The sequence below is a fragment of the Streptomyces sp. NPDC008121 genome (assembly GCF_042957155.1).
Lineage (GTDB): Bacteria > Actinomycetota > Actinomycetes > Streptomycetales > Streptomycetaceae > Streptomyces.
The window spans coordinates 768338-825418 of record NZ_JBIBHT010000001.1 but is presented as its reverse complement, the minus strand read 5'-3'; the positions used below and the strand labels follow the sequence as shown (position 1 = coordinate 825418).

Below are 57081 nucleotides of genomic sequence, written 5' to 3'. Positions count from 1 at the left end.
GTAGGCCGGATCGACCTGCTCGCGTGCGTACTGGAGGGTGAACGGCATCCGGATCGCCATGGATCCGAAGGCGATCACGACGAGGGCGATGTTGGAAACCTCTCCGGCGTAGGTCTCCAGCCAGCGGCGGGTGCCGTCGCTCGCGAACCCGCCGATGACGGCGAGTACGGCGAAGAACACCAGGTCGGAGAGTTCCAGCAGCTTCCAGGACGTGCCCCGGTTGACGATCCGTCCGCCCACGATCAGCGCGATCGTCGCCACCAGGGCGAGAGCGACGGAGATCTCGAACCTGCCGGGACCGACCAACAGCGAAAAGATGATCCACGGCGCCATGCCGACAACCGGATTCTCGAGGATTCCGGCGGCACGGCCGCGGCCTTTGACGGGCGCCTCGGTCTTCACCCTTCCAGATTGCACGCCCCAGGGGGGCCGGTCCATTCGAGCGGCGACCCGGGGAGCGGGGCGGGCCGCGGTGCGGACGGCGGTGTGGGGAGCAGGGCGGGCCGCGGTGCGAACGGCGGCCCGGGGGAGCCGACCGCCGGGGGAGCCGACCGTACCGCCGGGAAGCGGGCCATCGGCCGGACGTGCCGACGTGCCCCTCGTCGGCGCGCTCGCACGTCCCGGCGGTACATCCGCTTTACGCTGCGTTTGTCCGAGGCCCCCTTCGAAAGCGCGGATGGTCTTGCTTGCCGTAACCGTCATCGCGGGCATCCTGTTCGCCTGGTGCGTCCTGTCGCACCGGCTCGCGCGATGGAGCATCACCGCGCCGATCGCCATGCTGGCGGCGGGCATCGCCCTCACCAGTGGCTCGAAACCGCCCCTCGTCTTCGACTTCGGCGACATGGCCGGCTTCGAGCACGCGGTGGAGGTCGTCCTCGCGCTCCTGCTCTTCGTCGACGCGACCGAGGTGCCCGCAGGGGTCATCCGGCGCGAGCGGAGCGTCGTCGCCCGGCTGCTCGGCGGGGCGCTGCCGCTCACCCTCGCCGCCGCCTTCCTGACCGCGCTCGCCTTCTTCCCCCACCAGCCCGGATGGGTGCTTGCGGCGCTGGCGACCGTCGTCGTCCCTCTCGATCTGGCGCCCACCGCGGCCGTGGTGCGCGACAAGCGGATCCCGGCGCGCCTGCGGGAGGTGCTGAACGTCGAGGGCGGTCTCAACGACGGCATCGTCTCCCCGGTGTTCCTGCTCTGCGTCGCCGCCGCCGTCGAGTCCCGCGCGGCGAGCGACGACTATGCCGAGGCCGTCCTCGACGCCATCGGAGCGGCGTCATGGGCGCTCCTGGCCGGAGTGCTCGTCGGCTACTCCTGCGGCTGGGTGCTGAGCCGCGCCTGGGCGAGGGGCTGGACGCAGTCCGCCGCGACCCGACTCGCGGTACTGAGCGTGCCCATCGCGGCCTACACCCTGTCCTCGGCCCTCGGCGGCAACGGCTTCGTCGCCTCCTTCGTGGCCGGGGTCTGCATCGCCCCCGCCATGCGGCGGCTCCCGGAGGACGCCGTGCGGATGACGGACGACCTGGTCACGCTGCTGACGCTCGCCCTCTGGTTCCTCTTCGGACAGATCGTCAACGACGAGTTCTGGGACGGCTTCCACCTCTCCGTCATCTTCTACGCCCTCCTCGCCGTCACGCTGGTGCGGATGGTGCCCGTGATGCTCGTCCTCATCGGCACGAACCTGTCCCTGCGGGAGAGGCTCTTCCTGGGGTGGATGGGACCCCGGGGCGTGACCTCGGTGGTCTTCGGCCTCCTCGCCACCCTCCAACTGCCTGCCACCAGTGGTGACTTCATCTCCCGGGTGATGGTGATCACCGTCATGGTGAGCATCGTGCTGCACGGCCTGAGCAGCGAACCCCTCGCCCGCCTCTACGGCCGCCGTCGCCCCGAGCCCCCCGAGCCACCCGGGCCCGAGGCGCTGGCGGCGCACGGTGCGAAGTGAGGCCCGAGGCGCCGGCGCCCCGCGGTGCGAACTGAGGTACGGGAACCACGGGGCCCCGTCGAACGTCGCACAAGGCAGGGCGATCGCCGCCGACGCGTGCACCACTCAGGGAAGAGAGCCGCCGATGCCGTCGAGAGAAGCCGCCACCTACGAGACCAGCCTTTCCGACGGCCGTCGGATGACGCTGTCCATGCCCTCGCTCGACGCGCCCTGGGCCGCCGGGGGAGTGGCCGGCCTGCGGCCCGTCCCCGCGCTGTACGAGGGACGGGGCGAGGAGGCGCACGAGCTGCCTCCCGTCCCGGACCTGCGGGCGTTGAACCTCGCGGTCCTGGGGATGGGCGCCTGAGCGAGGCGCGCGCGCCGGGCGCCGGCTGATCCGGTCCGCCCGGCCCGGGACACCGGCGCGCTCGGTGGAACGCGCCGGGCCCGGTCCGGGCCGCCGTGTCACTTCCAGATCTCGGTGACCCATTCGGGATGGTCGACGAAGGGGTTCCGGTTCTTCTGGATGGCGAAGATCTTGTCGTTGCGGGATTCCTCGAAGGCGTCCGGCGGGTCTTGGTCGTTCCACTGCCGGAGCACCGAGAGGCGGCCCATCGCCGGTGCGGAGCCGTTGTCGACCTGGTCGTTGGGCTCCAGGTCGGGGAAGCCTTCGCTGCCGTCGTAGCGGACGGCCATGTAGAGGATCATGCGGGCGACATCGCCCTTGACCGCGTCGCGCGGCTCGAACGAGTCACCGTCGGAGAGGCTGTCGGGGGCCTCGTCGACCGGGTCGCCCCCGTTGTCGAAGTCCAGGTTGCCCCGGGTGGCGTTGACGGAGACGTCCTCGGGCCGCAGGTGGTGGATGTCGGTGCCCGGGCCGGTGGCGGTGCCGAAGTCGCCGTGCGACTTGGCCCAGACGTGCTCACGGTTCCAGTCGTTCGCCTCGCCGCCGTTGGCGTCCTTGGCCTGGGAACGCCCGGAGTAGAGCAGTACGACGTTGTCCGCGTTCGCCGGATCCTCGTCGGTGGTCTTCAGCGCGTCCCAGACCTGGTCGTACGAGAGCTTGGTCTGCTCGCTGACGATCGTGTGGAGGGCGCTCTTCAGCTCGGGCCCGGTCTTGCCGAGGACGCCTTCGTAGTACGTGTCGTCCAGCGGCGCGGCCGCGGGGGCGGCGCTGTCGGGGGAGGGCTGGGCGCCGGAGGCGTAGGCCGCGGTGGACGCGACGACGGCGGCGGTCGCCGCGATGCTCAGGAGGGAACGCCGCCAGGGGCGCTGCCTGTGGTGAGCGGACATATGTGGGGGGTGTCCTCTCGCTGGGCGGGCACGTCGCCTCGTTCCGGCGGTCGGCAGGCCCGGACGCGGTGCCCTACGGACGGATGGTGGTAGGTGGTTCGAGCCCGAGCTTGGCATGTTCAAGCCACCGAGAAGTGGACACCCCGTACCCGTCCTGTGGCGACACCGTGGAGAGCGCGCGGAATGACGACAGGGCGCCCGATCGCGCGCTGAACCGCCCGACCGAACGCCCTGCCGTCCCCGCCCTCGCGCTAGGGGGCGTCCACCAGGACCCGGCCGTCGGTGGGAACGCGCGCGGCGGCGCCGGAGGCGTAGGCGGAGTTGACGCGGGCCCGCTCGGTGGCGTTCGGGACCGCGTTCGCGCAGCTCGTACCCGCGCTCGACCCCGACATCAACTGCGAGCACGGACCGGGCTTGGTGTCCGGCAGGCCGAGGCTGTGGCCGAGCTCGTGAGCGGCGATACGCGTCTTGTCGTACCCCTGGCTCACCGCCTGACTCCCCAGCTCCACCCGCACCTGCCGCCCCGGCCGCACAGGCCCGAGGTTCGCCTGGGGCCACCCGGTCGTGGCCACGATGACGATCTCGGCCCGGGTGCCGGGCGCGGCCTCGACCAGCTTGACGTTCCCGACGTTCGCGTTCCAGGAGGCGACCCCGGCCGCGATCGCCGCCTCCCAACCGCCGGCCCGGCTGTCGTCGTAACGAAGCGTCACCACAGCCGCCGCGCCCGACGGGGACGGAGCGGAGACGGGCGAGGGGGCGGTCGCGGCGCTCGCCGCCGTCGCGGTGGCGAGGACGACCACCGCGGCGGTGGTGCCCGCCTTGAGCCATGTACAGAGCGGCATTGCTGCTCCTTCACTCGTGGGGGACTCGGGTCCGTAGGGAACCGAGAGTGCGGGAGGAGTACAACTCCTCGGCTGGGTAGGCCGGTTGGCGTTCCTCCCGATCCCCGACGGTATGCCCTCACCCCCTCGACCCGCCATGCACCTGTCACGATTTCCGTCGTGCGGGGCGGAGAGTGCCGTCCTGACGGCACCGAGCCGGCGAACGCGCCGCCGGCCGGGAACCGCCGGAGTCCCACCCCGAAGGCTCAGCCCCGCGCCCGGGCTGGGCGCCCGGAACCGCCACCGAGTACGGAGTGGCCGCGGTCGGCTCCGGCTCGGAGGGCCGTCCGCTTCATCCTCCCGGCCCCGCCGGAGTGCCCCTCGGTCCCGCAGTACGCAGGCTGGTGCCTCGGGACCGGGCTCGCGGCCGGGCACGGCACGGAGAGGAACCATGGGCGGAACACACCTGACGGGCCCCGACGGGAGCGGCGCCGCACGGCTTCTCGCGCGTCTGGCCGTGCTCGCGGCGGTCGGTTCGCTGGTCGTGCTCGGGCTCGCCCTGGGCGAGGGCGGTCTCTTGGTCGTCGGAGCCGGCCTCCTCGGGCTGGCCCTCTGTGCCGTCGGCGCGTGGTGGTTCGTGGCGCACCGGGGCCTGGTGCGGCTGGCCGGGGCGGTCCTCACCGTGGGAGCACCCGTCGCCGTCCTGGTCCTGTTCGCGCACGACGGCCTGTGGCTGACGGCGCTGGTACTGCTCCTGTGCTGGGGCGCGGCGCTGGCCCTCGCCCGGGCGGCGCTGCGCAGGTCGCGTCCGCGGCGGTCGACGCCGGCGAGAGCCGCGCCCCGGCCACGGCGGCCGGTCCTGATCATGAACCCGAAGTCCGGGGGCGGCAAGGTCGGCCGCTTCCGGCTGGTGGAACGGGCGGAGGAGCTGGGCGCGCGGGTGATCCTGCTCGACCCGTCCGCCCCGGCCGATGTCGCCGAACTGGCCCGGGAGGCCGTGGCCGGGGGCGCGGACCTGCTCGGCGTCGCGGGCGGCGACGGCACGCAGGCGCTGGTCGCGGCGGTCGCGGCCGAGCACGGCCTGCCCTTCCTCGTGGTCTCCGCCGGCACCCGCAACCACTTCGCCATGGACCTGGGCCTCGACCGCTCCGACCCGTCCCGCTGTCTCGACGCGCTGACCGACGGCGAGGAGCTGCGGATCGACCTCGGTGACGTCGCCGGCCGGGCCTTCGTGAACACGGTGTCCTTCGGGGTGTACGCCGATGTCGTGCAGCGGCCGGAGTACCGCGACGACAAGGCGGGCACGGCACTGACCCTGATGCCGGACCTGCTGCTCGGGGAACGGGTGCGGCTCGACGCACAGGCCGACGGCACCGCCCTCTCGTCCCAGCAGGCCCTCCTCGTCAGCAACAACCCGTACGTCTCTCCCGACGCGCTGAGCGGGGGCGGCCGCCGTCCCCGGCTGGACGACGGCGTACTGGGAGTGCTCGGCATCCGGGTGGCGGACGCGGCACAGGCCGCCGACCTGGCCCTGCGGGGTTCACAGTCCCCGGCTCTGACCGTCCTGACCGCCCGCCGCGTCGAGGTGACCGCCGACGCGGAGGACATCCCCGTCGCGGTCGACGGCGAGGCCCTGCGCCTGCCCACCCCGGTGGTCTGCACGCTGCACCCGGGCGCCCTGCGGGTGCTGGTCCCGCGCGAACGCCCGGGCGTCGTCGTGCCCGCGCCGCCGGTGCGATGGCGACGCATCTTCGAGCTCGCCTTCACCCGCACGGAGCAGCCGACCGACGACCGGCCGACCGCCGAGCGAACGCGTCCGTGAACCGGTGACCGCCGACACGCCCTGATGGCCTTCCGAACGCCGCCGCCATAGGACGGGCCGCTTCGCCGCGGCCGCCGGCCCCGCGGCGCTGCTCCGGCTGCAGGATCCCGCGGCCACGAGCCGAGGGCTGTGGCGCCGCATCCTTGCAGGGGCGAGGGTCCTGAACCGGTTCGAAAATTGGCGCTGATGGAGTGATCACGCTGTTACGCTCCTTACGCCCGCGCCGGGGGGTTCGAGCGGGCCGGACAGCAGCAGCACAGGCCCGGGGATACCGCCGGGAAAACGGGGAGGGAACCACGTGGTTCGTCATGCCCTCGCGCGGAGGGCTTCCATCGCCGCGCTCGGACTCGTCATCGGATCGGGAACGCTGATACCGCTCGCGTCACCGGCCGCGGCCGACGAGCCGGGAGCGTCGCAGGAGCTGGTGATCCCGGCCGCCGTCAAGAAGACGCCCGGTTGGGAGCGGGTGTACCGCTACGGGCAGGCGGAAGAGGGGGACTCCGACAGTGTCGGAGCCGAGGGGGTCTTCCTCAGCGAGAACGGTCCGCATCCGGTGTGGACGCGCTACCAGGACGGCAAGACCTTCGAGGTCCCCGGTCTCGGCGACGCCCCCGGTCTGGGCCGCGGGACCGGGACCGACGCCCTCGCCTACGTGGCGGCGGACCGGGTCGAACTGCGCCACGCCGACGGCGCCGTGGACACCCTGACCCTGACGGCGGGGCTGAAGGAGCCGAACGTCTACGGGCTGCGCGCCGTCGCCGACGACCCGGCCACCGGTCGCACCCACATCCTGTCCGCCAAGGCCGGCGGCGGCACCGCCGACGTCACCGTCGAGGAACCGGAGGGCACCGACCTCGGAGCCGCTGTCGCGGGCGACGGGTCCTCACTGGTGCTCCGGGGCGCCGCCTCGGGCGGCAAGCGGCGCTACACCCTGGTCGACGCCGCGACCGGCAAGGCCGAGGGCTCCCTGCCGGTCGTGCCCGAGGGCTACACACAGGCCAAGCTCTCGCCCACCCACGTCCTCCTCTTCGGCGACCACAAGAACGAGACCGTCTTCGTCGCCTCCCGTACGAACCCCTCCGCCCCGCTCGTCACGGTGCCGTTCGTCGCCATCGGCTCGACGCTGTCCCTCGTCGGCGACTGGATCGTGCACGCCCCGTACGACAGGATCGAGGCCGTCCCGATCAAGGGGGGCGACCCGGTCGACATCTTCACCGGTCAGACCCGGGGCCTCGCCTCCGGCACCGACGGCACCGCCGTCACCGTCGGCGGCCCCAGCACCGCCGACTGGGCGGTGCGGCGCATCGCGCCGGGTGCCGACGGCAAGCCGGTGGTCACGACGGTCAAGAAGATCCCCGGCACGACCGTTCCGGTGGAGCGCCTCGCGCTCGCCCAGGGGCAGTTGGCGGTCGTCGACCACAGCGACGACAACTCGTCGTACACCCGGGCGTGGAGCCGCGAGCTCAGCACGAGCGGCGCCCTCGCCTACGGCGAGCGGTCCACCGAGAGCCTCATGGCGGACCAGTGCCCGGCGGGCGACCAGGCGTGCACCGAATATTGGCCCACGGGCGACGGCCGCTTCCTGACGCACATCGGCGGCAGCGACGGCTACGTCGTCGTCCAGGGCTGGGAGAAGGGCGGATTCCTCTCCGCCCACGCGCGCGGCGACTCCCGTGTCCGCGACCTGAGCGGGCCGTACCTGGTGATGGACGTCACCACGCGCTCGGGTACCGAGCAGCGCGTCCTGCTGCTGGCGCAGGACGACGAGAAGACGCAGGTGCTCGAGGAACGCGCCCCCGTCGCGTCCGCCCTGTGGGGTTCCTGGCTGTGGAGCGCCGACGCCGAGAAGGGCGCCGTGACCGCGAAGGACCTGAAGACCGGAAAGACGGTCGAGACCCTGAACACCGGTGCCGCGTGCGTGCCGCAGGAGCTCCAGGCCGCCGGACGCTGGCTCTACTGGTCCTGCGGCGCGGGCGGTCCCGCCGGCGTCTACGACCGTACGGCGAAGAAGTCCCAGGCCGTCCCGTCCGACGAGGCCCTGCTCGGTGACGGCTACGTCGTCACCCACGACAAGGCCGCAGGCAAGCTCGTCCTCACCGGCACCGACGCCTCCAAGCCGGCCGTCAGCCGTGTCGTCGGCGACCTGCCCGACACCGGCACCTCCCAGCGCCGGGTCCGCTGGTCCGTCGACAGGTTCGGTGGGCACCTCGCCTACGCGGACGCCGAGGAGCGGATCCACGTCGTCCCCAGCGGCATCGCACCGCAGCCGCTGACCGTCCTCACCCGTGAGGACGCCCCGCTCGTACGGGCCCGCGACACCGCGAACCCGACCGTCCTCACGGCGGTGACCCCGTCCCGGCCCGTCGGCGCCTGGACCCTGACGGCCCGCCACCTCCGCACCGGCAAGGTCAGCGAGCTGGCCGCCGGCACCGACGGCCGTTGGCTGAACCTGACGTGGGACGGCACGGACAAGGCCGGAACGCTGCTGCCCAACGGTGAGTACGCCTGGACGCTGACCGCACGGCCCGACGGCGCCGCGGGCGCCGAGCTGAAGCTGACCGGCAGCACCGTCCTGCGCGGCGGCACCTCCCCCGCGAACAGCTCCTTCACGAGCCTGCCGCCCCAGCGCGTGCTCGACACCCGCTCCGGCACCGGTGCCGCGCAGGGCAAGGTGGGCCCGAAGGGCACGATCACCGTCGACGTCTCGGACGTCCCGGGCGTGGACGTGTACACCACCACGTCCGTGGCGCTGCACGTCACCGCGACCAACGCGACGGCGGCCACGTTCGTCTCCGCGTACGCGGACGGCACTCCCCGCTCCTCCGCGTCGAACCTCAACGTGCCCGCCGGGAAGACCGTCTCCAACCTGGTGATCGTCCCGGTCGAGCACGGCAAGGCGACCTTCTACAACCACGCGGGTACGGTCGACCTCATCGCCGACATCGCCGGTGCCCACACGCTGTGGGACGACGCGGGCTCCCTGTATCAGCCGATGACCCCCTGGCGTGCCCTCGACACCCGCGTCGGCCTCGGCGCTCCCCGGGCCACGGTGAAGGGCGGCTCCCGGGCACACCTGTCCCTGCGGGGCACCGCCGCGGGCGGCGCCGACGTGACGGCCGTCGTCCTCAACGTGACGGCGACCAACGTGACGGGCAGCACCTTCGTCGCGGCCCTGCCGACCGACGCGCCGGTGGTCGGCTCACATCTCAACCCGAGTGCGGGCGAGACCCGTTCGAACCTGGTGGTCGTGCCCGTCAAGAACGGCGGCGTCGACCTGTACAACCACGCCGGCGCGGTCGATCTGATCGCCGATGTGGCCGGCTACTACACCGGTGCGCACGTGGGGTCGCTCTACAAGCCGCTGGCACCGGCCCGGCTCATGGACACCCGCGTCGGCGTCGGCGTCACCAAGGCGAAGGTGGGGCCGGGCCGGACGGTCACCCTGACCGTCGCCGGCAAGGACGGGTTCCCCGCCACCGGCGCCACCGCCGTCGTGCTCAACGTGACGGCGACCAACACCACGGCGAGCACGTACGTCACGGCCTACCCGTACGGCACCACCCGTACCAGCGCGTCGAACCTGAACGTGCCGGCCGGGGCGACCGTCTCCAACCTCGCCGTCGTCCCCGTCAAGGACGGCAAGGTCACCTTCTACAACCACGGCGGGTCGGCGGACCTGATCGCGGACGTGCAGGGCTTCTACGCCGAGTGACGGCGCGGAAACAGAGCGAGGGCCACCCGGGAGTTCCCGGGTGGCCTTCGCCGTATTCGCGGTGGCCCCACGCTCACGTCGCCTGCGGGCGCCGGGCGGCATACAGCCGGTAGGAGACGTGGTTGTCCGGCTCCGGGCAGTCGATCGCCGTGACCGCCTCCATGCTGAAGCCGTGCTGGACCAAGAGGCCCTCCCACAGGTGCGGGGTGAGGACCCACATGTTCACGGGGTGGTCTTCGGTGGTACCTGGCAGCCGCAGGATCTCGGGGCGCGGCATCAACTCGGTCGACGGCCCGATGCCGTCCGAGTTGGTGTGCAGCGCCGAGAAGAGGAGCCGGCCGCCCGGTCTCATGCCGTTGGCCAGGACGGGCAGCAGCCGGTCGGGGTTCAGGTACGGCATGGAGCCGACGGAGTAGACCAGGTCGTAAGGATCGGCGTCGCGCAGGAAGGCCACGGCGTCGGCGCACACCAGGTGCAGACCCGGAGTGTCCGGGTAGCGGGCGAGGGCGCGTCGGTGCTGGGTGGGAGACGCGTCCACGGCGGTGACGTCGGCGCCCCGGGCGGCGAGGTAAGCGGCGTGTCGGCCAAGGCCGCTGCCGAGGTCGAGGACGCGCAGCCCGTTCACGTCACCGAGGGCTTCGATACCGGGACCGATGTCGAGGAGGCCCCAGTCCCACCGGTCCAGCTCGGGCAGCTCCAGCCCTCGGGCCAGTTGGTGGGCGCCGTAGACGTTCCAGGCCTCGAAGGTGTCCGATTCGGTGGTCACCGAGTACTCCATCCGGTAGCCGGAGCGGGGGTCAGGGACGCAGGGCGAAGCAGCGCAGGACGTCGACGTCGGCGGTCTGGACGGCGGACCAGCCGGTGGTGAGGATCTCCGCCTGCGCGGGAGTGATTCCGAGGCCCTGCGAGGAGTGCGCAGTGGCACGGCGCCCGGAGATCTCGGCGACCACCCAGAAGGTCCCGCCGGGGGCAAGGAGGTGCCGGACGCGGCCGAGGAAGGCGGCTTTGTCATCGATCCACCGGTAGACCAGGCGGCAGGTGACGACCGCGTACGCCGGCTCCGGCAGGGCGCGGAGGTCGTCGGTGGTGATGTCCATGCACCGCCAGACCGGTTCGCGACCGGGCCCGGCGTCCTGGGCGGCGGCGAGCGCGACGGCGCTGGAGGAGCAGTCGATGCCAATCGTGCGGTAGCCGAGCTGGGCGAGGCGTCGGGTAAGCGAGCCGTCGCCGCAGCCGATGTCGAGGGCGGGCCGGTCGTGACCGGGGCCGAGACGGTCCTCCAGCAGCCGGTTCTCGGCGTCGTCGAGCTGCCGGTAGCGGCGGCCTTGGGACCACAGCGACTCCCAGTAGGTCGCGGACGCGGTGGTCATGAAAGGGCTCCTTCAGGACGGGGACGACGTGGAGGAGCGCGCCGAGGGCGGGGGCGGCCCGGGCATCGAGGAGGACGGCCACGACGCTGGCGGTGGCGGCGGAGAGCGGGAGGTCCCCGAGTCGAGCGGGCTGCTGGCGGACTGCATCCTGCCCAGAAAGGCGGGGTCGCACACGACGTGGCGCGGGCACGACTGACTGGCCCCCGACGCCGTCATGGAAAATCCGCACCGCCGGCGTGGCGGCCAGGAGGAATGGCCGGGCGACGGGGCTGACCGCCAAACCCCACGATGATCGTGGGAGCGATGCCGACTGGGGAGTGGCTACAGCCGGCCGGCCCCCGCCTCTCCAGCCGGCCGGCGGTCCGCCGCGCAGTAGCCTCTCGCTTCTCTCAGGGGCGTCCGTGCCAGTCGAGGCAGACCACCATGGCGTCGTCGTCGGCGTCGATGGAGCCGCGGTGTCCGGACAGCTCCTGGAGCACCGCTCGGGGTACCTGTGAAGGCGGGAGGAGGCGGGTGTTGGCCATCGCGCGGACCAGGGCGCGCTCGCTGTAGCGTTCGCCGGCCGGGGATGCCACGTTGTATACGCCGTCACTGACGAAGAGCAGCCGGTCGCCCGGCTCCACGTGGAAGCGTTGCGCGGTGTACATCGTGTCCTCGAACATCCCGAGCGGAAGCTGGGCGTCGAGTGTGATCGGTTCGGCCTTGCCCTGTCTCAGCCGCCACATCTTCGGGGAGCCGGCGTCGATGATCTCCGTTTCTCCTGTGGCGAGGTCGAAGCACAGGTGCAGCACCGAAAGGTGTACCCCGCCTCGGTAGTGACCGTAGACGGCCTGGTCGGCCAGGCAGACCTGATCGGAGAGGGAGAGGCCGGCTCGGCGTGCGTTGCGCAGGGCGTTGATGGCGAGGTTGGTGAGGAGAGCGGCTTCGATGCCTTCGCCCATGCCGTTGGTGACCGTGAGGGTCAGGTGGTGGGCGGACGTCGACCAGTCGAAGTTGTCTCCGTAGATCGCGTAGGCGGGTTCGAGCTGGGCTCCGAGCTCGTACTCGGGGCGGGAGCAGGAGCGGCCGGGCAGCAGCTGCCATTGCATCTCGGCCGCGAGAGTGAGACGGTCCGCCCGGCGGGCCTGGAGGTAGAGGTCGGTGTCCCGCTCGGCGACCACGATGCCGTAGCCGAGGACCTCCGCGACGTCTGCCAGTTCCCGGGCGACGTCCGAGTCGTAGGCCTCCTCAGGGAGCCGGACGCTGAGAATGCCGATGCGGTCGCCCCGCACGCTGATCGGAAGATGTGCCAGCACGGTGTTGGTACGTTTGTCCGTCTCTACGTATGGTTCCTGGGCGCCGAAGGCCCGGCCGGGGGCGCTGGTGTGGATGGGAATCGGCTCGGCAGTGTAGGGCAGCGCGCTGACCGGTTGCAGTATGGTCATCGCGTAGTCGGCCATGAGCAGGTCGACGGACTCGGCGGCGTAGGCGGTGGCGAGTGCACGTTGCACCGCTTCGAGCAGGGCGTGGGGCGCGGCTCTGCGCAGGGCGCGTTCCACGGCCGTGAATCTGTCCACCGTTCGGTTACCACCTGTTCGGAATGTCGGGAAAGGAGCGGACGGTCTCTCATGTCGCAGCGACTGACAGGACCTTTGCGAAGTGTCACAGTTGGGGACATGCATTCCCAAGGTGCTCCCGGCGGCGATCGGGATGCTGCCGCGCAGACGACTCGCGAGGTCATCGAGCTGCTTGAAGTGCTCTGGAGCCAAGGCCGCGATGCGACGTCGACGGCTCCGGTGTCGTCGTCACAGCTTCGGGTGCTCTACGCGCTGGACCGCAATCGGGGGATCAATCTACGTACGCTGGGTGAGGCGCTCAGTTCGGCGCCGTCGTCGGTCAGCCGGATGTGTGATCGTTTGCACGCTTTGGGCTTCATCAAGCGCTCCCTCAGCTCCGCCAGTCGCCGCGAGCTCGAGCTGCGCTTGTCGAGCCGCGGGGAAAGCTACCTGAAGGACCTGAGGGCCCGTAGGGAGCGCGCGCTGCTCGAGATCATCACCGACATGGCGGTCGAGGACCGGGCCGCACTCGCGAGGGGCCTCGCCGGCTTCGGCCGCTCCGTCGAGAGCACCAGCTCGAAGGGTGAAGAGCCCGGCGGCAAGGCTGCGGAATCGGCCTGAACCGGTCTCCGGTGAGGCAAGGCGACCGGTTCACAGTACTCCTGATCTTTGACGCCGTGATGGCTCGCCGGCTGGCACACTCCGTGTGGAGTCAGATTGTTTCCTCGTGCCCACGTTTGTCAAACGTCAAATGTTGCCGACAGGCAACGGTTGACCCGTGGCGGTTTGCGTCACATGCGGCGCGGCTCGTCCGACGCAGGAAGTGATCGCTCGGAGGCCGCCGTGGTCCGGCGCAACCGGTCGCGCACGGCCTCCAGCGCGTGCCGCACATCCTCGCTTCCGCATTCGGAGGGCAGGGATGCCGCCAGTGCCCGCGCGTGCCGGTCTCGTATGCCGCGGGCCGCCGTCTCGCCCGCGGGAGTCAGATCGAGAAGGGTTCTGCGGCGGTCGCGTGGGTCGCTGACCCGTGCCAGCAGGTCCGCGGCCTCGAGACGTCCGCAGATGCGGCTCATGGTGGCCGGGGTGACGCCGAGGATGCGGGCGAGGACGCCGGCTGAAATCGGCGCCCCGGTCGCCAGGGCGGTCAGAGCCCGCATGGCGGGAGGCATGGCGAAGCCAGGGGCCTGAAGGGCGGCGTCCTCCGACAGGGCGACCAAGGCGGACGCCACGGCAGCGGACGTATCTCCCGCCGCGGTCGCTCCTCCGCTCCCGTTCGGTTGTGCTCGTGCCTCGGTATCGTCCATGACTGCTCTGCTTCGATGCCTGCGCTTCCCGCTCTCGTGCCCCCCGGCGCGATCTGCATGCCTGTACGCGGGCACGCGCGAAGACCCTGGTAGCCGGCCCATCCGCGGGACTCCTCGCCCCGCACGGCGGACACCATGCGCCGGGTGGCCCGGTAGGCCCGCCCTGCGCCCGAACGCCCGGCCGCGCCGGATGGACCTTCGGCCTGCCCGTTGTCTCGGTGGAGGCCCCGGGCCGCCGAATGTCTCCACGGGTGTTGCCGGCCCTCCCGGCGGCCCGAGGGCGTTGCGGCAGTGCCCCGGCGCTTGCCTGCCTTCCCCCGAAAGGTGTCCCTCGGCTAACATTTGCCGCGCAACAACAATTGCGAAGGCGGAGGAATGAACACCACAGAGCCTGAGGCCCGGCTCCACATAGAGGGAGCTCTGCGCGCACGGAGCGAAGAGGTAGCCGATCGATGGGTCCAGCTGCAGCTGGAGCGAGCGGTCCTCGGGACCGGCATCACCGAGGCCGAACTCCGCGAGGAGGCCGACCTCCTGGTCGACGCGCTGCGTGCCGGACTCGAAGGAGACCAGCCCGCCGAACGCGTGGTGAGCGCCCACCCGGGCCTGCGGCAGGCCATCACCGACCTGTCTCTGCGCCGGGCCCGCGCGGGAGCGAGCCCCACAGGGACCTCGCTGGCGGTCCTCGCCCTTAAGGAGGCACTCCTCGAGGCGGTGCAGCACGACACGCGCGACCCCGCCGCCCTGCTCCAGGCAGCCCTCTTCATCAACCGTCTGCTGGACGCCGCCGGCGCCCTGTCCTTCTCCACGTATGTCGAAGGCCGTGAGGAGATCATCCGCCGCCAGAGCCGGCAGCTCCTGGAACTGTCCACTCCGGTGGTGCGCCTGTGGGACCGGGTGCTGGCCGTCCCCCTGATCGGCAACCTCGACACCACACGCACCCAAGTGGTGATGGAAAACCTGCTGGAAGCCATCCAGCGCGAAGAGGCGCAGGTCGCCATCATCGACATCACCGGCGTACCCACCGTGGACACCGCTGTCGCCCACCACCTGATGCAGACCGTCAACGCGGTCAGGCTCATGGGCGCCGACTGCGTGATCAGCGGCATCCGCCCGCCGATCGCACAGATCATCGCCCAGCTCGGCATCGACCTCTCCGCCATCCTGACCCGCGCGACGCTCGCCGATGCCCTCGCCGCCGCCATCACGATGACCGACCAGCCGGCGCCACGGCAGCCCGCCCCCGCGGCGGCCCTGTGAGTGGCGGCGTACCGATCCTGCGCCTGGGCGACGTCCTCGTCACCGGACTGCTCGACGAACTCGACGACAAGGGCGCCGTCGCCTTCACCGAAGAACTCACCGAACGCATCGTCACCGATCGCGCGCGAGGCGTTCTCATCGACATCTCACGTCTGGAGCTCGTCGACTCCTTCGTGGCACGGACCCTGATGGAACTGGCGACCACCGCCCGGCTCCTCGGCGCCCGGGTCATCGTGGCCGGCATGAGGCCGGCCGTGGCCATCACGCTGGTCGAACTAGGCCTGCGCCTCTCCGGTGTCGAGACCACCCTGAACGCGGAACAGGGCATGATCGCACTCGGCTGGCAGCAAGCCCCTTACCCCCCAAAGGGGGCAGCAGATGACGCTCTACGGTGATTCCCCCCAGTCACGCCGCACCACCCTGACCGATGCCACACCCTGCTCACCGCACCCCCATCCCGACCGCGTGACCCACCAGATCCGTGCCGAGGAAGACCTGCTCACCGCCCGCCACGCCGTGCGCGAAGCCACCGTGCGCGGCGGATTCGGCCTGGTCGACCAGACACGCATCGTGACAGCCGCAAGCGAGCTCGCTCGCAACGCGTATGTCCACGGCGGCGGAGGCTCCCTCGCCCTCGAGCACGTCCAGCAGGAGGGACGGCAAGGACTGAAGCTTTACGTCACCGACCAAGGCCCCGGCATCGCCGACCTCGAGGCCGCCTTCGTCGACGGATACACCACAGGCGCCGGCCTGGGCCACGGGCTCGGCGGGGCCCGCCGTCTCATGGACGAATTCCACGTCCACACCACACCAGGCGAGGGCACGACCGTCATCGCTCTGCGCTGGAACACACGACGGTGACCCCCGCATCGGCCGGAGGGACACTCCACGTCCCCATCGACCATCACAGCGCCGTCCAGACGGCCGCCGACCAGGCCCGGGCCCTCGCGTGGCAATGCCGGATGCCCGGAGCGCTCCCCGACCAGGCAGCCGTCCTCGCGAGCGAACTCGCCAGCAACATCAGCAAGCACGCGTACGACGGAGCCGTCTTCCTCCAGCCCTCGCCCCTGGAGCGGGGCCTCGACGTCATCGCGGTGGACCAGGGTCCCGGCATCGGCGACATCGGCCTCAGCCTCACCGACGGCTTCAGCACGACCAGGACACTCGGAGCCGGGCTGGGCGCGGTACACCGCATCGCCACCGCGTTCACGATCCGCTCCGACGCAGGCCACGGCACCCTCGCGCACGCCCAGCTCAGAGCGCCCCATGCCCCACGGCCGCCGGCCGACGTCGGCGCCCTGTGCCTGCCCGCCGACGGCCAAACGGCCTGCGGCGACGGATACGCCCTCGCCGAACACGACGACGTCCGGACAGGGCTCGTCATCGACGGGCTAGGACACGGACCGGACGCGGCGGAAGCAACCCAACGCGCACTGCGGACCTTCCACTCCTGTTCCGACGCGCCCCTTCCCGACATCATCAGCGCCCTGCACAGAGCGCTGCGGCACACCCGAGGCGCGGCCGCCGCAGCCATCAGGACAGCGGCCGGGACCGCCGAGTACTGCGGCGTCGGAAACATCCGAGCCGCCGTCCTCACACCCCAAGGCGTTCACCGGCAACTCACGGGAGACGCCGGCATCGTCGGATACCACCATCCCCGGACAGTGAGCCGAACCTTCGCCCTGCCCCGGCACGCACGCGTGGTCCTGTACACAGACGGCATCGATCCTCGATGGACGCACACCCCCTCAACCGTCCAGCTGAGGCTGCCCCCCACCCTGCTCGCAGCCTCACTGGTCCACACACGTCGCCGAAGCCGTGACGACGCCACCGTCCTGGTCCTCGGCCCCCACCCGGGAACTCCATGACCAGTGACACCTTCCGTACGCCGACTGCTCTACGGCGCGGCGTGCGAAGCATCGCACTCGCCCACCGCCTGCCCCCGGACGACCGAGCCCGCCTCGTCCTGTCCCTGAGCGAAGCAGCCGCCGCGCCCCTCGGCGCCGGCCACATCGTCACCCTCACCTCCACACACGAGACAACGGACAGCGGCGCCGGCCGGCTGACCCTCACCCTGCACCCGCCGCGCCGCGGTGCCCTGAGCCCGCCGGCAAAGGAGCACCTTCCGCTCCCCGCGGAGACCACCACCGACGGCACCATGGTCTGGCGCGTACCCACCCCTCCGGCCCCGGCGCCCCTGCGCACCCGGCTGCCTGCACCCGGCCGCCGCCCCGGAAAACCGTCTCCCGGCTCGTCCCCGACCTGCCCAGAGACCGACGACTCCGACCTCGCCCTGATCGAAGAGGAACTGCGCACAGCGCTCGCCAGAGCCGACAGCCTCACCGCCGAACACCGCAGACTCAAGCACGAGCTGGCCGAGACCAACAGCGGAGTCCTCGCCCTGTACGTACAGCTTGAAGAGCAGGATGAAGAGCTACGCCGCGCCCACGGCCGCACCCTGCGCGCACTCGAAGACGCCCTGCGCCCGCACCCCATGCACGTCGACGGCCTCGAGCTGGCTGTGCACTACGCCCCCGCCGGCACCGACCAGCCGACCGGCGGAGACCTCTACGACTGGTTCGAGCTGCCGGATGGAACGGTCCACATCACCATCGTCGACGCCCTCGGTCACGGCATCACCAGCACGCGCACCGCTCTCACCGTCACACACGCCGTACGAACCCTGGCTCTCGAGGGCCACCCCCTCGACAGCATCGTGGCACGCACGGACCACATCCTCGCGCCCTTCGACCAGAGCGTCATGGCCACGGTCCTCCTCACACGGCTGAACCCCGCGACGGGTGCGGTCAGCCTCGCCAACGGAAGCCACCCACCGGCGCTCCTCGTCCGCGCAGACGGCACGGCCACCTACCTCGAAGCCCGCGGCCGCGGCATCGGCTACCCCCTGCCCGGCAGCGAACGGGTCGTCTCCGCGCAGCTGAAGCGAGACGACTTGCTCATCCTCTATACCGACGGCCTCACGGAAAGCCGCAGGAACTCCTGCGAGGGAGAAGAGCGCCTGCTGGAAGCCACCCGGCGCCACCGGAACCTGCCCACTGATCACCTTCCCGCCGCCCTGGCCCGCGACATGCTCACCGACGCCCTGCACAAGGACGACACCCTGGCCATCGCCGCTCGCCTCCTCTGAGACCGGCGGCTACGGACGCGTCGTCACACGTGACCGGTTGATGAATTCCCAACGATCCTGCGGGCGATCAGGTGAGAGAGGCGCCGATGCCTCTCGGAAACGGTCCGCACGGTCGGCGGATGGCCGGCCACACTGTCGTCGCCGTGCATACCGCGGATGCCTTTCCCGCCTGAGAGGTCTCCCCGGCGGTAGGACCTTCCGGTACGGCAGGGTCAGGAGTAGTCGGGGGTCGGTGTGCCGTCGGTCTTCCAGTGCGCGGTGGCCGAGTCGGTTCCCGTGACGACGTGATGGCCCTTCGTAGGGATTCGCGTCTTGTGGTCGTCATCCTCGCCCAGTGCCCATTCCACGACCACGCTCCACGTGCACCGGTGTGAGTTTGCGCGTACGGACAGAATGATTTCCTCCTTGTCCTTCTTCGATACCAGATACTTCCGCGCCTGAATTGGTTTACCTTTTTCGTCGCGAAACAGGATCTGCGGAGGGTCGTTGTCGGCCGTCGGTACGGTGGAATTCGAAGGGATCAGGGTCAAGTGTGTTTCTTCGTAGACATGGACGCCGGCAACGCTGCGATCACAGCTCACCTCCGGTACGAGCTTCGTGATCTCCACCGTTTCGTCAGACTTACCGCCAAGGGTGAACGTGAAGCCCTGTGAGACCGCTGTGCCTCCGTTCTCTTGGGCCCACCTCGCCAAGTCCTGGCGCTTCACTTCAGTCGGCGCAGGACTGAGATTCTCGTAGGTCTTCTTTGCGAAAACCCATCCGTCTCGATCGCTCGCTACGACCTGCTCGCCGGTGATGCTCAATCCATGCTTTTCGTTGTCGGAAATCCATCGAACGAGAGCGGCCACACCCGGCACCAGCCCATTGGTCACAGCAAAAACCGCGACCCCGCCGATCACAGAAAAAACCAGCCCCTTCACCCCGACCGATTGCCGTTCCCACCACTCCGTGACCTTGGAACGAAGCCGGGCGCGCTGCGTAACCGGCGAGGGCATCTGCGCAGGATCCTCCTGAGTCATCAGGCCACGCTAGAAGCCGACCCTCTTCATTCCCAGCCCCGACACCCGCCTCGCCTTCATATTGCCCCAGGGCAAGGGGGATCAGACCCGGACTGTGGCCTCCCGCCTTCTCTCCCAGGGGGCGACGAGGGTGATCGGCGGGCCAGGGAGACGGTCCATCCGGCTGCCATCGATCGGGAGGTCGCGGCGTACCTCCTCCTTGGCTGAGGCATCGGCCTTTCATGCGGCGCAGACCACGCTGCCAGCCCTCTGTTCCCGGAATCAGCATCCGCCAAGCTTCCTGTACCCCGCGCCGTCCCGCCTGCGCGGGGATCTTGGTCTGGCAGCCCTTCGCCAGCGGCCTCGCAAGCGGCATGGAGGGCCGCGGCTGGTCAGCCTCCGACGTGGATGCCGGGGCGGCGGGCGGGGTCGGGTTCGTGGCTGCGGATGATCTCGCGGGTGACCGGAGCGGTGTCACCGCGTCCCAGGAGGAAGTAACGGACCATGTGCACCAGCGGGCTGCCCTCGGCCCAGGCGAAGTAGCAGTGGGGCTGCACCTCGGTGGCATCGCGCAGGGCCAGCAGGATCGCGGCGATGGCGTTCGGCGCGGCCGGCGCCTCGGCGCGCAGAATCCGGTAGCCGTCGACATCGACGCCGTGGATGGTGAGGGTTTCGCTGAAGTCGGAGGGGTCGACCACGTCGATTTCCAGAAAAAGGACGTCGGCGCGGCCGGGCACCGGGTTGACGCCGCGCTGTTCGCGTTCCTTGTCGCGGTACTCGGCGACGTCGCCGGCCTGGCGGCGGTTGGCGATGATGTTGATGGCACCGTCGTGGGCGAGGGTCGCGTCGATGAACCGGCGGGCGGCCTCGTCGAAGACGAGACGGTCGGCGCGCAGTTCGGTGGTGCGTGAGACCCGAGAGATCAGCGACACGATGACGATTCCGGCGATGAAGAACGCGGAAATGACGATGCCGTCGGGCTTGTCGATGATGTTGGCGATCAGGGCGTAGAGCAGCACGGCCGTGAGCAGGCCGAAGCCGACGGTGGTGGCGCGCCGTCGGTGGCGGGCCACGGACACGGTGACGGCGAAGGCGCCCGAGACCATCATGGCGAGGATGCCGGTGGCGTAGGCGCCGGCCTGTTCGTCGACGTCAGCGTTGAAGGCGATGGTGATGCCGACGCACAGGATGGTGTAGACGATCACGACGGGGCGCACGGCGCGTCCCCATTCGGGGGCCATGCCGTAGTCGGGCAGGTAGCGGGGGACGATGTTGACCAGTCCTGCCATGGCGGATGCGCCGGCGAACCACAGGATCAGGATGGTGCTGATGTCGTAGACAGTGCCGAACGCCTCTCCGACGTGCTCGTGGGCCAGCCATGCCAGGGCGCGGCCGTTGGCTGCTCCGCCCGGTTCGAAGAGTTCCTGCGGGATGAGGAGGGTGGTCACGAAGCTGGCGGACAGCAGGTAGACACTCATGATGAGCGCGGCGGTGGTCAGCAGCCTGCGGGTGTTGCGGATCCGCGAGCGCAGTCGCTGCTCGGCATCATCCCCCTCGGTGGCGACGAGCGGCATCATGCTCACGCCGGTCTCGAAGCCCGACAGACCCAGCACCAGGAGGGGGAAGGCCAACAGCGCCGGGCCCACCAAGTCACCGAAGTCGCCTCCGCCCGCTGCGAGGGCATCGGTCCACGCCGACCAGGCCCCAGGGGTGGTGAACACATGAACCAGGCCGATGCCGATGACGACCGCATTCAGGGCGAGGAAGACGGCAACCAAGGGGATAGCCACACTGACGGCTTCGCTGAACCCGAGCAGGAACACCCCGCCCAGCACCAACAGCAGCGCCACTGTGAGCGCGACCTCGTGCCCGTGCAGCACCGCAGGGAAGAAGGGGTTCTCCACCACGTGCACGGAGGCGTCCGCCGTGGAGAGGGTAATGGTGATGATCCACGAGGTGGCCACGAAACCGAGCAGGACCAGCACGAACAGCTTGCCCCACCAAAACGGCAGCAGGTCCTCCAGCATCGCCACCGAACCGGCGCCGTGCGGGCTCTCCTTCGCCACCCGCCGGTACATCGGCAGCATCCCCAGCAGCGTCAGGGCCACGATCAGCAGCGTCGCCAACGGCGAGACCGCCCCCGCGGCCAGAGCGGCGATCGCAGGCACATAGGCCAGGCTGGAGAAGTAGTCGACCCCGGTCAGGCACATCACCTTCCACCACGGATGCGGCTCAGCATGCCCCCCACCCGCCGCTGGGCCCACCGGCTGCACTTGGTGCCGCAGCATCCACCGCCCCAGCCCGCCCGACGGCTGAGCCCGCAGAGCGGGACTGTCCACCACCTCGGGCATACCCGCCTGATCCGCGTCCCTCATGTCCCCCATCAACCCTTTCGGCCCGCTCATTCACGGCCACCAGCGCGGGGGCCTCACAGCGCTCATCGAGTATGAGCCTGCCTACGACGCGGACTCGCACCGGACAGGCCGCCCCCTCACATGCCCTGCCTTGAGACCGAACAAGCCACGTTGCCACAGGGAAAGCCCCGGTCAGAGCCATGCCATGGCTCTCATGCCCCAGCACCGGGGCGTCACCACGCCACCTCTCCCGGCCTCCTGACCCGCCAAATCCTGACGCGTCCCTAACGCCTCCAAAGGGCCTGTGAAACCCGCCGGACCCGGCGAGACCACGGGCCCGGCGTGTGGAGGGCACCTGCATCCCCGGAGGCTGTGAGATCGCGGCTGTGCGGACGTGACCCGCTGAACTCCTGCACCGCGGCCGTGGAGCGGACGGCGTAGTCGGCGACGCTCCGGCCGTGGAACCGCAGGGGAGTGACGCGGCCGGCTCTCCGGTGGGGGTGTGGCGCTCGGCAGGGCCCGTGCGGATAATGACGGCTGTTCCGTACGGACGGCCCCGTGGCGCGAGCGAGAGGGAGCTGAACACGAGCGGGGCTGCCGCTGGGAAGAAGGGAGGCGTACGGGGTCGGGTCAGACCGTGGGAGGGCAGACGAAGACCCGTTCCAGCAGGGTGTACAGGAAGTCCCGGTCCTTGTCGTCGAGCCTGTTCAGGCCCTCCTGCGTGGTGAGCATCTTCGCGCGGATCGCGTCGGTGACGCGCTCGCCCTCGGCGGTGAGTATGACGTTCTTGACACGCCGGTCGGAGGCGGCGGCTTCGCGGCGCACCAGGCCGCGCTTCTCCAGCCGGTCGATGATCCCGGTCATGTTGGAGGCGTCGCAGGTCATGGTCTCGGCCAGTGCGCGCATCGCGGCCGGTCCCCGGCGTAGCACGGTCAGGGCCTTGCCCTGGCTCACCGTGAGGTTCTCGCTCGCCGCGGCGACGGTGAAGTCACCGTAGTAGACACCGAGCGCCACGGAGAGCAGCTCCATGAGCTGGGCCGTGTCGGCGCGGGGAGCTTCTTTCATGGGAGCCACTCTAACCGGAAATACTTGACTATCTCAAGCATCGGCCTTTACGGTCCTCACGTTGCATGAAGTTCTCAAGCATCAAGGTTGTCAAGTAATCGCCCCGAGGAGCGTCCCTGTGACCGTCACCGCGTCCCCCACCTCCCGCGCGGCCGAGATCCTGTCCCGGCCCGTCACGCTGAACGGCCTGACCGTCCCGAACCGCATCGCGATGGCGCCGATGACGCGCATGTTCTCTCCCGGTGGAGTCCCCGGCGCGGACGTGCGGTCGTACTACGCCCGCCGCGCCGCCGCCGGCGTGGGCCTGATCGTCACGGAGGGCACGTACGTCGGCCACGAGTCGGCCGGCCAGAGCGACCGTGTGCCGCGGTTCCACGGCGAGGAGCAGCTGGCGGGGTGGGCCGAGGTCGCCGAAGCCGTGCACGCGGCGGGCGGCACGATCGTGCCGCAGCTGTGGCACATCGGCATGGTGCGCCGGCAGGGGCAGGCGCCCTACGCCGACGCCCCGGCGATCGGCCCTTCCGGTATCCGTCCCGACGGCACCGAGGGCACGGGCAGGGCGATGACCCGGAGCGACCTGGACGACGTCATCGGCGCCTTCGCCGAAGCCGCCGCGGCCGCCGAGCGCATCGGCTTCGACGGCATCGAACTGCACGGTGCCCACGGCTACCTCATCGACCAGTTCCTCTGGGCGGGGACGAACCGCCGTACCGACGCCTACGGCGGCGACCCGGTGGCCCGTACGAAGTTCGCGGCCGAGATCGTGACCGCGGTCCGCGAGACCGTATCGTCCCAGTTCCCCGTGATCTTCCGCTTCTCGCAGTGGAAGCAGGACGCCTACGACGCGCGGCTCGCCCAGACCCCGCAGGAGCTGGAGGCGATCCTGGCCCCCCTCGCCGCGGCCGGCGTCGACGCCTTCCACGCCTCCACCCGCCGCCACTGGATCCCCGAGTTCGACGGCTCGGACCTGAACCTGGCGGGCTGGACCAAGAAGCTCACCGCCAAGCCCACCCTCACCGTCGGATCGGTCGGCCTCGACGGCGACTTCATCCACGCCTTCGCGGGCGAAGGCGCTCCTGTCCAGGGCATCGACGACCTCCTCGACCGCTTGGAGCGGGAGGAGTTCGACATGGTGGCCGTCGGCCGCGCACTGCTCCAGGACCCGGAGTGGGCAGCCAAGGTTTTGGCAGGGCGGACCGACGAGCTCAAGCCGTACGACGCGGCTGCGGTACAGACGCTGAGCTAGGCTCCGGCCTCTCACCACGGGTTCGCCGGTGGAACCGGCGAACCACCTGTTCCGCACCGGGGCGGCTGGGGGAGGAGGGGAGTCCGGTCAGCTCAGCGTCACCGTGCCGGTGCCCGCGTGGTACGCGTGCAGAGTGTTCGCGGTGGCCCTGCGGGACGGGGGGTGGAAGCCGGCCGCCTGCACCGCTGCCAGCAGGTAGGCGATCTCGGGCGACTTGATGAAGGCGATGCCGCCCAGCGCGTCCACCGCCGTCGACGCGGCCCGCTTGATGCCGTGCCGGATCCCCTCCCGTACGAACAGCACGCGCGCGCTGAGTTCGTCCGACCGATCGCCCTCGTCGAAGGCGCGGGCGATGGCCTCGAGCGCCGCCATCGACGTCTCGATCTCGCACGCGGCGTCGGCGTAGAGCATCGGGCTGGTCGTCGGGCTCGCCAGCATCCGTTCGAGCAGCAGCGACGCGGCTCCCAGGTAGGTGGCCGAGATCAACAGGCCGAACCAGACGTAGCCGGTCTTCTCGTGCCGGCCGGTCGGGTCGTCGACGTCGTTCCAGAACAGCATGTCCGACGGCACGAACACGTCCTCGAGCACCACGGTGTCGCTCTGCGAGGCCGCCAGGACGTGGGTGTCCCAGAACGGCTCGACCCTTATCCCCTCGGACGCGGCCGGCACCACGATGACGCCGCGACGGCCAGTCGCCTCGTCGGCGACGCCGGCGGTGAGCAGATCCATCGACGCGGACAGGCTGCACGGCTGCTTCCGGCCGTTGACCGTGAAACCGTTCTCGACCGCCTGCGCCGTCACGGTCGGCATGAAGGCACTCGCCGCGCTGGTGCCGGGGTTGCCCTCCGAGAACCCCGAGGAGAACAGCATTCTCGCTGCTACCACGGCCTTGAGGAGTTCCTTCTCGTCGTCGGAGCCGGTGGCGCTGTGTTCGATGAGCGTGGCGATCGACAGATGATGCATGGTGGTGGCGGCACCGAGCGCCGGTGACAGGGCGCCGATGGCCCGCTGCACGCGGGTCGCCTCCACAGCGGACGCTCCAAGACCACCCCATTCCTCGGGCGCGACCAGCGCGGGCGCGTCCGAGTTCTTGAACATGTCTATGACCCCGCTGTCGCGGGCCTCGAGGTCGAGCAGGCTGTGCCGGGCCAGTTCCTTCCGCAGGCCTGGCAGGTGGCGTTCAAGCGCCGCGCGCTCCGTCGCCATCATGCGAATGGTCATGAGGTTCCCCTGTGTCTTGTCAGGCGACGAGCTGGTGCTCGGCATCCAGCTTCAGCACGGTGTGGAGGGAGGCGGCCGCCTCTTCGAGGTCGGCGAGGGTGTGCTCGGCGGTCACGGCCAGCCGCAGCATGGCCCGATCGAGCGGTACCGCGGGGTAGTGCGCGAGGGCGGCGAAGACGCCGCGCTCGTACAGCTCGTGCCACGTGGCGAACGCCCGAAGGGACTCCCCGACGAGTACGGGCACGATCGGCGTCACCGTCTCGGCACCGCCGGGTCCGACCGCTGGAGCGGCGAGCGGCACTCCGAGCGAGGCAAGGGAGTCCCGCAGGAATCGGGCGTTCGCCAGGCACCGATCGGCCCGGTCCCGACCCTCGGCGGACCGGATGAGCCGGACCGCGGCGAGTGCGCCGCCGACAGCGGCGGGCACCCCCGCCGCGGTGAACTGGAACGCCCGCCCGTTCGTCCGGATCGCGTCGACGAGGTCGTGCGAGCCCACCACGAAGCCACCGGTCGAGGCGATGCTCTTGGAGAACGTGCCGGTGCGCAGCGGTGTCCTGTCGGCCTTGCCGTAGAGCTCGGTGACGCCGGTCAGGTGGGGGCCGAGCACTCCGACCGCATGCGCCTCGTCGACCAGCAGGAGCGCCCTGTGCTCCAGGCACACCTCGGAGACCTGGTCGATCGGTGCCAGGTCGCCCTCCATCGAGTACACGCCGTCCACGGTGACCATGGTCGGCCGGCCGCTCTTGCCGGCCGCGGCCAGCTTCTCGACGAGGCTGTCGATGTCGTTGTGACGGAACCGGACGGACTGCGCGTCGGTGAACTTGGCCGCGTCGTGGAGCGAGGCGTGTGCGTCGGAGTCGGAGACGATCACGTCACCGCGGCCGACCAGGGCGCCCACCGTCGCCAGGTTCGCCTGGTGACCGGTGGTGAACACGATCGCGTCCTCGATGCCGAACCAGTCGGCGATCTCGGCTTCGAGTTCACGGTGCAGGTCGATGGAGCCGTTCAGCAGCCGGCTGCCGGTGGACCCGGCGCCGAAGCGCTCCAGTGCCCTGCGCGCGCCCTCGATGACCAGCGGGTGGTCGGCGAGGCCGAGGTAATTATTGGACCCCAGCATCAGGCGGGGGCGGCCGTCCATCGTGATCCGCGGGGAGTTGGCCGTCTGCATGGCACGGAAGTACGGCGACTTGCCTTCCAGCTCCAGGGCCCGGAGGATCTTCATGCTCCAGTTCTCCTGGAGGCGCCGCACGATCTGGCTCTTCTGGTTCCTGGGCACGAAAGGTCTCCCGTTTCTGTGAGCGGTCGGGTGCCCGGCGCGGAGGGAGATCAGCTCCAGTCACCCGTGCCGACAGGTGCCTCGTCGAACAGCTGCCGCCGCAGCGCCACCCGCTTGACCTTCCAGGTGGCCGTGCGGGGGATGTCGCTCCAGTCCAGGTGGATCGGGCTGTCGAGATCAGGCAGACCGTTCAGCGCCGCAGTCCACCGCTGCGGATCGATCTCCGCGCCGGAGTAGGTGGAGTAGACGACACCGGGCTTCCCCTGACGACGGGCCAGCACGACCACCTCGCTCGTCTCGGGCAGCCGGTCCAGCAGGACGTCCTCCACGGCGATGCCGCTCGTGCCCTCGATCCGGTCGATCTCCCGGTCGACCAGCCGGATCATCCCGCTGGGCGACTTGACGCCGAGGTCACCGGTGTTCCACCACCAGCCGCTGACCTTGTTGTCGTGGCGGTCCTGCTCACCGACGTACGTCAGGCAACGGCCGGGCTGGCTGATCTCGACCAGACCCACCGTGCCCTTCGGAAGCTGCCTCCCGGTGGCCGGGTCGGTGATCCGGATCTTGGCGACCGTGGGCAGCGGCCAGCCCATGTACTGGGTGGGCGGCGGGAACTGACCGATTTCGCGCACCACCGACTTGACGTACGGCCGTAGCACGAGACCGCCGTTCTCCGTCTGACTCCACGACTGCACCCAGACCGGCAGCCTCGCGTCCGACGCGTCGAGGAACGTGCGGATCGAGCGCGTGTGCACCGCGTCGAAGGAGCTGATGTAGAGGCGGACCTGCCGGAACAGCCTGCGCGGGTCGTCGAGCAGGTGCTCCTGGCGCAGGTACATGTTCGGGAGCATGTCCACGATCGTCGGGCGGTGCTCGGCGAGCAGATCCGCGATGCGGTCGTCGGGCACGTCCGAGACCGCGAGGTACTTCGGCCCGACCGTGGCGATGGCGAACAGAGCGGTGAGCGTGTGCTGGTGGAAGAAGGGGTCGAAGAAGGCGAACGTGTCGCTGTGCCGGAACCCCATCCCGCCCCAGCGCTCGGTCTGGACGTGCGCGATGGAGTGCAGCGTCTCGGCGCTGTGCAGCGCCAGCTTCGGGATGCCCGTGGTGCCCGAGGTGTGCGTGGCGACCATCGGCTCGTCGAACTCGCGCAGCTCGACGGGCGCGGCGGGGCTGCCGGCCAGACTCTCGAAGGAGACGGCACCGTCGGGCAGCACATCACCGGCGCCGATGACGACGGTCCTGCGGGTCAGCTTCGCCAGCGCTTCCGCGTCCAGTTCGGCGATCTCCAGGCAACGCGGGTCGGTCACCAGGAACGGCTGCTCCATCCGCCGCAGCAGCGTGGTGGCCACCTCGTTGCCGTGGTTCCAGGCCAGCTGGAAGGGGATGGCGCCGAGGCGGGCCGCGGCCGAGCCGACGACCTGGACGTCGGGGTGGTTCGCCTTCATCACCGCGACTCGGTCCCACGGCCGCACCCCGGCGGCGTAGAGGCGAGCGGCCACGTCATCGACCAGCGCGGCCCACTGCCGGTAGCTGAAATGAGTGCCGGCGTCGGGCGCGATGTCCGCCGGCCGCGACAGGATGATCCGCTGGTTCGGAAAGCGCTGGGCCGCGAGGTGCCACGCCTCACCGTAACGACCGGTCGCCGGTGTCCGGGAGAACGGCGTGATCCGTTTCAGCCCCCTGCTCGGGGTGTAGACCTTGAGGAATTCCGGTACGTCAGTCGTCATGCTCGCCCTTGGGTGTCGGGTACGGATACGTGATGTGCCTCGAGCGGGCCGCCCTACGCGGACAGCGCGGAGCCGGCATCGGCCGCGTGGACCGGGTGGCTGCACAGGTCGCATCCGTGATGTGCGACGGCCGGCGGCCGGGAGGCTGTCGTACGGGACTGCAAGGCTGCGGCGGCCGCGTACCCGGGAGGCGCGGCGAGCGGGGTCAGAAGCCAGCCGGAGGGAACAGCGGCGCTGTGACCGCCGAATTCGGGACCCGGTCCGATGTCCACGCTCTGCAGGTGGCCCGCCCCGAGGCCGGATCCGTATCCCTTGAGGAACGCCTCCTTGCGGACCCAGCAACCGAGCAGCGCCCGAGGGCGGTGCGCCGGGGGCAGTCGGTGGATCGATTCCTGCTCGTTCGGGTGGAGACGGCGCAGCAGGGCGGCATCGACGCGGTCGGCGGCCTCGAGATCGATACCCACCCGGGTCCGGGCGAGGGCGAGCATAAGGGTGTTGCGTGTGCGGGACAGGGAGAAGTGCAGGTCCCTCTGCGGAAGCGTCGGTCTGCCATGGGGCTTGTGGCAGGAGGGACAGAGCGCGCGCGAGAGGGTGATCGCCTGCGGTGCGGTCCCGAGACAGTTGGCGAGGACGAGTCGCAGGGCCAGGTGCGCGAGGACGTAGGTGCCGCGTCGGTCGGCGCTGAGGAAGCTGTCCGCGCGATGCCGTTCCGAGGCGTCGAGCAGGGATGTGAGGCGGTGGGCCCGCCCGGCGGTGTCCGGGTCGGCGTGCAGCGTCCACACGTCGATGTGGCCCGCGGCCGGGCGATATCCGGTGGGTGGAAGGGCGACTTGGGGCAGGAGGTGGTGCTGTGTCCAGGGCATCCGTCTTCCCCTAGGGGCGGTGTGGCGGTGGTCGACCGGTCGGAGAGAGGCGGCGATCGTGCCGCCCTGTCATGCGAGGCGGCGGTAGGTGCCGCGGTGGCGCAGCAGCGGCTCGCCGCTTCCGTGGCCGGCGGTGGTGACGGACCCGATCAGGATGGTGTGGTCTCCGCCGGGGTGGGTGGCGTGGACGGCGCAGGTCAAGGAGGCGACGGCTTCGTCGAGGACCGGCACGGTGTCCTGGTAGTGGTGCGCAACGCCGGCGAACCGTTCCATGAGGGGCTTCTCGGCGAACACCTGGGAGGTGTGGTCCATGGTCGCGCCGAGAATGTTCACCGCGAAGGCGCCGTGTGCGCGGATGAGAGCGAGGGTGCCGGACTGGTTGGCCAGGCAGGCCAGGACGAGCAGCGGGTCGAGGGAGAGCGAGGTGACTGCGCTGGTCGTCATGCCGACGGGCCCGCGCGGGGAGGCGGTGGTCAGCACCGTGACCCCGGCGGCCAGTTCACCCATGACGCGGCGGAACTCCTGCTGCCGATCCTGCTCAGCTGAACGGGTGGCCGGGGCTGTACGGGGCACGGTGCTGTGTGGCATCTAGGGCCTTTCGTTCGGATCAGGCCGGATCAGGGAGCGGGGTCTGGTGCTGTGCATCGCAAGGCGGAGGAGGGAGTCAACGCGGAGCGTTGGCGACCGACGACAACGCGGCGAGGTGCGGTGCCAGAGCTCGCGAGCCCGGCGCGATCCGAACGAAAGGCCCTAGGCCAGCCTCCCGGTGAGGTAATCGTCGCGCAGACGGCCTCGTTGACGCTTGCCGCTGGTGGTGCGGGGGATGCCGCCGCGCCGGAGCACGATCACCTCGTGCAGGTTGAATCCGTACGCCTGGCGGACGGCCATCGCGGCTTCGTGCTTGAGCCGGTGGTGTTCGTCGGGGCGCAGGCGGGTTTCGATCACGGCGATGACACGTTCGCCACCGTCGTCGGTGCAGGAGAAGACGGCGCTGTTGCCGGCGTCGATGTCGGGGTGGGTCTCGATGGTCTCTTCGACGTCGTACGGCGGCAGGTTGCGGCCGTTGACGATGAGGAGTTCTTTGACGCGACCGACGATGTACAGGTCGCCGTCCCGGGTGAAGCCGAGGTCGCCGGTGGCGTGCGTGCGGTCGGGGACCGGGTTCGGGGTGCCGCCGGGGCTGAGGTAGCCGGCCATGACGGAGTCGCCCTGGAGGTGGATCTCGCCGATCTCGTCGTCGCCGCAGTCCTTTCCCTCGGGCGTGCGGATGTGGACGGTGAGGCCGCCGACGGGCCGGCCGCAGGCGATGACGGTGATCGAGGACCGCTCATGGGTCGCGTCGGTGACCTTGGTGTGGTGGTGCAGGTCCTCGCGATCCAGGCGCAGGGCTTTGACCCGGCCCCAGGACAGGCTGCCGGGCGGCCGCCGGTCGAGGGACATGGTGGCGGCGAGGACGGTCTCGGCCATGCCGTAGCAGGGGATGATCACGTCCTCGCCGAGGTTCTGCCCGGCGAACGTGTCGCGGAAGTCGGTGAGGACCTGGAGCGGGATCGGCTCGGCGCCGACGTACGCCTGGCGCAGGCTGGACAGGTCGAGGTCGGTGTCGGGGGTACGGCGGAAGCGTTCGGTGGCGGTGCGGTAGCCGAAGGGCGGGGCCGTGGTGATGGTCGCGCCTCGTTCGGAGATGTGCCGCAGCCAGGACAGCGGGTCGCGCAGGAAGCTGATGGACGGCATCAGATCCAGCGGCACGCCGCGGGCGAGGGTGGACAGGGTCAGGATGAAGCCCATGTCGTGGTGGAGCGGCAGCCAATGGCACGCCCGGTCCTGCTCGGGTGTCAGCTCCAGGGCGCGGTGGATGGCGCGTACGTTGGCGGTGACCTGGGCGTAGGTGAGGACGGCTGCTTTGGGGGCGCTGGTGGATCCGGACGTGAGCTGGATGTGGTGCGGGTCGTCCGGGTGCGGTGGGGTGAGCTGTGCCGGGTCTGCCGGCGGGTGCCGGAGGTCGGCCACGGTCAGAATGCGCGGACCGGCGTCGGTGGCGAGGTCGGCGGCGGTGGCGCTGTCGGCGGTGATGACGGCGGCGGGCTCGGTGACGGAGACGACGGCCCGGAACTGGCGGGTGCCGGTCGCGGTGGTGTCGCCCGGGTGGGGCGGGACGACGACGGTGCACGGGACCAGGCCGGCCAGCAGGCAGCCCCACAGGGCGGCCAGGTGGTCGGGGCCGGTGCCCAGCGGCAGCAGTACTCGGTCGCCCCGCCTCAGGCCGCGGGCCAGGAGCGCCCCCGCGGCCCTCCTGGCCTGGTCGTCGAGCTGACGGTAGGTGAGGGATGCGGTGACGCCGCGGGAGTCGAGGAAGGTGATGCCCGCGGTGTGCTCGCCGAGGGTGTGGTAGTCGAGCAGACCGGCGTCGTCGACGGTGGTGACGGCCATGGGCTGGTCCTTCACTTGTCGGCGCGGGCGGCTTTGGCGGCCACTCGCTCGCGGACGTAGTCGGCGAGGTCGCCGATGTGGGTGAAGGCGAACGCCTTCTGCTCGGGGATGAAGACCCGGAAGGCGCTCTCGATGCGGCTCATCGCGGCGACCAGGGTGATGGAGTCGAGCGGCAGGCTGAGCAGCGGCGTCGTCCGGTCGAGGTGGTCGAGGTCGACGTGGGCGAGGTCGGCCGGGTCGAGGATCTCGGTGAGGGCCTCGCGCAGGGCGGTGAGCAGCTCGTCGTCGGTCGGGGTGGCAGCGGCGGGTGTGGTGGTCACGGCCGGCTCTCTCCTGTCGGTGCGGTGATGGTGTCGCTGCGCGGGTCGAGGCCGAGGGCTGCTTTGCCGATCATGTCGCGCAGGGCGTCGAGGTTGGCGCCCATGACGGCGCCGGCGCGGGCGTCGCGGTAGTGCCGTTCGAGCGGGTTGGCGCGCAGGAAGCCGTGGCCGCCGGTGACCTGCATGGCGGTGTCGGCGACCGTGATGGCGGCCTTGTTGCAGATGTACTTGGTCATGTTCAGCGCCGGGAGCGCTTCGAGGGGGTCGTTCTCGGCCGTCCACGCGCCGTGCAGCAGGGACAGGCGGGCGGTGTGCACGGTGGTGGCCATGTCCGCGACGTGGAGGCGTACGCCCTGGAAGGCGGCCAACGGCAGGCCGGTGGGCGCGAGTTTGCGGCGCATGACGTGGTCGTTGGCGAAGTTCTGGGCGGCGCGGGCGATGCCGAGGGAGGCGGAGGCGAGTCCGAGGATGAGGGCGGGCAGGGCGTGGGTGAGGCGGGTCATGCCGCCGCCGGGGCCGCCGACGCAGTTCGTGGTGGGGATGCGGCAGTCGAGCTGGAGGGTGTTGGCGCTGTTGGCGCGCATGCCCATCGCGTCCCAGGTCCGTTTGACGCTGAGGCCGTCGTGGCCGGCGGGGATGACGGCCATGGTCTGGCTGCGGCGGAACTCGGGTTCGCCGCTGTGGGCGTTGATGAGGTAGTAGTCGGCGTGCCCGGCGCCGGTGCAGAACGCCTTGGTGCCGGCCAGGTGGACCGTGTCGCCGTCGGGTGTGGCGCGCAGTTGCGGGTTGAGGATGTTGCCGCCGGTGCCGGGTTCGGAGAATCCCCAGCTGAGAAGCCTGCCTTCGGAGGTGACCTCCTTCAGGACGCGTTCGGCGACGGGGTTGGTCGCGGCGTCGGCGGCGAGGAGGCGTGCGGCGCCGGAGTGCATGGCGTAGATCAACGCGGTGGATCCGCATGCTTCGGCGAGTTCGGCGACGGCCAGTCCCCACGAGGTGAGGTCGGCGCCGGTGCCGCCGTACCGGGTGGGAACGAGCAGGCCGAGGAGTTCGGCGTCGTGGAGGTCGGCGAAGTTCTGCGTGGGGAAGGCGGCGTCGCGGTCGTGCTCGGCGGCGCGGGGGGCCAGGCAGCGGCGGGCGACCGCGCGGGCCTGGTCGACGATGTCCTGCTGGTCACTGCTCAGTGCGAGGTCAACCATGAAAGCTCCTCGGGATGTCTTGCCGATCTTGCCGGGGTCGCGGCGCCTGGCACCCCCTGGGTCGTGTCCGGAAAGTAGCGCCGTCTGCCCGCAAGGCAGGGCTCGCGGCGTCTGGTGCGTGCGATCGCAAGGCGGAGGGTCGCCCTCGTACTGGACGTATTCGGGTGATCCCGACAACGCGGCGTGGGGGCACCTCCCGTGCCCGAAGGGCTACGGGGGAGCTCGTGCCAGGCGTCGCGGGCCAGGCGGGACTTTCCGGACACGGCCTAGAAGGACGCCGCGGGCACCGGGCTCCGCAGTGAGTGCACACGGGTGGCCAGCTGGTCCGGCGTGTAGAAGCGGGCGTCGATGATGACGTCACCGGCGGGCGGTGCGGTGGTGGGCGTGCGGGTGTAGACGGCGTTGCCGTACACGGTGAGCGGCACCTGGGCGGGCCGGTCGGCGACGGGGATGGGTTCGCGGTGCCCGTGTCCGAGCTGCCAGCGGTGGGTGGCCGCCATGTCGACGGGCCTGTCGCAGGCGCTCGTGCAGTCGGGGGGCGCGAGCCGGTGGTGGCGGGCGGTGGGGCATGAGCGGGCCCAGGCGAGCGGGGTGACGTCGAGCAGGCGCCGCACCGTCAGGCCGCTCTTCTCGGGGACGAGGGCGGCGGCGTCACTTTCCAGGGCCGTGATGCCGAACACGGCGAGTTCGTGCAGGTACGGCTCCTCGAACACCGGTGCCTCGAGCGGGCCGCGCGGCGCCTGGTCGGCGTCGTGGGGCCGTCCGGGCATGAGGGCGAGTCCTGCGGCCAGCTCGCAGCCGGCGTCGGTGAGCGCGGAGGCGGTCCCGAGGTCGTTCACCGTGACGGTGAGCGGCCCCTGCCCCGCCAGGTCCCGCGCCAGGCCGGTGAGGCGGATGCTGCTGCGCTGCCAGGCGGCCGGCAGGACGACACCGGCCCGCAGACCGGCCTGCCGGATCCTGGCCAGTGCCTGGCGCAGCGTGAGCGCGTCGGGCAGCTTGGCCGCGCAGCCTTCCTGCCCGATGCTCACCGCGTCGACCGGTAGGCCGAGGACCTCGTCGAGCCGGCCCGGGGTGGTCAGGCGGACTTCCACGGTCATGGCTCCAACCCCCTTCTCTCGTCAGACGTGGGCGCGGCGGCGAGGGGTGTCGCGGAAGCGGCAGCGTTGCTGCTCGCACATCCGGGGCACCCACCCCATCTGCCACATCAGCTCGACGCGGTCGATGTCGGCGATGGTCTGCTTGGGGCTCCAGCCTCGGGCGACACCGTTCAGCGCCCGCCGGTACATCTGGGTGATCTTGGCGTTCTGGCGGACGATGGGGCTCTCGCGGCCGGGGATCTGCAGCGCCGTCACTCCGAGGGCCACCAGGGAGGGCACGTCGCACAGGGCGCAGTCCGACGCACCGTCGAGGAACCCGCCCAGGTCCCTCACCGCTTCCTCCGGCGCCGGGGCGCCCTGGTAGCCGGCGCGGCAGCCGAGGCCGGAGCCGGGCTGGTCGGGCAGGCGGCAGGAGTGGCAGTTCCCGCCGGACCCGGTCTGGACCGGGACCTCGACCTCCAGGCCGTCGACCGCGCAGAACGCGGCGATCTCGTCCAGCGTGGTGGCGTGCGGGACGACGATCCGCCCGACCCCGTAGACCTCCTGCAGCCGCATCGCGTAAGCGACGGTGGTCACCCCGAGGTGGGCTCCGGCGACGAGCGGAACGCCGGGGTGCTCGTCGGCGATCCAGCGGGCGGCGGGCAGGGCGCCGACGACGACGGTGTCGGCGCCCGCGTCGATGCCCTGGGCGACGTGGGCCAGGAACGTGTCCTTGTCGCCGGCGGTGACGGCGGGGGCGTCCGCGCACACGTGGACCCTCATGCCGGCCGTGTGCGCCTGCGTGATGATCTCTTTCAGCAAGCGCCGGTTGGAGACCTGCGTCGGGTCTCCGTCCCGTCTGCCCGGCAGGGCGTCGAAGCTGGAGCCCGTCCCCGCTGGTGGCCGGTGGGCGACGTAGATCTCGGTCGCCCCGCCGGTGATCTGCAGTTCCAGCATCTGCAGGTTGCGCACCGGTGCGTCGAGCCCCACCGATGCCGCCGCCGCGGGATCGGGCACCGCCACGAACGCCGCTTCGCGTTCGGTGTGCGGCGGGGCCATCTCCCACTGCTCGCTCACGTCATGACTCACTGCTCTGCGCCCCCGTCGCTTACCGCTGTATGTCGTGCTGAGGCACCGGCCTGTGCCGGCCCGGCTGTCAGGCGTGGGTCGGCTGCGGTGCGTCGGCCGGGCCCAGCGCCCGCAGCTTGCCGACGGCGTCGACCGTTCGTGCGGCCGCCGCGGTGACGGCGTCCACGGTGGTGGTGCGGCCGGGGCTGAAGCGGACCGCGGAGCGGGCCCGCTGGGCGGGGATGCCCATCGCGGTCAGCACATGGGAGGGCTCGTCGCTGCCCGCGTGACACGCGGATCCGGCCGAGACACAGACGCCGTGCACCGCGAGGACGTCGACGAGGGTGTCGCCGCGCACTCCGGTGAAGGACACGTTCAGCGTCTCCGGCAGGCACGGCGCTCCGTCACCGTTGACCGCGATGTCTCCCGCCTCCTCAAGTCCCTTGAGGAGATGGGCGCGTACCGTGTGCCGGTACGCCTGGTAGGCCGGATCGTCCAGGTGGTGCAGGGCCGCCGTGGCGGCCGCGGCCATGCCGAGCACTCCGGGGACGTTCTCGGTTCCCGCCCGCAGGCCGCGCTCCTGGCTGCCGCCGCGGATCAGCGGCGACAGTCTCACCCCGGGGGCGACCTTCAGCGCGCCGACGCCCTTGGGGCCGTAGAACTTGTGCGCCGAGACGGACACCAGGTCCGCGCCGAGACCGGCCAGGGAGAGCTTGCCCGCGGTCTGCACGGCATCGGTGTGCATCAGCGCACCGGCTTCGTGGGCGATGCGGGCGATGTCGGAGACCGGCTGGATGACGCCGGTCTCGTTGTTGGCGTGCATGACCGAGACGAGCACGGTGTTCGGCCGCAGTGCGCGACGTACGTCCTCGGGGTCGATCCAGCCCCGCCCGTCCGGCCGGAGGATGGTGATCTCGGCACCGAGTTGGTGCGCCATGGCGCACGATTCGAGGACCGCGGAGTGCTCGATCGCGGTGGTGATCACGTGCACCGGCCGGCCGTCGGTGGCGGCCAGGACGGTGCCGCACACGGCGAGCGCGTCGGCCTCGGAGCCGCCGCCGGTGAAGACGACGTCGTCCGCGGCGCAGTCCAGCAGGGCGGCTATCCGGGTCCGGGAGGATTCCAGGGCGTCCTTGGCCTCGTCGCCGGCGTCGTGCCGGCTGGAGGGGTTGCCCGTGATGCTCATTCCCGCCAGCACGGCGTCGACTGCTTCTCGGCAGACGGGGCTGGTGGCGGCGTGGTCGAGGTAGACGCCCGCTCCGGCCGCCGTGGGCTGGGGCGGTCTAGGCACAGATGAGGGGTGCGTCATCGTCGACCCCCTCCCGGTAGTTCGACACCAGGCGGTGCGCCACCTGCCGACCCAGCGCGGCGACGTGCCGCTGGTCGGGGGCGAGCCCGCCGAGCAGTTCCTCGACCCGCTCGTCGTCCCACGCCTCGATCTCGCCGAGCGGGGCGCCCAGGGCGGCTTCGGTGATGACGCTGGCGGTGGCCAGCGAGGCGGCGCAGCCGTGGGCGCGGAAGCGGATCGCCGCGACCGTGCCGTCGGCGACGCGGGCGGTCAGCATGATCTGATCCCCGCACACCGGGTTGCCGATGAAGGCCCGCACATCGGGGTTGTCGAGCTCGCCGGCGTTGCGCGGGTGGGTGAAGTGGTCCACCACGGTGGGGCTGTAGCGCGGCATGGTGTCAGCCCTCCACCGGCGCGGTGGCGGCGGGGATCTCGCACTCGGCGACGATCTCCTGGCTGTCGATGAACTTCTCGATGCTCACCGCGCAGCAGCCGAGTTCGGCGCCCTGCAGGCGGCGGCGGAAGGAGACCGTCTGGCCGGTGCGGCCGCACGGGCAGGGGGTGTGGTCGACCTCGCCGACGTCCTCGCTGAGGATGAAGGCCGGGTAGCCGGTGGACAGGGCGTCCATCAGGGCGATGACGCCGGTCTTGCCGGGGGCGAGTTCGACGTCGGTGTCCTCGACGTCGCGGATCGAGATGTAGGACCACGGCGGGACGTGCTTGCGGTGGTGCTCGCACTCCACGGCCAGCATGTTCGACTCGATCATGCCGTACATGTCGCGGACCCGGTCCGCGGGAATGCCCAGGTACTTCTCGATCTTGGCGTTGAACTCCTCGCGGCCGATCGACTCGCCGGTGTACCTCTTCCAGCCGCCGAGGGTGATGATCAGCGACTCGGGGTCGAGCTGGAGGGTGATGTCCTCCAGCTCCAGGTAGCGCAGGAGCCGGCCGACGAGGAACGGCGGGCCGATGATGTGCCGCGTCATCGACTCCTCCCACTTGTCGAGCTGACCGAGCGCCTCCTCGGGGTCGAAGGCGTAGTCGCGCACGACGTAGGCGTGGTCGTCCAGCAGGCCGTTGAGGACGTTGAACGCCTTGACCATGCCCATCTCCGGCGTCTCGGCCGTCGAGGGGCACAGGAACAGGCCCGCGCCCTTGCCGACCTGGAAGAACTCCCGGTACTGGGCGAAGATCGCGGTCATCACGCGGCTGACGGTCCGCACGTCACGACGGGCGACGCTCGGCACGCCGCCGGTGCCGGTGGAGCGGATCTCCAGCTCGACGTCGGTCAGCGGAGCGGTCATGAGCACATGCGCGTCGGGCTGCTTGAACATGCGCACGGGCAGCAGCGGGATCTTCACCAGGTCGGCCGGCGTCTTGAGGTCATCGGCCGTCACGCCGGCGGCTTCGCACTGGGCGCGGTAGAAGGCGTTGTGCTCGGCGTGCTCGGCGAACGCACCGCGCATCGCGGCGGTCACCGAGGCCTCCCACTCGCTCTCGGGCTGGCGGAAAGCGATGTCCGGACAGCCGAGCATGGCAGCGAGTTCCATGGATCCCCCTTGGCTTTGGGCAGCGAGAACTGCACACTGCGGTCGGGTAGTTGGCTCGAACCAACCCGATCGCGGCGCGACCTACTATTGCAGTAGTACTACGTGGATAGTCAAGGATCGGCCGATGTCCTATGCTGCTCGCCATGGCAAGACTGGGTGACCTTGAGCGAGCGGTGCTGGACTGCCTGTGGCAGGCCGAGCAGCCGCGGACCGTGCGCGAGGTGCACGAGGCGCTGGTGGAACGGCAGTTGGCGTACACCACCGTCATGACCACTCTGCAGCGCCTCGCCCGCAAGGGCCTGGTCACCCAGGACGCACAGGCCCGGGCCCACCTCTTCAGTGCGGTGGCCACCCGGGAGGAGATGTTCGACGAGCTCATGACCGACGCTCTGGGCATCGCCGGCGACGAGCACGAGGCGATGCTCCGCTTCGTCGACGGCATCAGCCCGCAAGCCCGCGCGGCGCTGGCCGAAAGGCTCGAGCGCGACAACCACGCGTGATCTGGCAACGCCACAGACCGGACAGCACCACGCTGCGCCGGCACCAGGCCTGGCTCCAGGGGTAGAGCCGGGCCGCGCAGGCGAGAACAAGTGAACCAAGGTAACGGGGGGTTACGTGGATGCGCTGTGTCTTGTGCTGTTGTCCGTCCTGCTCCTGGCAGGAGTGTCAGTCGTGGTCACCCACACCAAATGGCCCTACCGCGCCCCGTGCGCGGCACTGTGCCTGTGGCTCGGCGGTTGCGTCGCCGCGCTGACCGGCCTGCTGGCAGCCACGTACACGATGGTCGTCCACTTCGATGAGACCGCCCAGCACCGGATTCTCCGGCTGCCCGCCGACATCACCGCCGTCCTGGCCGCATGGATATTCGTCGGCCGCGTCCTGCGCGCGTACGTCAGGATCCACCGCAAGGGAACACGAAGACGTCAACGGCATCGGGCCCTGCTGGGCCTCTTCGGCAAGAGCGTGCACCACCTCCAGGCGGTGATCCTGCCCAGCCGCCAGCCCCTCGCCTACAGCGTCCCGGGTCCCGACGGCGGTCACGCCGTCATCTCCGACTGCGTCCTGGCGGAGTTCACCCGCGAGGAGGTCGATTCCGTCCTCGCCCACGAGAAAGCCCATCTGCGTCAACGCCACCACCTGCTGACCCAGTTCAGCGACGCCTGGTGTACGGCACTGCCCAAGCGTACGTTCGCCGTCCGCTTCGCCGAACGCTTTCACGGCCTCATCGAGATGCGGGCCGACTGCGCCGCCAGTGTCCGGTGCGGACGCCTCGCCACCGCCTCCGCGCTCGCCCGGATGGCCTACGACAAGAGCCCTGAGCCCGACGCCGACTCCGGCTGCCCGGTGGCCGCCCGCCGCCGGCACCTGCTGACCAACGACCGATGTTGCAGCTCGCTGACCGCCTCCACGGCCTTCTGCGCGGCCTGCGCCGTCGCTGTCGCCCCCGCAGTCCTTACGGCCGCCGGCGTCCTCGCTGCCGCCTGTACGTGGATCTGCCACTGACCGCCCTCACACGAGGGCTTTTTTGTTGAGCCGAGAACGTTCCTCGAGAAGGGGTACTGATGAACGAGTCGCAGGTCTCCGAGTCCATCGAGATCGCCGTGCCGCCGAGCGTGGTGTACGCCGCGGTGACAAACGTCGCCGACATGGGCCGCTGGAGCCCCGAATGCACCGGCGCGAGCGTCAAGGAGGACGGCGCGCGCCAAGAGGTGCGACCGGGTATGAAGTTCACCGGCCACAACCGTTCCCCCAAGCGGCCGTGGTCGACCCAGTGCACCGTCACCGCGGCCGAGCCGGGCCTGAAGTTCACCTTCCTCGCCCGCGGTGTCGGCCTGCGCGTCGCCCTGTGGAGCTACCGCTTCGAGCCGCTCGACGATGGCCGGGCGACGAAGGTCACCGAGACCTGGATCGACCAGCGCGGCTGGTTCATGCACGTCATCGGCCCCAAGGTCAGCGGCATCCACGACCGGGCCACCCACAACCGCCAGACCATGCAGGTCACTCTGCGACGTCTGAAGGAGACGCTCGAAAAGGAGCACCAATCCGCCTGACGGCTCCGGCACGCTGTACGGACAGCGGGGAGGGGCACACCGCCTGGTGTGCCCCTCCCCGCCGCGCTGTCCGCAGGCAGTGGCGGGACAAGACCGTGCTGCCGGGCCGGACGGGGGCGACCGGCCCGGCAGCGGGCGGGCGCGGCAGAGCACGGGGGAGAGGAGCCGTGCCGCGCCCTGCCTGGCCGCCCGGCACGGGCCGGGCGGTCAGGAGCCGTTACGAGGTGGCGCTCTCGACCTTCGTCCCGGTCGGCTCCTGCAGGAGCGGCCTCTTGTCCCGGGCCGGGAGCAGGGCGACCACCACCACCGCGGTGACCGCGGCGAGGCCCGCGCAGATCAGTGAGACGGTCGACATGCCGGCCACGAAGGCATCGCGGGCCGAGTCCGCGAGGCCGCCTGCCTGCGCGGCCGGGAGCTTGTCCGCGACCTGGATGGCGCCGGCCACGTTGTCCCGGATCGCCTCCTGCGCCTGTTCCGGCAGGGCGGAGGGGATGTCGTCCTCGACGTTGTCGCGGTAGGCGGAGTTCAGCGAGCTTCCGAGGACGGCGACGCCGACCGACGCGCCGATCTGGCGCATGCTGTTGGCCAGCGCCGAACCGGCGCCGACCTGGTCGGCGGGCAGCGAGCTGAGGATGGCGTCCAGCGTGGTCGGCATGGTGAAGCCCAGCGCCAGGCCCATGATGGCGAGCGCGGTGCCGGTGACGGTGAAGTCGGTGTCGGGGTCCACGGTGGAGAGCAGTCCGAGTCCCGCGACCCACAGCACCATGCCGGTCGCGACGATGACCTTCGTGCCGATCCTGCCCACCAGACGCCCGCCGACCCCCGCGGCGATGATCAGCGCGCCGATCATCGGCAGCAGGTGAAGCCCTGTGTCCATGGCGTCCTTGCCCTGCACCTGCTGCAGGAACTGCGGCACCACGAACAGCACACCGAACAGGATGAACATCACCGCGGAGATCGCGACGCTGGACCAGGTGTAGCGGGCGTTGCGGAAGAACCCCAGGTCCACGAGAGGACTGGATGCCTTGCGCAGCCAGACGAACAGCATGCCCAGCAGCACCAGCCCACCGATCATGGTGATCAGCACGGTCGGGTCGCCCCACCCGGCGTTGGGGACCTCGATGACGCCGTAGACGAACGCGGAGACGCCCAGCAGCGACAGGGCGGCACCGATGAGGTCGAGCCGCTTGGCGTTCGGGTCGCGGGATTCCGGCACGAACAGCAGCATGCCGATGACTGCGACGATGACGACGGGGATGTTGATCAGGAAGATCGAGCCCCACCAGAAGTTGTTCAGCAGCCAGCCGCCGGCCAGCGGACCGAGCGGGAGCCCGAGGGCGAACCCGGCAGTGGCGATCGCCATGGCCTTGGAGCGTTCCTCCTTCGGGAACATCAGCGGCACGATCGACAGCGCGAGCGGCGTGATGGCGGCGGCGCCTGCGCCCATGACGATGCGCGCGACGATCAGTCCGTCGGGACTGTCGACTCCCAGGACCATCAGGGAGCCGATGCCGAACAGCAGCAGTCCGCCGATCAGGACGCGCCGCCGTCCGATGCGGTCGCCGAGTACGCCGAGCGGCAGCAGCAGACCGGCGAAGGGGAGGGTGTAGCCGTCGGTGAACCACTGCAACTCGGTGGTGGTCGCTTCGAGTTCGGTGGCCAGAGTCGGCAGGGCGACGGTCAGGATCGTCGCGTCAAGCCCGACGATCATCAGGCCGAAGACGGGTGCGGCCAGAGCGAGCCAGCGTTTGCGCGCCAGCCCGCTGTTGCCGGGTGACGACGGATCAGTTGCGGTGGTGCCGGGCATTGCCATGGATGCTCCTCAGCAGGGCGCAAAAGAAAAGACGATGGGGTGCCGGGCCGTCTGCCCGGCCGGACAGGAGCCACCGATCGGCACGATCCGACGTGGCCCGAGGCGCGTGCGGGCGCGCCGGGAATCCCCCTGAGCTGTTCCGTGTCGCTCAGGGGGCCGATGAACCATCCCCCTTGTGAAGTGATGAAGCCTCAGGCTTCCGCTGTCTGCGAGAGGCAGCGCTGTCAGGTCAGTTGCAGCAGGCACACCCCGGGGCACAGCCGCAGGCGTCCTGGTCGTCGGCCGGCTGCGCACCGGCCTTCAGCGTGCTCAGACCGCTCGGTGCGCAGCAGCCGTCGCCTCGCCATGCTTCCCGGCCCTCCCTGACCGCGATCGCCGCTATCACCAGCGCGGCGATCGGGTCCGCCCACGACCATCCGAGGGTGGCGTTGGCGAGCAGGCCCACCAGCAGCACGGCCGACAGATAGGTGCACAGCAGTGTCTGCTTCGAGTCCGCGACCGCCGAGGCCGACCCCAGCTCCCGCCCCGCGCGCCGCTGGGCGGCGGACAGGAACGGCATGACGGCCAGGGACAGGGCTGCCAGCACGATGCCGGGGACCGACGACTCCGCCTCGCCGCTGCCCACCAGGGCGCGGATCGCGTCCACGCTCACGAAGGCGGCGAGCGCGAAGAATGACACCGCGATGATCCGCAGCGCCTTCTTCTCCCGCGCTGCACGCACGGCGTGCTCACGGGCCGAGAACTGCCAGGCGACCGCGGCCGCCGACGAGACCTCGATGATCGAGTCGAGACCGAACCCCACCAGGGCGGAGGACGACGCCATGGTTCCCGCGGTAAGGGCGACGATCGCCTCGACGACGTTGTAGGCGATGGTGGCCGCGACCAGCACTCGTATGCGACGGGCCAGTACCTCGCGGCGTAACGGGGCCGGCCCGAGCGCCGTCTCCGCGGCCATCAGCAGCAGCCCTTCTCCTCGGCATCCGGGCACGTACTGTCCTCGGCGACGGCCACCACGGCCTCACGCAGGTCGTCCAGCGCGTGTCCCAGGCGGGGGTCGGCGAGCTCGTAGAGGGTACGACGGCCCTCGGGCACGGCCACGACCAGGCCGCAGTCGCGCAGACATGCCAGATGGTTCGACAGGCGCGTACGGGAAATACCGAGAGCGTCGGCCAGATCGGACGGGTAGGCGGGAGCCGAACGAAGGGCGAGCAGCAACCGGCAACGGATCGGGTCGGCGAGAGCACGGCCGAACCGTGCCAGGACCTCGATGTCTTGCGCGAGATTCAGCACACGGAAGACGATACACGGAACGCTGAATTCATGAAACCCTGGATCAACGGCTTCGGGCTGAGACGCGTACCTCCGTGTCGGCGCCCGGCCGTCCGCAACTGCGCTGCCGCAGACCGGCCTACGGGACGGCGGCCTGAACGCCGGCCACCTCGGTGCCCCACCTCCCGCCCCGCCTGCCCGCAACCGCCTCGCGCCTGCTGCCTGGCGCCCTCGCCGCGGGCACCGGTGCGCTGTACGTACCCTCGGCACCGGTCTGGCGAGGCGCCCACAGGGCGATGACGGCTACCCCGCAGGTCATAGCGAGTTCAGGTCGATCCCTTATCGTCTGCGCCGACCGCAGTACTCCCTGTCGCGCGGCACCGGCCTGTCGAGGAGTGACGAAGTTGAGCAGCACGCCCCCGCCCGCCCCCGGGACGCCCGACGCACTGCAGCGGCGTCTAGGTATGCCGGACGCGGTACTGATCGGGCTGGGGGCGATGGTCGGCGCCGGGATCTTCGCCTCGCTGGCCCCAGCTGCCCGCGCGGCCGGCTCCGGGCTGCTGATCGGGCTCGCGGTCGCCGGCGTCGTCGCCTACTGCAACGCGACCTCCTCCGCGCGGCTCGCCGCCCTCTACCCGGCCTCCGGCGGCACCTACGTCTATGGCCGCGAACGCCTCGGCGCGTTGTGGGGCTACCTGGCCGGCTGGGCGTTCATCGTCGGCAAGACCGCATCGTGCGCGGCCATGGCCCTGACCGTCGGCTCCTACCTCTGGCCCGGCCAGGCCCACGCGGTCGCCGTCGCCGCAGTGGTGACACTGACCGCGCTCAACTACACCGGAGTGCAGAAGTCCGCCCTGCTGACCCGCGTCATCGTGGCCGCCGTCCTCTCGGTCCTCGCCGCCCTCGTCGCTGCCTCACTCACCTCCGACGCCGCGGACACGGCCCGCCTGAGTGTGGGCTCCGACGCCACTGTCGGCGGGGTGCTGCAGGCGGCGGGGCTCCTGTTCTTCGCGTTCGCCGGCTACGCCCGCATCGCCACCCTCGGCGAAGAAGTCCGCAACCCGGCCCGCACCATCCCCCGAGCCATCCCGATCGCCCTCGCCCTCACCCTCGTCGTCTACACCGCCGTCGCCGTCTCCGTCCTGCTCGTCCTCGGCCCCGGCGGTCTGGCGGACGCCGGAGCGCCGCTGACGGACGCCGCCCGAGCGGCCGGAGCCGACTGGCTCGTCCCCGTGGTCCAGGCGGGCGCGGCGGTCGCCGCCCTCGGCTCGCTGCTCGCCCTCATCCTCGGCGTCTCACGCACCACCCTGGCCATGGCCCGCGACCACCACCTGCCCCATGCCCTGGCCGCCGTGCACCCGAAGTTCAAGGTCCCCCACCGGGCCGAGCTTCTCGTCGGAGCCGTCGTCGCCACCGCCGCCGCCACCGCGGACCTGCGCGCGGCGATCGGCTTCTCCTCCTTCGGGGTCCTGGCCTACTACGCCGTCGCCAACGCCTCCGCCTTCACCCTGACGCGAGCCGAGGGCCGCCCGGCCCGGATCATCCCCATCGTCGGTCTGGCCGGCTGCCTCGCCCTGGCCTTCGCCCTCCCCCTGTCCTCTGTCCTGACCGGCACCGCCGTGCTCCTGGCCGGTGCCGCCGTCTACGGGATGCGCCGCCGGTCGACGCCTGACCCCGGCTCTGACTCCCGCCCCGGCAGACCCACCTGACCAGCAGGCCGGCAGCGGCGGTGACCGAACGTGCCCGTCCGGGCTCGCGACCTGTACCCAGGCCCTGTACCCGGGTACGGGTCTACCGTCGGAGGTGTCCCCGGCCTCGGGGACGTGACGACGGGAGTGAGTGCCATGAGCGATCCGGTATGGGTGCCGCATTCCTGCACGCTGCCCACCGAGAAGCGGCCCCTGCGGGTGGCGGAGTGGGACGCCCTGTTCGCCGAGCGGCTGACCTCGCTGTCGAGGCCCGAGCCACTGTGGCTGCACGTCGAGCTGGCCGCCGGCCAGGGCGTCGAGACCCAGGTGCGCGACCTGGTGGAGCGGGAGGGCGGCTGCTGTTCGTTCTTTTCCTTCACCGTCACCCCGGGCGAGGCCGCGATCGGCCTGGACATCCACGTAGACCCGGCGCACGAGGCGGTCTTGGAGGCCCTGGCCGCGCGGACTGCCGCCGGAGGGCCGCAGTGAGCGCTGGGCCGCGCAGCGGCCAGGTCGCCGAGGCGCCCCGGGTGAACATCCGGACCCCGCACTACTGACAGGCGGCGCGAGCTGCCGGCCGAGCCGGAACGCGGTAACGGCGGGCACCGCCTCCACGGCGAGGACGCGGTGACCGCGCAGCTCCGGTCAGGGTGACCTCGAAGGAGGCCGCCGACCTGGTCGAGCACGTCGCCGGCGGACGTGCCGGGGTACACGAGATCGCCCCGGACCTGCAGGACGGGATCGACCCGCGGCGCTTCACGAGGGGCGCCTGCGCCGTCGGTGTCCGCCTCTCGTTGCTTCGTACGGGGCACCCGAGCGGCAGGTTGGGCGTGTGCGCTGGCGGCCGCTGTCGTCGCGGCGAAGCATGGCCCGGTGGCGCCAGCGCCCCGGCCTTGCAAGTCCTCGCCGCGGGCCGGGTTTGCCGTCCGCCCGATCCCCTTCCCGAGGAGTACCTCCGTGACCTTCAATCCGCTCGAGCAGCGGGGGATCCCGCTGGACCGGCAGCTGCGCAACTGGAGCGAGCTCAACGTCAAGCCGATCGACCCCGACCGGTGCGACCCGTACACCCGGTGCCGGATCATCGCGATGAACGGCATCGAAGTCGAAGCGATCATGTTCAGCCACCAGCTCGCCCGCAACACCGTCGATCCGGAGGTGAAGCGCCGACTGGCGCAGACGCGCTACATCGAGGCGCAGCAGCAGAAGGTGGTGAACTGGCTGCTGCCCGGGGTCTCGTCCGTGCTCGAGACCACGATCGCCTACGAGCAGGTCGCGGTGGACCTGACGGCATGGGTGGCGCGGATGGAACCGGACCCGTACCTGAAGCAGGCGTACGAGTTCGGTGTCCTGGAGGACTTCGACCATCTGTACCGGTACGCGAACCTGTACGAGATGATCGAGCACCGTAAAGCGGAGGCGATCGTGGACGGGCTGACCGAGGTGATGCCCGGCCGGCCCACGAAGTTCCACCACCGCGACCCGGTGGACAACGTGCGCGACGCGTACGCGAAGGACGAGACCGACCCGCTGTCGAAGCTGCACGCGCTGACCATCATGTCGGCCGAGCAGCAGACCATGAACTTCTACATGAACACCGGCCCCACCTACATGGAACCGATCGCCCGGCAGCTCTACCAGGAGATCGGGCTCATCGAAGAAGAGCACGTCACCCACTACGAGTCCCTCGTCGACCCCGGCGAGACGTGGTGGGAGCAGCTGGTCAACCACGAGTACAACGAGTGCTACCTCTACCACTCCTTCATGGAGCAGGAGAGCGATCCCAAGGTCAAGGCGGTCTGGGAGCTCCACCTGAACATGGAGCTGGAGCACCTGCGCATCGCCTGCGACCTCATGCGCCGGCACGACGGCCGGGATCCCGAGTCGGTGCTCGCGCCGGAACTGCCGAACGTGCTCACCTTCGAGCCGAACAAGGCGTACCTGCGGGAGCTGCTGGACACCCAGATGGACCTCACCACGCTCGGGGCCGGCTACGTCCGGGAAGCGCACGAGCGGTTCGAGAAGATGCAGGAGCAGATCCACGGCGGCGAGGAGCCCCCCAGCGAGCGCGTCATGACCGAACATGACGCGATGTTCGGCCGGGAGTACCGCATCGAGTCCGAGGGCAAGCACCCCGACCCCGCCATGCGCGAGAAGTAGGGATTCGACATGGCCGAGCTGCAGACCCCCCAGGCCGGGGACGACTACGCCCCCGACACCGATGTGGTGGCGCTTCTGATGCGCCAGCACGGTGACATCCGCAACCTCTTCGACGAGGTCGAGGCCGCATCCGGTGAGGCGCGCCGGGATTCCTTCCGCCGGCTCGTACGCCTGCTCGCCGTCCACGAGACCGCGGAGGAGGAAGTCGTCCACCCCTTCGCCCGCCGTGCGCTGCCGGGCGGCGCGCAGGTGGTCGAGGACCGTCTCGCCGAAGAGAAGGCGGCCAAGGAGGCCCTCTCGGTGCTCGATGATCTCGACACCGACGACCCGACGTTCATGCCCCGGTTCATGAAGCTGCGCACGGACGTCCAGGAACACGCCCGCGCAGAGGAGCGCTACGAGTTCACCCACATCCGCCGCAGTACGGACAGCACGAATCTGGCGGCGATGGCCAAAGCTGTCAAAGCCGCCGAGGCGATGGCCCCCACACGGCCGCACCCGGGCGTGGAGTCCGGCGCGGCCAACATGGCCTTGGGGCCGGTCGCCGCCCTCATGGACCGGACCAGGGACGCTGTCCGCAAGGCCATGGGCAAGGACGGCTGACCGCAGCGGGACGGGTTCCGGGGCCGGCGTCGATGTCGATGTCGCTGTGGAGGCGTGGCCGTGATTCGTGGGTCAGCCTCGACCGCCCGGGCGCCGCGTTCGCGCAGGCCCTGTCCGCACCCGGCGCGCCCACGGGCCGGGCCGTAACCTCAGCAGACCTCGTTACCCGGCTTCGCACTTCGGACGCGCTTTGCCTCGCCGTGAGCCCGCTCGCCGTCCCCGTGCCGGTGCCGGTGAGGCCACGGCCGCGCGGCAGGGTTCGCTCCGGTGCCCGGGGACGTGGTCCTTGGGTTGCGGGAGAGCGGCGGGGACGTGGCGGAGCCGGTGCGGGGGAGTGGCCGGTGGCATCTTCGCCGCCGTGCCCGCACCCGCGCCCATTTCGCGGAGAGGCCGGGTCGTGACGGGCCAGATGCCGGCCCCGCCCGTCGCCCCGGTCCTGGAGCCGGCTGCCGCCGTGCTCGTCCGGGCGTCCAGTCCGCCGTTCCTTTTCCAGCTTCCGCCGGCGTACGGCCGCAGAGTCCTGGAGGAGGTCCAGTCCGGCCCGGTTGACCTGCCGGCCGTGGAAGAGGAGTGGGTGACCGTGCGTGGCGGCCCTACGAGTGAGGTCCGGGCCCGGGTCGTGCGGCCTGCCGGTGCCTGCGGCCGGCTGCTGCCGGCCGTCGTCTATCTCCACGGAGGGGGCTGGGTGTTCGGCAACGCCCGCACCCACGACCGTCTGGTGCGCGAACTCGCCGTCGGCGCAGGCGCGGCCGTGGTCTTCCCCGAGTACGGTCTCTCGCCCGAGCACCGCTATCCGGTGGCCGTCGAGCAGAACTGGGCGGTGGCCCGCTGGATCACCACCGACGGCGCCGCGCACGGCCTCGACACCTCCCGGATCGCCGCCGCCGGCGACTCGGCAGGCGGCAACATGTCCGCCGCCCTGACCCTGATGGCCAAGGAGCGCGGGGGCCTACGCCTGCGCGCGCAGGTGCTCTTCTACCCGGTGACCGACGCCTCGTTCGACACCGGGTCCTACCACCAGTTCGCCGAAGGCCACTTCCTGCGCCGCGACGGAATGCAGCGGTACTGGGACCACTACACCACCGACGAACAGGCGCGGGCGCAGATCACCGCCTCCCCGCTGCGCGCCACCACCGAGCAGCTGACGGGACTTCCCCCGGCCCTGGTGATCACCGCCGAGGCCGACGTCCTGCGCGACGAGGGCGAGGCATACGCCGACAAGCTACGCGCCGCCGGAGTGCCGGTCACCGCGGTCCGCTACCAGGGCATCATCCACGACTTCGTGATACTCAACGCCCTGCGCGGCACCCACGCCGCCCGCTCCGCGATCGACCTCGCCGGCAGAACCCTCCGCCAGGCCTTGAACGAGGCTTGAGACGGCTACCCCCGCCGTCGTGACAGGGGCAGCGCCCGAGAACTGGTGATGAGAGCCGAACCCGGAGAGCTGAGGCTCCGCCAAGCGACGATGCACTATGAGCACGCTATAGGTGCGGCGCCTTCCGGTGATCGACGGTCACCACCTGGTCGATATCGTCGCCTTGGCCGACGTCGACGGCCCCCGCGGACGCGCTCTGTCGGAGCTCGTGCTGTCCTCGATCGCGCGGAGGACCCGGGGGGCCGGCACCCTTCATGAGCATGGCCCTGGGGCCCGGCGCGGCCGGCCTCTTCCGGATCCCAGGACGAGCGAATCCGCAGTCGGCATTCCTCCGGCGCGATCCAGTCCATACGGCCCGCCCTGATCTAGGACGCTCTCTGTCCTAGATGTCTCCTACCCTCGGCCCATGACCACTTCGTCGCAGGAACCGACCCCTTTCCTCCCAGACGAGCGCGGCGAAATGCTGCAAGCACTCGCGGAACAGCGGGAGTTGCTGCTGATCACCGTGCGCGACCTCACCGATGACGAGGCCTCGCAACGCACCACCGTGAGCGACCTCACCCTGGGCGGAATCGTCAAGCACCTTGCCCGGGGTGAGCACGCATGGGCACAGATCATGGCCCTGGGGGACGGAGAACTGCCGCAGGGCATGCTCGAGGCGGAGCAGTACCGCATGACCGACGGCGAGACCCTCGCCGGGCTGATCGAGCAGTACGCCGCTGCCGCGCGGACAACCGAGGAACGTGTGGCTGCCCTGCCGGACCTCGACGGGCGCGTGCCACTTCCCAGGACTCCGTGGTCCCCGCCCGAGCCCGTCCACTGGTCCGCGCGCCGGATCCTGCTGCACTTGATCAGGGAGACGGCACAGCACGCCGGTCATGCGGACATCATCCGGGAAGCGCTCGACGGAGCCAACACCACCGCCCAACGGGACTGACCTTCCCCGTACCCGGTCGGCCGGCCATCGGCAGCACGTCACCGCGGAGCTCCTCGGGCGCTGATGGCCGTGGGGGCGCCGTCGGCGACGGTACGTCGGCTTGCGGCACAGCCCGCCCCCGCGGAGCTGGCGGTCCTGTCCCAGCGGCTCGCGCTCCGCCGGCGCTACTCGGTGCGCAGTGCCGTGGCCGTACTCGCCCTGGCGGCCCATCCGGCCGGGATCAACGCGCCCAGCATCGCGATCACGACGCCGCCGAGCCCCAGCAGGAGCAGCTGGGAAGGCCCGTACACATCGAGGACGAGCGACGGCAGACTGGTGCCCACGGCACTCCCCATCACCGGCATGACGACGCTGTGCAGCGCGCACCCCGCCGGCACGCCGATCAGCCCGCCGATCACGCCGATCACGGCCACCGAGGCGAGCACGAGGCCCACGGTCTGCCGCGGCGTCATACCGATCGCCTTGCAGACGCCCAGGTCGTGGATGCGCTCCCTGGTGTCGAGGACCACGGAGTTGAGTACGCCGAGGCCGGCCACGTTGATCAGCATGAGGGTGAGCACCGCCGCCGTTGCGGCCATGATGAGGATGCCGCCGTCAGGCCCCTCTTCGGTGCTGGTCGTGGCCTCGCCGCCCAGCGGCTGTACGACCGCGGCGACCTTCTGGGCGTACTCGTCGGCGGAGACGCCGGACTTCGTTTCGACGAGGAACGTACTGGGCTCGGCCGACGTGAAGTCGGCCATGTCCGCGTGAATCTCCAGCCGGCTGCCCGACGTGTCGAAGGACTCGCCCACGATCCGCAGGTTCGCAGTCTCCTTCTCGTAGGTCACCCGCACCGTGTCACCGATCTTGGTGTTGGTCCTGTCCAGAAAAGTGCGAGGGCACCACGACCTGCCCCTTACCGGTGATCCAATGCCCGGAGAGCATCTCGTAGCTGCCGGAGCGCGAATCACCCTGACCACCGAGACACCCGAGCGAAATCCCAGCCAGACCAGGCCGCGGCCGGTGTGGGCGAGGGCGTAGGCAAGCTCGTCGCGGTTCATGGACGACCAGACTGGGATGCAGGCTGCGGCCGCCTTCGTACAGCGTCATCAGCTCCCGGCCCCTGACAGCCAATCCGGAGCGCGCCCGCTTCTTAGCGGCCGTTGTCTTTCTCTCGCCCGCCGCCCGGGTGCCCGGAGAAGTGTCCTCCGCCGGTGGGGACACCTGCGCGGGCAGGACACATCGCGGGTGGCGCAGCCGCTGCAGGAGCTGGTCGTGCAGTGCCACGCTCCTTGCGTTCCGGTATGCCGGATCGGGGGGCGGCCGGAACGTGGCCCACCTCGGGCCATGCCAAACCACCATCCAGCAGGAGGCGAGTGCCCTGCGGATGTGTGCGGCTAGGTGTTGCCGGCCGGCTGTTGTGATCAGGACTTCAGCCGCAGCCGCTGCCGTGGACGATCACACGCGGTGCTCGTGAAGGCCGTCTCCCGGCTGTGATCCATCCGGTTGATGGGGCTCTGAGACCGTTTTTGCGATCTGTTGATCGGGCGTCAGTATGGGCTCCGGCCAGCAGGCCACTGGTAGCCCTCCGGCAGCTCAGTTCCGTGGCTATCGGTAACCGTGTAGTCAACAATCACCTTCGCGGGATCGCCGCCTTCGAAGATCCAGACGACCAGACGGTGCTTGACCACATCCACCGTGAATTGGGCATCCGACACCTCATCAGCTGGCACAACGGTGAACTCGTCACCGGGCTGCAACCAGAAGACGTCACAGTACGGTTCGATGAAGAGGCACAGGAAGTCCTCGCCACCGTTCTGCACGGTGAGCCTGTTCACTGACGCCGTCCCGGTGGCCGCTGCAGTAGAGGACCACCAGGATAGCGACCGCCAACCCAGCCACGCGGAGCTGACGGGTACCTGCGGAGCGAGAAGCCTCATGGCGTGACGCGTGTGAGCGTCTTCCGTGGGGATGCCGCTCCGCACAGGGCCGTGCTCTGTGCTCGGCCCGCCTAGCGGGCGACGCAGGGCGGGGCCGCGACTGTTTCTCCGACGGGGGTGCCCGGACCAACGAGCGCGGCCGCCGTCGAGCGCGACCAGGAGCGCGGCGACGTCCCGTGGGCTGCTGCCGACCGGCCGGAGTCGTATCGCGCGATACGACTCCGCCGGAGTCGGGTCATGCTCCGTCACGCAGGACGGAAGCCATCACGGCCCGGGCGATGCCCGAGCAGAAGCCGCCGATCGCGGCGAGTGTGCCTCGCTTGGCGAACGAGTCCTGGGGCTGGGACCGGGGTGCCGGCGGCTGCGGCTGCGGCTTCTGGCTGTGGTCGGTGCTCACGGGTCCTCCAGAGGGTCGCGGAGAAGCCCCCTCTCCGTCCCGGACTTGCCGGGGAGGGGGGTCGGACGATGCGGAGGGAGGTACGCCGGCAAGTCCCCTGCAGCAGCCCTTCGGAGGGGTTAGCCGCGATCGGACAGGACGTGTGTGGGAGGCTGCTGCGATGAGCCAGACGCGCCGTGAACTGGGCACCGTCCTGACGACGTCGACCGGACCGGGGAACCCCCGCGGCTTCTTCCCCCTGAGCGCATCGCGCTGATCGTGGCGGCGCACTATCGGGCCATCGAGCACGAGGACCAGGAGCACGCAGATCTGAAAGGCCAACGGCGTCTCGGTACCAGTCCGCGATCATCTCCCAATCGCTACATCCGCTGGTTGGACGCGCGGCACATCACTTCGGTCTCATTCAGGATTGCCTGAGCCTCTTCGAAGGGGCACGGGTCCGCCGCCTGATCGGAGCCGGTGACCGCGGACATCCCGACGAGGTCACCCACTCCACCGTCGGTCCCTGCCCGCCTCATAGTGCGCGCGAAGAACTGTGCGGGCCCCCGGCCCCGGCCGGCCACGGAGCGGCCCGCTGTTGCCCTACCGACGCCCTCCTCGACCTCGCCGCCCAGGCCCGCCCCGCGGGCACCCAGGAGATTCAAAACGATGGCCGCTTCGCTCCGGGTACGCCGGGGTTGCGGATCGGGGCGGTTGAGCGCTGGTGTACGCCCGGCCCTGCCGCCGTGCGGCCGGTATGCCTCGGTGTGCCGTGATGAGGGTTTATGGACTACATCATGATTCGTCGAGAAGTATCCCGTCAGCTCATGAGGGCGCCTTCGCTCGATACGAGGGACTTGAAGAGAGCGGCTCGAACCACATCCTCAGGACGAACGTGGGCAGCAGGTCCTGAGCGACTTCGACTTCGACTGCAACGACCTCGCCAGCCTTCGCCGTCACCACCTCCGGCGACACTGCGCCACCCAAGCCCCGACTTAACGGCTGTTCCGTAAATGATCTTCGGGGGCTCGGTTCAGGATCGAAGCCTCGCGGGTGCTCTGCCCGCCTGCTGTGCCGCTTCAGGCCCCTGCGGGGAAGTCAGGATGGTCGGCGTAGGGCGACGAAAGTTCACGCAGGTTGTGGCACGGCCAGGGGTCGCGGGCGTGACGGGGCGAGGATGCGTCGCTTGGCCTCGATCTCGCGCAGGACGCGGGCCGGGTCGTGCAGTGCCACATGGAGAGCAATCGTGGGGTGGAAGCCGGAGAGGTCGACCTGACAGAAATCGACCGTGTGTCCGTGGGCAGTCCACTCCCCGCATCCGTCACCATCGCAGCGCCTGGCCAAGTCGGCTTCCTCGTCGAACCTCGTCTTTAGGAACCTCACCAGCTCTTCAGTCGTATGAGCATTCTCAGCGTTGTGTCGACATCACGGAACGATCTTGCGGTGGCTGGTGTGATCGCGTCGTCAGAGCCGTCCCGGATAGGCCCGGGGCTCAGCCCGAGGCCGTTCCGGAAGCTGGTGACCTCGCTCCGACGCGAAGGGTCGGATGCAAGCCGCAGGGGTCGGCCGTGGAGTCTTCCGCTTGAGAACAGGGCACCGCTGGTCGCGGCTTACTAGCGCACGAACCTGACGATGCGCCGGCTCGTCCCACTGTTCGGAGTGTCCAAGTCCGCGGCGGACCGCATCATCGACCATCTGGGGTCGATGCGCGCACTCCAGCCACGCAAGCGGTTCGTCTAGGACACGATGCTCATCCTGGACGGCACCCTCGTGCCCCTCGCGACTGAAAGGCTATGTACGGACAACCCGTTGCTGGCAGGGCTGCGCAGAGCCTCGATGCTGATGGCCGGAAGCTCCACCACGTAAGCCAACCGGTCCGTGCAGGTCGGAAGGGAATGAGGGCGTGCGGTGTGCCGACCCTTCCTCGTTTTCTGAATCTGTTCGAAAAGCCTTGGCCCGGGTGTCCGGCCGCTGTTACCGTCGGGACTCTCGGGTCAGGCGGGGAGCCTGTGCCCGGTTCCTGGGGAGGGACCTGCACGTGCGCACCATCCTGAAGAGCCGTCGTGGCCGTGCCACGGGGGCCGCCATTGCAGCCGTGGCGGCTGTCGTCACCCTGATGCCGCTGGGGGTGGGGAACGCGGCGGCGGCCGAGCCGTTGGCGGGGGTCGTCGTCCCGGCGGAGGTCACGCCGGACCCGTACGCGGGGAGCCTGCCCATCATCGGGTCGACCGGTTTCGTCCAGGGTGGCACCTCCGGGGGATACCACTGGTTCTCGTTTGCCGACGGCACACGCGCCCCCGTGCCTTACGGGAGGCCTCTGGGGACCGGCACGGACCTGATAGCCGGCCTCACGTCCTCGGGCGCCCGGCTCTGGGACCCAACGACGCAGTCGGTGCAGAACATCCCGGCACCCGCGGGGCAGCAGCCCCGAACCATGATCGGACAGAGCCTCGTCACGAATGAGGTCGCGAAGCCCTGGATCTGGCATCAGCTGAGCCTTGATCAGGGCCGGGTGACCGACCGCGTGCTGACGCTTCCGGAGGGCGCCGAGGTCCTGACCGGTTTCCGCAGCAGTGGCCAGGGAAATCCGTACGGCTTCTGGCTCACCTACCGACTGAACGGTGCCACGAAAGCCGTGCGGGTCGACCGTGCCTTCACCGCCCAGGCGGTGGATCTGGGCCCGGCCCCCACCGGCGGCGCGAGCGTCACAGCGGACCGGTACTGGTTCCGCTTCCCCGTCCCGGGCCGGGTCCAGATCTGGGACCTCACGGGCGACTTCTCCGCGCCGCTCCACGAACTCGACTGGGCCGGAGGGACCCCGTCCGCCCTCCTTGGTGACCAGATCCTCGTCCGAGTCCCGGGCGAGGGCGGCGACAGGCTGGTCACGCGTCCGCTCGCGGGCGGGGCGGAGCAGGAGGTACTCGACCGGATCACGGGTGACACCCGGGCAGGCGCGGACGGGCGGGTGATCGCGGCGCGCTCCGGGAGCGGCGAAGAGCGTACGGTCTACTCCGTCCGTGCCGGGCAGAGCGGCGGGGCGCCCGTGGTGGAGAAGATCGCCGAGGTTCCGCCGGCCGCGACCCGGATCGGGCGGATGTCGATGGCCCAGGGCGTTCTGATGTCGTACGAGAACATGCCGTACAACAAGTCCCGGGTACGGGAACGCTCGGTCACGACCGGAGGGGAGCTGGCCGTTGGCCCGAAGCGGGAGCTTGTAGGCGATGGTGTCTGCGGCCCGCAGGTCCAGTGCGAGGGGTTTTGGACCGGCGACGGCCGAGCTGTGTTCAGCGGTGCGGACGGGTACCTGCGGGTGGTCGAGGCCGGGCAGAGTCTGCCGGGTACGTCCCTGACGGGGATTCCGCGCCACTCCGACGAGTGGCGGCAGGCGTCGGGACGTTACATCTCCTATCTCGACTACGACTACGAGACCTGGGAATCCCAGACGCAGGTCGCAGACTTGGACACCCAGCAGGTCGTGCTGCGGCGGCCGAGCCGCGGCTCGGGTCAGGTCAGTTCCCTCGTGGGCGACACGCTGTGGCAGGAAAGCACGAGGGTGGGTGTCGTCGAAGCCTTCGACGTGCGCACCGGCGCGTCGAAGTGGTCGCGGACGGTGGCCGACTGCGACCTGACGGAGCTCCAGGTGTGGGGTGCCCACATCTATTGGCGGTGCGGCGAAGGGAAGGCGGGTGTCCAGGCGTGGAACTCCTCCGTCGACCTGCCCGTTCCTCCGCACGACCGGGCGATGCTCGGGGACGGTTACCTCGCCCACTCCAAGGGCGGAGTGCTGTCCGTCACGCAGTTGCGCGAGGCTGGGGCCACGCGTGCGATCGGGAACGCCGATACCGACGACTACTGGACCGTGGACCGCTTCGGCGGCGCCATCGCCTATGGCGACAAGGAGCAGCGCATCCACGTCGTCCCGGCCGGCGTCGCCGCCTCTGCCCTCTCGGTCCTCGACCACGACGGCGCACAGGTCCTGGACCTCGCTGCCACCCCTTCCTGGACGGGCAAGTGGTGGCTGAACAAGCCCGCCGCGTCCTGGACGCTGGCCGTCAAGGACCGGGCCGGAGCCGTGGTGCGGACGCTGCACGGCGGCGAGGCACGGGGTCTGGTGAAGGCCGTGTGGGATGGCCGGGGCGAGGCAGGTGCGGTACTCGGCGAAGGGCGGTACACATGGGAGATGACCGCCGCCCCGGCCGACGGTGCTGGGCCCGGACTGCGCCGCGACGGCGAGGTGTTCCTGACGCACGGCGCGCTCGGTACGTACGAGCCGGTGCCGCCGGCCCGGATCCTGAGCACCGTGAACGGTGTCGGCGCGACGCGTACGAAGGTCGGTCCCGGCGGCACGGTGTCCCTCCAGGTCACCGGCCGCGGCGGGGTGGCCGCGACCGGCGTGACGGCGGTGACCATGAATGTGACCGCGACGAACCCGACCGCGCAGACCTACGTATCGGTCTACCCGGACGGGACGCCGCGCCCGGCCACGTCAAGCCTGAATGTGGCGGCGGGACGGACCGCGCCGAACCTGGTAACCGTGCCAGTAGGCAAGGACGGCAAGGTCACGCTCTACAACCACTCCGGCTCGGTCGACCTGCTCGCTGACGTGGCCGGCTACTACACGCTCAGCGGCGAGGGCGACCGGTTCGAGGCCGTCGCGCCGGCGCGGGTGTTGAGCACCCTGGGCGGGGTCGGTGCGCCGAAGGCCAAGGTGGGCACGGGCAGCACGGTGACCGTGAACGTTGCGGGCCGGGGTGGGCTGCCCGCGACCGGGGTGACGGCGGTGACGGTGAATGTGACCGCGACCAACCCGACGGCGACGACCTTCGTATCGGCCTACCCTTACGGGTCGGCGCGCCCGGTCACGTCCAACCTGAACGTGGCCGCGGGCCAGACGGTGGCCAACCTGGTGACCGTGCCGGTCAAGGACGGTAGGTTCACGCTGTACAACCACTCCGGTGCTGTGGATCTGCTGGCGGATGTGGCCGGGTACTACACCGACGCCGCCGAGAAGGGCGACCGTTTCAAGGCCGTCGCCCCGGCG

General features: G+C 70.5%; 52 protein-coding genes and 1 pseudogene (2 of these 53 only partly in view). 23 read left to right on the top strand and 30 right to left on the bottom strand.

The window, feature by feature from the left end:
* On the bottom strand, positions 1–333 hold the 5' portion of the coding sequence (locus ACFZBD_RS03585) for a hypothetical protein (RefSeq protein ID WP_391134652.1). It extends 393 nt beyond the left edge of the window; the window shows 333 of its 726 coding nt (coding positions 1–333); the start codon lies at positions 331–333; its stop codon lies off the left edge, out of view.
* A 343-nt stretch (positions 334–676) separates the two neighbouring features.
* Between ACFZBD_RS03585 and ACFZBD_RS03580 the strand changes: the two genes are divergently transcribed.
* Positions 677–1930 (top strand): cation:proton antiporter, encoded by a 1254-nt coding sequence (locus ACFZBD_RS03580; RefSeq protein ID WP_391134649.1) that lies wholly within the window; start codon positions 677–679, stop codon positions 1928–1930.
* 124 nt (positions 1931–2054) lie between these two features.
* Complete coding sequence (locus tag ACFZBD_RS03575; protein ID WP_391134646.1) at positions 2055–2276, top strand: hypothetical protein; 222 nt, start codon at positions 2055–2057, stop codon at positions 2274–2276.
* A gap of 98 nt (positions 2277–2374) precedes the next feature.
* Here the strand turns inward: ACFZBD_RS03575 and ACFZBD_RS03570 are convergent, their stop codons facing one another.
* Positions 2375–3202, bottom strand: a complete 828-nt coding sequence (locus ACFZBD_RS03570) for an endonuclease (protein ID WP_391134643.1) — start codon at positions 3200–3202, stop codon at positions 2375–2377.
* A 251-nt stretch (positions 3203–3453) separates the two neighbouring features.
* The gene (locus ACFZBD_RS03565; RefSeq protein WP_391134640.1) at positions 3454–4044 is read right to left on the bottom strand and encodes a snapalysin family zinc-dependent metalloprotease; all 591 of its coding nucleotides are present in this window, start codon (positions 4042–4044) and stop codon (positions 3454–3456) included.
* Positions 4045–4474: 430 nt separating this feature from the next.
* On the opposite strand from ACFZBD_RS03565, the gene ACFZBD_RS03560 reads away from it, so the two are divergent.
* Both ACFZBD_RS03560 and ACFZBD_RS03555 read left to right on the top strand, forming a co-directional pair.
* Positions 4475–5845, top strand: coding sequence for a diacylglycerol kinase family protein (locus tag ACFZBD_RS03560; protein ID WP_391134637.1), 1371 nt, complete (start codon positions 4475–4477; stop codon positions 5843–5845).
* Between the two features lie 298 nt (positions 5846–6143).
* Positions 6144–9557, top strand: coding sequence for a hypothetical protein (locus tag ACFZBD_RS03555; protein ID WP_391134634.1), 3414 nt, complete (start codon positions 6144–6146; stop codon positions 9555–9557).
* A gap of 73 nt (positions 9558–9630) precedes the next feature.
* Here ACFZBD_RS03555 and ACFZBD_RS03550 read toward each other — a convergent pair whose 3' ends face one another.
* Together ACFZBD_RS03550 and ACFZBD_RS03545 are read right to left on the bottom strand one after the other, a co-directional pair.
* Positions 9631–10323, bottom strand: a complete 693-nt coding sequence (locus tag ACFZBD_RS03550) for a methyltransferase domain-containing protein (RefSeq protein ID WP_391134631.1) — start codon at positions 10321–10323, stop codon at positions 9631–9633.
* A gap of 31 nt (positions 10324–10354) precedes the next feature.
* A complete protein-coding gene (locus ACFZBD_RS03545) occupies positions 10355–10927 on the bottom strand; it encodes a methyltransferase (RefSeq protein ID WP_391134628.1) in 573 nt (190 codons plus the stop codon).
* Here ACFZBD_RS03545 and ACFZBD_RS03540 point away from each other — a divergent pair.
* On the top strand, positions 10926–11123 hold the full coding sequence (locus tag ACFZBD_RS03540; RefSeq protein WP_391134625.1) for a hypothetical protein: 198 nt from the start codon (positions 10926–10928) through the stop codon (positions 11121–11123). The genes ACFZBD_RS03545 and ACFZBD_RS03540 overlap by 2 nt on opposite strands.
* A 193-nt stretch (positions 11124–11316) precedes the next feature.
* On the opposite strand, the gene ACFZBD_RS03535 is transcribed toward ACFZBD_RS03540, so the two are convergent.
* Entirely contained in the window at positions 11317–12483 is a 1167-nt protein-coding gene (locus ACFZBD_RS03535; protein WP_391134622.1) for a SpoIIE family protein phosphatase, read from the bottom strand.
* A 99-nt stretch (positions 12484–12582) separates the two neighbouring features.
* On the opposite strand from ACFZBD_RS03535, the gene ACFZBD_RS03530 reads away from it, so the two are divergent.
* On the top strand, positions 12583–13083 hold the full coding sequence (locus ACFZBD_RS03530) for a MarR family transcriptional regulator (RefSeq protein WP_391134619.1): 501 nt from the start codon (positions 12583–12585) through the stop codon (positions 13081–13083).
* A gap of 170 nt (positions 13084–13253) precedes the next feature.
* On the opposite strand, the gene ACFZBD_RS03525 is transcribed toward ACFZBD_RS03530, so the two are convergent.
* On the bottom strand, positions 13254–13691 hold the full coding sequence (locus ACFZBD_RS03525) for a MarR family transcriptional regulator (protein WP_391134616.1): 438 nt from the start codon (positions 13689–13691) through the stop codon (positions 13254–13256).
* A 450-nt stretch (positions 13692–14141) separates the two neighbouring features.
* Between ACFZBD_RS03525 and ACFZBD_RS03520 the strand changes: the two genes are divergently transcribed.
* The 5 genes from ACFZBD_RS03520 to ACFZBD_RS03500 all read left to right on the top strand — a co-directional run bounded on the left by ACFZBD_RS03520 (position 14142) and on the right by ACFZBD_RS03500 (position 18171).
* A complete protein-coding gene (locus tag ACFZBD_RS03520; RefSeq protein ID WP_391134613.1) occupies positions 14142–15023 on the top strand; it encodes an STAS domain-containing protein in 882 nt (293 codons plus the stop codon).
* Positions 15020–15418, top strand: a complete 399-nt coding sequence (locus ACFZBD_RS03515) for an STAS domain-containing protein (protein WP_391134610.1) — start codon at positions 15020–15022, stop codon at positions 15416–15418. The genes ACFZBD_RS03520 and ACFZBD_RS03515 overlap by 4 nt, the downstream gene beginning before the upstream one ends.
* A 70-nt stretch (positions 15419–15488) precedes the next feature.
* Complete coding sequence (locus tag ACFZBD_RS03510; protein WP_391134607.1) at positions 15489–15884, top strand: ATP-binding protein; 396 nt, start codon at positions 15489–15491, stop codon at positions 15882–15884.
* Complete coding sequence (locus ACFZBD_RS03505; RefSeq protein WP_391134604.1) at positions 15881–16891, top strand: SpoIIE family protein phosphatase; 1011 nt, start codon at positions 15881–15883, stop codon at positions 16889–16891. The genes ACFZBD_RS03510 and ACFZBD_RS03505 overlap by 4 nt, the downstream gene beginning before the upstream one ends.
* Before the next feature lie 41 nt (positions 16892–16932).
* Complete coding sequence (locus tag ACFZBD_RS03500; protein WP_391134602.1) at positions 16933–18171, top strand: SpoIIE family protein phosphatase; 1239 nt, start codon at positions 16933–16935, stop codon at positions 18169–18171.
* Positions 18172–18383: 212 nt separating this feature from the next.
* On the opposite strand, the gene ACFZBD_RS03495 is transcribed toward ACFZBD_RS03500, so the two are convergent.
* The 3 genes from ACFZBD_RS03495 to ACFZBD_RS03485 form a co-directional block, all read right to left on the bottom strand.
* Positions 18384–19190, bottom strand: a complete 807-nt coding sequence (locus tag ACFZBD_RS03495) for a hypothetical protein (RefSeq protein WP_391134599.1) — start codon at positions 19188–19190, stop codon at positions 18384–18386.
* 371 nt (positions 19191–19561) lie between these two features.
* Positions 19562–21520 carry an amino acid transporter gene (locus ACFZBD_RS03490; RefSeq protein WP_391134596.1) on the bottom strand — a complete coding sequence of 653 codons (1959 nt, stop codon included), beginning with the start codon at positions 21518–21520 and terminating at the stop codon, positions 19562–19564.
* A gap of 633 nt (positions 21521–22153) precedes the next feature.
* Positions 22154–22588 carry a MarR family transcriptional regulator gene (locus ACFZBD_RS03485; protein WP_391134593.1) on the bottom strand — a complete coding sequence of 145 codons (435 nt, stop codon included), beginning with the start codon at positions 22586–22588 and terminating at the stop codon, positions 22154–22156.
* Positions 22589–22706: 118 nt separating this feature from the next.
* On the opposite strand from ACFZBD_RS03485, the gene ACFZBD_RS03480 reads away from it, so the two are divergent.
* The gene (locus tag ACFZBD_RS03480; RefSeq protein WP_391134590.1) at positions 22707–23834 is read left to right on the top strand and encodes an NADH:flavin oxidoreductase; all 1128 of its coding nucleotides are present in this window, start codon (positions 22707–22709) and stop codon (positions 23832–23834) included.
* A gap of 87 nt (positions 23835–23921) precedes the next feature.
* Here ACFZBD_RS03480 and ACFZBD_RS03475 read toward each other — a convergent pair whose 3' ends face one another.
* The 13 genes from ACFZBD_RS03475 to ACFZBD_RS03415 all read right to left on the bottom strand — a co-directional run bounded on the left by ACFZBD_RS03475 (position 23922) and on the right by ACFZBD_RS03415 (position 37852).
* Positions 23922–25055, bottom strand: a complete 1134-nt coding sequence (locus ACFZBD_RS03475; RefSeq protein ID WP_391134587.1) for an acyl-CoA dehydrogenase — start codon at positions 25053–25055, stop codon at positions 23922–23924.
* 19 nt (positions 25056–25074) lie between these two features.
* On the bottom strand, positions 25075–26331 hold the full coding sequence (locus ACFZBD_RS03470; RefSeq protein ID WP_391134584.1) for an aminotransferase class I/II-fold pyridoxal phosphate-dependent enzyme: 1257 nt from the start codon (positions 26329–26331) through the stop codon (positions 25075–25077).
* 50 nt (positions 26332–26381) lie between these two features.
* A complete protein-coding gene (locus tag ACFZBD_RS03465) occupies positions 26382–28061 on the bottom strand; it encodes an AMP-binding protein (protein WP_391134581.1) in 1680 nt (559 codons plus the stop codon).
* Between the two features lie 53 nt (positions 28062–28114).
* Positions 28115–28924 carry a 4'-phosphopantetheinyl transferase superfamily protein gene (locus ACFZBD_RS03460; protein ID WP_391134578.1) on the bottom strand — a complete coding sequence of 270 codons (810 nt, stop codon included), beginning with the start codon at positions 28922–28924 and terminating at the stop codon, positions 28115–28117.
* Between the two features lie 69 nt (positions 28925–28993).
* Complete coding sequence (locus tag ACFZBD_RS03455; RefSeq protein WP_391134574.1) at positions 28994–29431, bottom strand: flavin reductase; 438 nt, start codon at positions 29429–29431, stop codon at positions 28994–28996.
* A 243-nt stretch (positions 29432–29674) separates the two neighbouring features.
* Positions 29675–31354, bottom strand: coding sequence for an AMP-binding protein (locus tag ACFZBD_RS03450; protein ID WP_391134571.1), 1680 nt, complete (start codon positions 31352–31354; stop codon positions 29675–29677).
* Between the two features lie 11 nt (positions 31355–31365).
* Positions 31366–31674: a phosphopantetheine-binding protein gene (locus ACFZBD_RS03445; protein WP_391134569.1), complete on the bottom strand. Its 309-nt coding sequence runs from the start codon at positions 31672–31674 to the stop codon at positions 31366–31368.
* Positions 31671–32870: an acyl-CoA dehydrogenase family protein gene (locus ACFZBD_RS03440; RefSeq protein ID WP_391134566.1), complete on the bottom strand. Its 1200-nt coding sequence runs from the start codon at positions 32868–32870 to the stop codon at positions 31671–31673. Before ACFZBD_RS03440 ends, ACFZBD_RS03445 begins: the two co-directional genes overlap by 4 nt.
* Before the next feature lie 266 nt (positions 32871–33136).
* Positions 33137–33967, bottom strand: a complete 831-nt coding sequence (locus ACFZBD_RS03435; protein ID WP_391134563.1) for a hypothetical protein — start codon at positions 33965–33967, stop codon at positions 33137–33139.
* 21 nt (positions 33968–33988) lie between these two features.
* A complete protein-coding gene (locus ACFZBD_RS03430; protein WP_391134560.1) occupies positions 33989–35023 on the bottom strand; it encodes a U32 family peptidase in 1035 nt (344 codons plus the stop codon).
* Positions 35024–35102: 79 nt separating this feature from the next.
* A complete protein-coding gene (locus ACFZBD_RS03425) occupies positions 35103–36305 on the bottom strand; it encodes an aminotransferase class V-fold PLP-dependent enzyme (protein ID WP_391134555.1) in 1203 nt (400 codons plus the stop codon).
* Positions 36298–36696 (bottom strand): iron-sulfur cluster assembly scaffold protein, encoded by a 399-nt coding sequence (locus ACFZBD_RS03420; protein WP_391134553.1) that lies wholly within the window; start codon positions 36694–36696, stop codon positions 36298–36300. Before ACFZBD_RS03420 ends, ACFZBD_RS03425 begins: the two co-directional genes overlap by 8 nt.
* Positions 36697–36700: 4 nt before the next feature.
* Positions 36701–37852 (bottom strand): hypothetical protein, encoded by a 1152-nt coding sequence (locus tag ACFZBD_RS03415; RefSeq protein ID WP_391134550.1) that lies wholly within the window; start codon positions 37850–37852, stop codon positions 36701–36703.
* Between the two features lie 143 nt (positions 37853–37995).
* Between ACFZBD_RS03415 and ACFZBD_RS03410 the strand changes: the two genes are divergently transcribed.
* The 3 genes from ACFZBD_RS03410 (at position 37996) to ACFZBD_RS03400 (ending at position 39903) form a co-directional block, all read left to right on the top strand.
* Positions 37996–38352 (top strand): BlaI/MecI/CopY family transcriptional regulator, encoded by a 357-nt coding sequence (locus ACFZBD_RS03410; RefSeq protein WP_391134547.1) that lies wholly within the window; start codon positions 37996–37998, stop codon positions 38350–38352.
* Positions 38353–38524: 172 nt separating this feature from the next.
* The gene (locus ACFZBD_RS03405) at positions 38525–39355 is read left to right on the top strand and encodes a M48 family metalloprotease (protein WP_391134544.1); all 831 of its coding nucleotides are present in this window, start codon (positions 38525–38527) and stop codon (positions 39353–39355) included.
* 59 nt (positions 39356–39414) lie between these two features.
* Positions 39415–39903, top strand: coding sequence for an SRPBCC family protein (locus tag ACFZBD_RS03400; RefSeq protein ID WP_391134541.1), 489 nt, complete (start codon positions 39415–39417; stop codon positions 39901–39903).
* Positions 39904–40120: 217 nt separating this feature from the next.
* Here the strand turns inward: ACFZBD_RS03400 and ACFZBD_RS03395 are convergent, their stop codons facing one another.
* From ACFZBD_RS03395 to ACFZBD_RS03385, 3 genes are all read right to left on the bottom strand, one after another.
* Positions 40121–41716, bottom strand: coding sequence for a DHA2 family efflux MFS transporter permease subunit (locus tag ACFZBD_RS03395; RefSeq protein WP_391134538.1), 1596 nt, complete (start codon positions 41714–41716; stop codon positions 40121–40123).
* Positions 41717–41945: 229 nt separating this feature from the next.
* On the bottom strand, positions 41946–42671 hold the full coding sequence (locus ACFZBD_RS03390; protein ID WP_391134535.1) for a cation transporter: 726 nt from the start codon (positions 42669–42671) through the stop codon (positions 41946–41948).
* Positions 42671–43006, bottom strand: coding sequence for a metalloregulator ArsR/SmtB family transcription factor (locus ACFZBD_RS03385; RefSeq protein ID WP_391134532.1), 336 nt, complete (start codon positions 43004–43006; stop codon positions 42671–42673). The genes ACFZBD_RS03390 and ACFZBD_RS03385 overlap by 1 nt, the downstream gene beginning before the upstream one ends.
* 443 nt (positions 43007–43449) lie before the next feature.
* Between ACFZBD_RS03385 and ACFZBD_RS03380 the strand changes: the two genes are divergently transcribed.
* From ACFZBD_RS03380 to ACFZBD_RS03355, 6 genes are all read left to right on the top strand, one after another.
* Positions 43450–44694: an amino acid permease gene (locus tag ACFZBD_RS03380; protein WP_391134529.1), complete on the top strand. Its 1245-nt coding sequence runs from the start codon at positions 43450–43452 to the stop codon at positions 44692–44694.
* A 135-nt stretch (positions 44695–44829) separates the two neighbouring features.
* Entirely contained in the window at positions 44830–45162 is a 333-nt protein-coding gene (locus ACFZBD_RS03375; protein WP_391134526.1) for a hypothetical protein, read from the top strand.
* Between the two features lie 468 nt (positions 45163–45630).
* Positions 45631–46830 carry a hypothetical protein gene (locus ACFZBD_RS03370; RefSeq protein ID WP_391134523.1) on the top strand — a complete coding sequence of 400 codons (1200 nt, stop codon included), beginning with the start codon at positions 45631–45633 and terminating at the stop codon, positions 46828–46830.
* Between the two features lie 9 nt (positions 46831–46839).
* On the top strand, positions 46840–47433 hold the full coding sequence (locus tag ACFZBD_RS03365; protein WP_391134520.1) for a hemerythrin domain-containing protein: 594 nt from the start codon (positions 46840–46842) through the stop codon (positions 47431–47433).
* A 409-nt stretch (positions 47434–47842) separates the two neighbouring features.
* Positions 47843–48808, top strand: coding sequence for an alpha/beta hydrolase fold domain-containing protein (locus ACFZBD_RS03360; protein ID WP_391135908.1), 966 nt, complete (start codon positions 47843–47845; stop codon positions 48806–48808).
* Positions 48809–49214: 406 nt separating this feature from the next.
* Positions 49215–49745 carry a DinB family protein gene (locus tag ACFZBD_RS03355; protein WP_391134517.1) on the top strand — a complete coding sequence of 177 codons (531 nt, stop codon included), beginning with the start codon at positions 49215–49217 and terminating at the stop codon, positions 49743–49745.
* Between the two features lie 164 nt (positions 49746–49909).
* Here ACFZBD_RS03355 and ACFZBD_RS03350 read toward each other — a convergent pair whose 3' ends face one another.
* The 4 genes from ACFZBD_RS03350 to ACFZBD_RS03335 all read right to left on the bottom strand — a co-directional run bounded on the left by ACFZBD_RS03350 (position 49910) and on the right by ACFZBD_RS03335 (position 53423).
* The gene (locus tag ACFZBD_RS03350) at positions 49910–50785 is read right to left on the bottom strand and encodes an FtsX-like permease family protein (RefSeq protein WP_391134514.1); all 876 of its coding nucleotides are present in this window, start codon (positions 50783–50785) and stop codon (positions 49910–49912) included.
* 489 nt (positions 50786–51274) lie between these two features.
* Positions 51275–51562, bottom strand: coding sequence for a hypothetical protein (locus tag ACFZBD_RS03345; protein WP_391134511.1), 288 nt, complete (start codon positions 51560–51562; stop codon positions 51275–51277).
* A 337-nt stretch (positions 51563–51899) separates the two neighbouring features.
* The gene (locus ACFZBD_RS03340; protein WP_391134508.1) at positions 51900–52061 is read right to left on the bottom strand and encodes a hypothetical protein; all 162 of its coding nucleotides are present in this window, start codon (positions 52059–52061) and stop codon (positions 51900–51902) included.
* A 1107-nt stretch (positions 52062–53168) separates the two neighbouring features.
* On the bottom strand, positions 53169–53423 hold the full coding sequence (locus ACFZBD_RS03335) for a DUF6221 family protein (RefSeq protein WP_391134505.1): 255 nt from the start codon (positions 53421–53423) through the stop codon (positions 53169–53171).
* A 60-nt stretch (positions 53424–53483) separates the two neighbouring features.
* Here ACFZBD_RS03335 and ACFZBD_RS03330 point away from each other — a divergent pair.
* A pseudogene (locus tag ACFZBD_RS03330) lies at positions 53484–53777 on the top strand (transposase family protein); the annotation flags it as partial.
* Between the two features lie 301 nt (positions 53778–54078).
* Positions 54079–57081, top strand: the 5' portion of a protein-coding gene (locus tag ACFZBD_RS03325; RefSeq protein WP_391134502.1) for a FlgD immunoglobulin-like domain containing protein. It continues 339 nt past the right edge of the window; 3003 of the gene's 3342 nt are visible here — the first part of the coding sequence; the start codon lies at positions 54079–54081; its stop codon lies beyond the right edge, outside the window.

Coding starts and splice junctions, on each gene's coding strand:
- ACFZBD_RS03495 (WP_391134599.1), bottom strand. CDS start 19,190: ATGACTCAGGAGGATCCTGCGCAGATGCCCTCGCCGGTTACGCAGCGC.
- ACFZBD_RS03380 (WP_391134529.1), top strand. CDS start 43,450: ATGCCGGACGCGGTACTGATCGGGCTGGGGGCGATGGTCGGCGCCGGG.
- ACFZBD_RS03460 (WP_391134578.1), bottom strand. CDS start 28,924: ATGCCCTGGACACAGCACCACCTCCTGCCCCAAGTCGCCCTTCCACCC.
- ACFZBD_RS03410 (WP_391134547.1), top strand. CDS start 37,996: ATGGCAAGACTGGGTGACCTTGAGCGAGCGGTGCTGGACTGCCTGTGG.
- ACFZBD_RS03485 (WP_391134593.1), bottom strand. CDS start 22,588: ATGAAAGAAGCTCCCCGCGCCGACACGGCCCAGCTCATGGAGCTGCTC.
- ACFZBD_RS03435 (WP_391134563.1), bottom strand. CDS start 33,967: ATGACCGTGGAAGTCCGCCTGACCACCCCGGGCCGGCTCGACGAGGTC.
- ACFZBD_RS03440 (WP_391134566.1), bottom strand. CDS start 32,870: ATGGTTGACCTCGCACTGAGCAGTGACCAGCAGGACATCGTCGACCAG.
- ACFZBD_RS03395 (WP_391134538.1), bottom strand. CDS start 41,716: ATGGCAATGCCCGGCACCACCGCAACTGATCCGTCGTCACCCGGCAAC.
- ACFZBD_RS03420 (WP_391134553.1), bottom strand. CDS start 36,696: ATGCCGCGCTACAGCCCCACCGTGGTGGACCACTTCACCCACCCGCGC.
- ACFZBD_RS03360 (WP_391135908.1), top strand. CDS start 47,843: ATGCCGGCCCCGCCCGTCGCCCCGGTCCTGGAGCCGGCTGCCGCCGTG.
- ACFZBD_RS03575 (WP_391134646.1), top strand. CDS start 2,055: ATGCCGTCGAGAGAAGCCGCCACCTACGAGACCAGCCTTTCCGACGGC.
- ACFZBD_RS03570 (WP_391134643.1), bottom strand. CDS start 3,202: ATGTCCGCTCACCACAGGCAGCGCCCCTGGCGGCGTTCCCTCCTGAGC.
- ACFZBD_RS03530 (WP_391134619.1), top strand. CDS start 12,583: ATGCATTCCCAAGGTGCTCCCGGCGGCGATCGGGATGCTGCCGCGCAG.
- ACFZBD_RS03545 (WP_391134628.1), bottom strand. CDS start 10,927: ATGACCACCGCGTCCGCGACCTACTGGGAGTCGCTGTGGTCCCAAGGC.
- ACFZBD_RS03540 (WP_391134625.1), top strand. CDS start 10,926: ATGAAAGGGCTCCTTCAGGACGGGGACGACGTGGAGGAGCGCGCCGAG.
- ACFZBD_RS03415 (WP_391134550.1), bottom strand. CDS start 37,852: ATGGAACTCGCTGCCATGCTCGGCTGTCCGGACATCGCTTTCCGCCAG.
- ACFZBD_RS03355 (WP_391134517.1), top strand. CDS start 49,215: ATGACCACTTCGTCGCAGGAACCGACCCCTTTCCTCCCAGACGAGCGC.
- ACFZBD_RS03465 (WP_391134581.1), bottom strand. CDS start 28,061: ATGACGACTGACGTACCGGAATTCCTCAAGGTCTACACCCCGAGCAGG.
- ACFZBD_RS03580 (WP_391134649.1), top strand. CDS start 677: ATGGTCTTGCTTGCCGTAACCGTCATCGCGGGCATCCTGTTCGCCTGG.
- ACFZBD_RS03400 (WP_391134541.1), top strand. CDS start 39,415: ATGAACGAGTCGCAGGTCTCCGAGTCCATCGAGATCGCCGTGCCGCCG.
- ACFZBD_RS03475 (WP_391134587.1), bottom strand. CDS start 25,055: ATGACCATTCGCATGATGGCGACGGAGCGCGCGGCGCTTGAACGCCAC.
- ACFZBD_RS03350 (WP_391134514.1), bottom strand. CDS start 50,785: ATGAACCGCGACGAGCTTGCCTACGCCCTCGCCCACACCGGCCGCGGC.
- ACFZBD_RS03390 (WP_391134535.1), bottom strand. CDS start 42,671: ATGGCCGCGGAGACGGCGCTCGGGCCGGCCCCGTTACGCCGCGAGGTA.
- ACFZBD_RS03490 (WP_391134596.1), bottom strand. CDS start 21,520: ATGCCCGAGGTGGTGGACAGTCCCGCTCTGCGGGCTCAGCCGTCGGGC.
- ACFZBD_RS03560 (WP_391134637.1), top strand. CDS start 4,475: ATGGGCGGAACACACCTGACGGGCCCCGACGGGAGCGGCGCCGCACGG.
- ACFZBD_RS03375 (WP_391134526.1), top strand. CDS start 44,830: ATGAGCGATCCGGTATGGGTGCCGCATTCCTGCACGCTGCCCACCGAG.
- ACFZBD_RS03450 (WP_391134571.1), bottom strand. CDS start 31,354: ATGGCCGTCACCACCGTCGACGACGCCGGTCTGCTCGACTACCACACC.
- ACFZBD_RS03455 (WP_391134574.1), bottom strand. CDS start 29,431: ATGGGTGAACTGGCCGCCGGGGTCACGGTGCTGACCACCGCCTCCCCG.
- ACFZBD_RS03565 (WP_391134640.1), bottom strand. CDS start 4,044: ATGCCGCTCTGTACATGGCTCAAGGCGGGCACCACCGCCGCGGTGGTC.
- ACFZBD_RS03365 (WP_391134520.1), top strand. CDS start 46,840: ATGGCCGAGCTGCAGACCCCCCAGGCCGGGGACGACTACGCCCCCGAC.
- ACFZBD_RS03520 (WP_391134613.1), top strand. CDS start 14,142: ATGAACACCACAGAGCCTGAGGCCCGGCTCCACATAGAGGGAGCTCTG.